Origin of the sequence: Citrobacter sp. Igbk 16, from assembly GCF_028069755.1 — a bacterium.
Taxonomy (GTDB): domain Bacteria; phylum Pseudomonadota; class Gammaproteobacteria; order Enterobacterales; family Enterobacteriaceae; genus Citrobacter.
Genome location: NZ_JANEWJ010000007.1, coordinates 57,377 through 115,047, shown reverse-complemented (window position 1 = coordinate 115,047; position 57,671 = coordinate 57,377). Strand labels below are relative to the sequence as shown.

The 57,671-nt window shown below is 53.1% G+C and carries 54 protein-coding genes (1 of these 54 cut by a window edge); 20 read left to right on the top strand and 34 right to left on the bottom strand.

Annotation, left to right across the window (positions count from 1 at the left end; genetic code table 11):
• The 5 genes from treR (at nucleotide 1) to nrdG (ending at nucleotide 7,359) form a co-directional block, all read left to right on the top strand.
• Nucleotides 1-948, top strand: a complete 948-nt coding sequence (treR, locus tag NNO03_RS07295) for a trehalose operon repressor TreR (RefSeq protein ID WP_137383943.1) — start codon at nucleotides 1-3, stop codon at nucleotides 946-948.
• Nucleotides 949-1,105: 157 nt separating this feature from the next.
• Nucleotides 1,106-2,524 carry a PTS trehalose transporter subunit IIBC gene (gene treB / locus NNO03_RS07290; protein WP_271449179.1) on the top strand — a complete coding sequence of 473 codons (1,419 nt, stop codon included), beginning with the start codon at nucleotides 1,106-1,108 and terminating at the stop codon, nucleotides 2,522-2,524.
• 49 nt (nucleotides 2,525-2,573) lie between these two features.
• On the top strand, nucleotides 2,574-4,226 hold the full coding sequence (gene treC / locus NNO03_RS07285) for an alpha,alpha-phosphotrehalase (RefSeq protein ID WP_271449178.1): 1,653 nt from the start codon (nucleotides 2,574-2,576) through the stop codon (nucleotides 4,224-4,226).
• Between the two features lie 409 nt (nucleotides 4,227-4,635).
• Nucleotides 4,636-6,774, top strand: coding sequence for an anaerobic ribonucleoside-triphosphate reductase (gene nrdD, locus NNO03_RS07280; RefSeq protein WP_271449177.1), 2,139 nt, complete (start codon nucleotides 4,636-4,638; stop codon nucleotides 6,772-6,774).
• A gap of 120 nt (nucleotides 6,775-6,894) precedes the next feature.
• Nucleotides 6,895-7,359 carry an anaerobic ribonucleoside-triphosphate reductase-activating protein gene (gene nrdG / locus NNO03_RS07275; protein WP_202039771.1) on the top strand — a complete coding sequence of 155 codons (465 nt, stop codon included), beginning with the start codon at nucleotides 6,895-6,897 and terminating at the stop codon, nucleotides 7,357-7,359.
• A gap of 33 nt (nucleotides 7,360-7,392) precedes the next feature.
• Here the strand turns inward: nrdG and NNO03_RS07270 are convergent, their stop codons facing one another.
• From NNO03_RS07270 to pmbA, 11 genes are all read right to left on the bottom strand, one after another.
• Nucleotides 7,393-9,306, bottom strand: a complete 1,914-nt coding sequence (locus NNO03_RS07270) for a BglG family transcription antiterminator (protein WP_271449176.1) — start codon at nucleotides 9,304-9,306, stop codon at nucleotides 7,393-7,395.
• A 21-nt stretch (nucleotides 9,307-9,327) separates the two neighbouring features.
• A complete protein-coding gene (locus tag NNO03_RS07265) occupies nucleotides 9,328-10,068 on the bottom strand; it encodes a KDGP aldolase family protein (protein WP_271440315.1) in 741 nt (246 codons plus the stop codon).
• On the bottom strand, nucleotides 10,065-11,183 hold the full coding sequence (locus tag NNO03_RS07260; RefSeq protein WP_271449175.1) for a DgaE family pyridoxal phosphate-dependent ammonia lyase: 1,119 nt from the start codon (nucleotides 11,181-11,183) through the stop codon (nucleotides 10,065-10,067). Before NNO03_RS07260 ends, NNO03_RS07265 begins: the two co-directional genes overlap by 4 nt.
• Entirely contained in the window at nucleotides 11,167-12,300 is a 1,134-nt protein-coding gene (locus NNO03_RS07255; protein WP_271449174.1) for an amidohydrolase/deacetylase family metallohydrolase, read from the bottom strand. Before NNO03_RS07255 ends, NNO03_RS07260 begins: the two co-directional genes overlap by 17 nt.
• Before the next feature lie 111 nt (nucleotides 12,301-12,411).
• A complete protein-coding gene (locus NNO03_RS07250; protein WP_003830379.1) occupies nucleotides 12,412-13,056 on the bottom strand; it encodes a DUF4310 family protein in 645 nt (214 codons plus the stop codon).
• An 11-nt stretch (nucleotides 13,057-13,067) separates the two neighbouring features.
• The gene (locus NNO03_RS07245) at nucleotides 13,068-13,844 is read right to left on the bottom strand and encodes a DUF4311 domain-containing protein (RefSeq protein ID WP_003025764.1); all 777 of its coding nucleotides are present in this window, start codon (nucleotides 13,842-13,844) and stop codon (nucleotides 13,068-13,070) included.
• 22 nt (nucleotides 13,845-13,866) lie between these two features.
• Nucleotides 13,867-14,166, bottom strand: a complete 300-nt coding sequence (locus NNO03_RS07240; protein ID WP_038636649.1) for a DUF4312 family protein — start codon at nucleotides 14,164-14,166, stop codon at nucleotides 13,867-13,869.
• Between the two features lie 2 nt (nucleotides 14,167-14,168).
• A complete protein-coding gene (locus NNO03_RS07235) occupies nucleotides 14,169-14,531 on the bottom strand; it encodes an SFCGS family glycine-rich protein (protein ID WP_137383954.1) in 363 nt (120 codons plus the stop codon).
• 10 nt (nucleotides 14,532-14,541) lie between these two features.
• Entirely contained in the window at nucleotides 14,542-14,850 is a 309-nt protein-coding gene (locus tag NNO03_RS07230; protein WP_016151467.1) for a PRD domain-containing protein, read from the bottom strand.
• Nucleotides 14,851-15,195: 345 nt separating this feature from the next.
• Complete coding sequence (cybC, locus tag NNO03_RS07225; RefSeq protein ID WP_005134218.1) at nucleotides 15,196-15,582, bottom strand: cytochrome b562; 387 nt, start codon at nucleotides 15,580-15,582, stop codon at nucleotides 15,196-15,198.
• 80 nt (nucleotides 15,583-15,662) lie between these two features.
• A complete protein-coding gene (pmbA, locus tag NNO03_RS07220) occupies nucleotides 15,663-17,015 on the bottom strand; it encodes a metalloprotease PmbA (protein WP_271440312.1) in 1,353 nt (450 codons plus the stop codon).
• Between the two features lie 95 nt (nucleotides 17,016-17,110).
• Here pmbA and yjgA point away from each other — a divergent pair, with 95 nt between their 5' ends.
• Complete coding sequence (gene yjgA / locus NNO03_RS07215; RefSeq protein WP_137378430.1) at nucleotides 17,111-17,662, top strand: ribosome biogenesis factor YjgA; 552 nt, start codon at nucleotides 17,111-17,113, stop codon at nucleotides 17,660-17,662.
• 99 nt (nucleotides 17,663-17,761) lie between these two features.
• Here the strand turns inward: yjgA and mpl are convergent, their stop codons facing one another.
• On the bottom strand, nucleotides 17,762-19,138 hold the full coding sequence (mpl, locus tag NNO03_RS07210) for a UDP-N-acetylmuramate:L-alanyl-gamma-D-glutamyl-meso-diaminopimelate ligase (RefSeq protein WP_271449173.1): 1,377 nt from the start codon (nucleotides 19,136-19,138) through the stop codon (nucleotides 17,762-17,764).
• A gap of 175 nt (nucleotides 19,139-19,313) precedes the next feature.
• Between mpl and fbp the strand changes: the two genes are divergently transcribed.
• Nucleotides 19,314-20,312, top strand: coding sequence for a class 1 fructose-bisphosphatase (fbp, locus tag NNO03_RS07205; protein WP_271440309.1), 999 nt, complete (start codon nucleotides 19,314-19,316; stop codon nucleotides 20,310-20,312).
• A gap of 125 nt (nucleotides 20,313-20,437) precedes the next feature.
• Here the strand turns inward: fbp and NNO03_RS07200 are convergent, their stop codons facing one another.
• The 5 genes from NNO03_RS07200 to ytfQ form a co-directional block, all read right to left on the bottom strand.
• Entirely contained in the window at nucleotides 20,438-21,550 is a 1,113-nt protein-coding gene (locus NNO03_RS07200) for a methyl-accepting chemotaxis protein (RefSeq protein ID WP_271440308.1), read from the bottom strand.
• 103 nt (nucleotides 21,551-21,653) lie between these two features.
• The gene (gene yjfF / locus NNO03_RS07195; protein WP_271449172.1) at nucleotides 21,654-22,655 is read right to left on the bottom strand and encodes a galactofuranose ABC transporter, permease protein YjfF; all 1,002 of its coding nucleotides are present in this window, start codon (nucleotides 22,653-22,655) and stop codon (nucleotides 21,654-21,656) included.
• Nucleotides 22,642-23,664 (bottom strand): galactofuranose ABC transporter, ATP-binding protein YtfT, encoded by a 1,023-nt coding sequence (gene ytfT / locus NNO03_RS07190; protein WP_271440306.1) that lies wholly within the window; start codon nucleotides 23,662-23,664, stop codon nucleotides 22,642-22,644. The genes yjfF and ytfT overlap by 14 nt, the downstream gene beginning before the upstream one ends.
• Nucleotides 23,665-23,677: 13 nt before the next feature.
• A complete protein-coding gene (gene ytfR, locus NNO03_RS07185; protein ID WP_271440305.1) occupies nucleotides 23,678-25,180 on the bottom strand; it encodes a galactofuranose ABC transporter, ATP-binding protein YtfR in 1,503 nt (500 codons plus the stop codon).
• 103 nt (nucleotides 25,181-25,283) lie between these two features.
• The gene (ytfQ, locus tag NNO03_RS07180; protein WP_271440304.1) at nucleotides 25,284-26,240 is read right to left on the bottom strand and encodes a galactofuranose ABC transporter substrate-binding protein YtfQ; all 957 of its coding nucleotides are present in this window, start codon (nucleotides 26,238-26,240) and stop codon (nucleotides 25,284-25,286) included.
• Between the two features lie 309 nt (nucleotides 26,241-26,549).
• On the opposite strand from ytfQ, the gene ppa reads away from it, so the two are divergent.
• The 3 genes from ppa (at nucleotide 26,550) to NNO03_RS07165 (ending at nucleotide 30,453) form a co-directional block, all read left to right on the top strand.
• On the top strand, nucleotides 26,550-27,077 hold the full coding sequence (gene ppa, locus NNO03_RS07175) for an inorganic diphosphatase (RefSeq protein WP_005134479.1): 528 nt from the start codon (nucleotides 26,550-26,552) through the stop codon (nucleotides 27,075-27,077).
• Between the two features lie 209 nt (nucleotides 27,078-27,286).
• Nucleotides 27,287-28,357: a YncE family protein gene (locus tag NNO03_RS07170; RefSeq protein ID WP_271449171.1), complete on the top strand. Its 1,071-nt coding sequence runs from the start codon at nucleotides 27,287-27,289 to the stop codon at nucleotides 28,355-28,357.
• An 86-nt stretch (nucleotides 28,358-28,443) separates the two neighbouring features.
• The gene (locus tag NNO03_RS07165; RefSeq protein WP_271449170.1) at nucleotides 28,444-30,453 is read left to right on the top strand and encodes a TonB-dependent receptor; all 2,010 of its coding nucleotides are present in this window, start codon (nucleotides 28,444-28,446) and stop codon (nucleotides 30,451-30,453) included.
• Nucleotides 30,454-30,510: 57 nt separating this feature from the next.
• Here the strand turns inward: NNO03_RS07165 and NNO03_RS07160 are convergent, their stop codons facing one another.
• Genes NNO03_RS07160 through tamA form a run of 3 tightly spaced genes read right to left on the bottom strand, consistent with a single transcriptional unit; the run spans nucleotide 30,511 to nucleotide 36,364 of the window.
• Nucleotides 30,511-30,855, bottom strand: coding sequence for a gamma-glutamylcyclotransferase (locus tag NNO03_RS07160; RefSeq protein ID WP_048212859.1), 345 nt, complete (start codon nucleotides 30,853-30,855; stop codon nucleotides 30,511-30,513).
• Nucleotides 30,856-30,857: 2 nt separating this feature from the next.
• Entirely contained in the window at nucleotides 30,858-34,634 is a 3,777-nt protein-coding gene (tamB, locus tag NNO03_RS07155) for an autotransporter assembly complex protein TamB (protein WP_271449169.1), read from the bottom strand.
• Nucleotides 34,631-36,364: an autotransporter assembly complex protein TamA gene (tamA, locus tag NNO03_RS07150; RefSeq protein ID WP_271449168.1), complete on the bottom strand. Its 1,734-nt coding sequence runs from the start codon at nucleotides 36,362-36,364 to the stop codon at nucleotides 34,631-34,633. The genes tamB and tamA overlap by 4 nt, the downstream gene beginning before the upstream one ends.
• Before the next feature lie 212 nt (nucleotides 36,365-36,576).
• Here tamA and msrA point away from each other — a divergent pair, with 212 nt between their 5' ends.
• Together msrA and NNO03_RS07140 are read left to right on the top strand one after the other, a co-directional pair.
• On the top strand, nucleotides 36,577-37,215 hold the full coding sequence (gene msrA, locus NNO03_RS07145) for a peptide-methionine (S)-S-oxide reductase MsrA (RefSeq protein ID WP_271449167.1): 639 nt from the start codon (nucleotides 36,577-36,579) through the stop codon (nucleotides 37,213-37,215).
• Between the two features lie 296 nt (nucleotides 37,216-37,511).
• Entirely contained in the window at nucleotides 37,512-38,849 is a 1,338-nt protein-coding gene (locus tag NNO03_RS07140) for a hemolysin family protein (protein WP_271449166.1), read from the top strand.
• Between the two features lie 65 nt (nucleotides 38,850-38,914).
• On the opposite strand, the gene NNO03_RS07135 is transcribed toward NNO03_RS07140, so the two are convergent.
• On the bottom strand, nucleotides 38,915-39,121 hold the full coding sequence (locus NNO03_RS07135; RefSeq protein WP_003025710.1) for a DUF1107 domain-containing protein: 207 nt from the start codon (nucleotides 39,119-39,121) through the stop codon (nucleotides 38,915-38,917).
• A gap of 326 nt (nucleotides 39,122-39,447) precedes the next feature.
• Between NNO03_RS07135 and NNO03_RS07130 the strand changes: the two genes are divergently transcribed.
• On the top strand, nucleotides 39,448-40,005 hold the full coding sequence (locus tag NNO03_RS07130; RefSeq protein WP_271440297.1) for a YtfJ family protein: 558 nt from the start codon (nucleotides 39,448-39,450) through the stop codon (nucleotides 40,003-40,005).
• Here the strand turns inward: NNO03_RS07130 and cysQ are convergent.
• Nucleotides 39,995-40,735: a 3'(2'),5'-bisphosphate nucleotidase CysQ gene (cysQ, locus tag NNO03_RS07125; protein WP_271449165.1), complete on the bottom strand. Its 741-nt coding sequence runs from the start codon at nucleotides 40,733-40,735 to the stop codon at nucleotides 39,995-39,997. The two genes, NNO03_RS07130 and cysQ, sit on opposite strands and share 11 nt — an antisense overlap.
• A gap of 188 nt (nucleotides 40,736-40,923) precedes the next feature.
• On the opposite strand from cysQ, the gene NNO03_RS07120 reads away from it, so the two are divergent.
• Nucleotides 40,924-42,867, top strand: coding sequence for a bifunctional 2',3'-cyclic-nucleotide 2'-phosphodiesterase/3'-nucleotidase (locus NNO03_RS07120; RefSeq protein WP_271449164.1), 1,944 nt, complete (start codon nucleotides 40,924-40,926; stop codon nucleotides 42,865-42,867).
• Nucleotides 42,868-42,914: 47 nt separating this feature from the next.
• Here the strand turns inward: NNO03_RS07120 and NNO03_RS07115 are convergent, their stop codons facing one another.
• Nucleotides 42,915-43,295, bottom strand: coding sequence for a helix-turn-helix domain-containing protein (locus tag NNO03_RS07115; protein WP_271449163.1), 381 nt, complete (start codon nucleotides 43,293-43,295; stop codon nucleotides 42,915-42,917).
• An 89-nt stretch (nucleotides 43,296-43,384) separates the two neighbouring features.
• Between NNO03_RS07115 and NNO03_RS07110 the strand changes: the two genes are divergently transcribed.
• From NNO03_RS07110 to NNO03_RS07100, 3 genes are all read left to right on the top strand, one after another.
• On the top strand, nucleotides 43,385-44,233 hold the full coding sequence (locus NNO03_RS07110; protein ID WP_271440293.1) for an SDR family oxidoreductase: 849 nt from the start codon (nucleotides 43,385-43,387) through the stop codon (nucleotides 44,231-44,233).
• Between the two features lie 81 nt (nucleotides 44,234-44,314).
• Nucleotides 44,315-45,139 (top strand): AraC family transcriptional regulator, encoded by an 825-nt coding sequence (locus tag NNO03_RS07105; protein WP_271449162.1) that lies wholly within the window; start codon nucleotides 44,315-44,317, stop codon nucleotides 45,137-45,139.
• A gap of 76 nt (nucleotides 45,140-45,215) precedes the next feature.
• Nucleotides 45,216-46,184: a DMT family transporter gene (locus NNO03_RS07100; protein WP_271449199.1), complete on the top strand. Its 969-nt coding sequence runs from the start codon at nucleotides 45,216-45,218 to the stop codon at nucleotides 46,182-46,184.
• Between the two features lie 61 nt (nucleotides 46,185-46,245).
• Here NNO03_RS07100 and NNO03_RS07095 read toward each other — a convergent pair whose 3' ends face one another.
• Nucleotides 46,246-47,817, bottom strand: coding sequence for a methyl-accepting chemotaxis protein (locus tag NNO03_RS07095; protein WP_271440291.1), 1,572 nt, complete (start codon nucleotides 47,815-47,817; stop codon nucleotides 46,246-46,248).
• Nucleotides 47,818-48,062: 245 nt separating this feature from the next.
• Between NNO03_RS07095 and ytfE the strand changes: the two genes are divergently transcribed.
• Nucleotides 48,063-48,725, top strand: coding sequence for an iron-sulfur cluster repair protein YtfE (ytfE, locus tag NNO03_RS07090; RefSeq protein WP_137383984.1), 663 nt, complete (start codon nucleotides 48,063-48,065; stop codon nucleotides 48,723-48,725).
• Nucleotides 48,726-48,856: 131 nt separating this feature from the next.
• Here ytfE and cycA read toward each other — a convergent pair whose 3' ends face one another.
• Nucleotides 48,857-50,266 carry a D-serine/D-alanine/glycine transporter gene (gene cycA, locus NNO03_RS07085; protein ID WP_271440290.1) on the bottom strand — a complete coding sequence of 470 codons (1,410 nt, stop codon included), beginning with the start codon at nucleotides 50,264-50,266 and terminating at the stop codon, nucleotides 48,857-48,859.
• Between the two features lie 308 nt (nucleotides 50,267-50,574).
• A complete protein-coding gene (gene fklB, locus NNO03_RS07080; protein WP_170974407.1) occupies nucleotides 50,575-51,195 on the bottom strand; it encodes an FKBP-type peptidyl-prolyl cis-trans isomerase in 621 nt (206 codons plus the stop codon).
• A gap of 218 nt (nucleotides 51,196-51,413) precedes the next feature.
• Between fklB and NNO03_RS07075 the strand changes: the two genes are divergently transcribed.
• Nucleotides 51,414-52,064 carry an OapA family protein gene (locus tag NNO03_RS07075; protein ID WP_271449161.1) on the top strand — a complete coding sequence of 217 codons (651 nt, stop codon included), beginning with the start codon at nucleotides 51,414-51,416 and terminating at the stop codon, nucleotides 52,062-52,064.
• An 88-nt stretch (nucleotides 52,065-52,152) separates the two neighbouring features.
• Here NNO03_RS07075 and NNO03_RS07070 read toward each other — a convergent pair whose 3' ends face one another.
• The 6 genes from NNO03_RS07070 to NNO03_RS07045 form a co-directional block, all read right to left on the bottom strand.
• Entirely contained in the window at nucleotides 52,153-53,076 is a 924-nt protein-coding gene (locus tag NNO03_RS07070; protein ID WP_202039798.1) for a DMT family transporter, read from the bottom strand.
• 142 nt (nucleotides 53,077-53,218) lie between these two features.
• Nucleotides 53,219-53,668, bottom strand: coding sequence for a 50S ribosomal protein L9 (gene rplI / locus NNO03_RS07065; RefSeq protein WP_137383988.1), 450 nt, complete (start codon nucleotides 53,666-53,668; stop codon nucleotides 53,219-53,221).
• A gap of 41 nt (nucleotides 53,669-53,709) precedes the next feature.
• A complete protein-coding gene (gene rpsR, locus NNO03_RS07060; protein WP_000135199.1) occupies nucleotides 53,710-53,937 on the bottom strand; it encodes a 30S ribosomal protein S18 in 228 nt (75 codons plus the stop codon).
• 4 nt (nucleotides 53,938-53,941) lie between these two features.
• Entirely contained in the window at nucleotides 53,942-54,256 is a 315-nt protein-coding gene (gene priB, locus NNO03_RS07055; protein ID WP_003025674.1) for a primosomal replication protein N, read from the bottom strand.
• Nucleotides 54,257-54,262: 6 nt separating this feature from the next.
• Entirely contained in the window at nucleotides 54,263-54,658 is a 396-nt protein-coding gene (gene rpsF, locus NNO03_RS07050; protein ID WP_003025672.1) for a 30S ribosomal protein S6, read from the bottom strand.
• Between the two features lie 158 nt (nucleotides 54,659-54,816).
• The gene (locus NNO03_RS07045; protein WP_271449160.1) at nucleotides 54,817-55,581 is read right to left on the bottom strand and encodes a TSUP family transporter; all 765 of its coding nucleotides are present in this window, start codon (nucleotides 55,579-55,581) and stop codon (nucleotides 54,817-54,819) included.
• Nucleotides 55,582-55,879: 298 nt separating this feature from the next.
• On the opposite strand from NNO03_RS07045, the gene yjfY reads away from it, so the two are divergent.
• Nucleotides 55,880-56,155, top strand: a complete 276-nt coding sequence (gene yjfY / locus NNO03_RS07040; protein WP_202039800.1) for a DUF1471 family protein YjfY — start codon at nucleotides 55,880-55,882, stop codon at nucleotides 56,153-56,155.
• Nucleotides 56,156-56,286: 131 nt separating this feature from the next.
• Here the strand turns inward: yjfY and NNO03_RS07035 are convergent, their stop codons facing one another.
• Together NNO03_RS07035 and NNO03_RS07030 are read right to left on the bottom strand one after the other, a co-directional pair.
• Nucleotides 56,287-56,973, bottom strand: coding sequence for an L-ribulose-5-phosphate 4-epimerase (locus NNO03_RS07035; RefSeq protein WP_271449198.1), 687 nt, complete (start codon nucleotides 56,971-56,973; stop codon nucleotides 56,287-56,289).
• Nucleotides 56,973-57,671, bottom strand: the 3' portion of a protein-coding gene (locus tag NNO03_RS07030) for an L-ribulose-5-phosphate 3-epimerase (protein ID WP_271440287.1). Its footprint extends 156 nt past the window's final position; only the last 699 of its 855 coding nucleotides appear in the window; its start codon lies off the right edge, out of view — the gene reads right to left on this strand; it ends in the stop codon at nucleotides 56,973-56,975. The genes NNO03_RS07035 and NNO03_RS07030 overlap by 1 nt, the downstream gene beginning before the upstream one ends.

Sequence of the window (57,671 nt, the reverse complement as noted above, 5' to 3'; positions counted from 1 at the left end):
ATGCAAAATCGGCTGACTATTAAAGACATCGCCCGCTTAAGCGGCGTGGGGAAATCAACGGTTTCCCGCGTGCTCAACAACGAAAGCGGCGTTAGCGAACGCACCCGTGAACGTGTTGAAGCAGTGATGAATCAGCACGGTTTTTCCCCTTCCCGCTCCGCACGCGCCATGCGCGGGCAAAGCGACAAAGTCGTGGCGATTATCGTCACACGTCTGGACTCACTTTCAGAAAACCTCGCAGTACAGACCATGCTGCCCGCCTTTTATGAGCAGGGTTACGATCCGATTATGATGGAAAGCCAGTTCTCACCTGAACTGGTAGAAGAACATCTGGGAATGCTTAAACGTCGCAACATTGATGGGGTCGTGCTGTTTGGTTTTACCGGCGTAACGGAAACCATGCTCACCTCCTGGCAGGACTCTCTGGTACTGCTGGCCAGGGATGCCAAAGGCTTTGCCTCCGTCTGTTATGACGACGAAGGTGCCATTCATACCCTGATGCAGCGTCTGTACGATCGCGAACATCGGCATATCAGTTTCCTTGGCGTCCCCCATAGCGATGTCACCACCGGTAAGCGCCGTCATGAGGCCTACCTGACCTTCTGCAAGAAACATAAGCTGCATCCTGTCGCTGCTCTGCCTGGTCTTGCCATGAAGCAGGGCTATGAGCATGCCGCCGATGTCATCACCCCGGAAACCACCGCGTTAGTCTGTGCAACGGACACGCTTGCCCTTGGTGTCAGCAAATATCTGCAGGAACAGCGAATCGACAACCTGCAACTGGCAAGCGTCGGTAATACGCCGCTGATGAAATTCCTCCATCCGGAGATCATCACCGTCGATCCCGGCTACGCTGAAGCCGGGCGGCAAGCGGCGTTACAGCTGATCGAACAGATCAACGGCCGCAGCGAACTGCGGCAAATCGTCATTCCTGCCACCCTCTCCTGATCGCTTTCTGAGCACTAATTTGTGATCTTCGCTGCGTTTCGGGAACGTTCCCATTTTTAAATATTCACCGACGATATACTCTGGCACCAACAACGAGACAGCTGCCGGATGACGTCGCGAAAGCGTCTAATCCGACCTACGGGGAACACACGTCATCATGAGCAAAGTAAAACAAGCGGATATCGACCGGCTGATAGAGCTGGTTGGCGGGCGCGACAATATCGCCACGGTGAGTCACTGCATTACGCGCCTGCGTTTTGTGTTGAATCAACCCGCGAATGCCAGACCGAAAGAGATCGAACAGCTACCGATGGTCAAAGGCTGCTTCACCAACGCCGGGCAGTTTCAGGTCGTGATCGGCACTGAGGTAGGTGATTACTACAAGGCGCTGTTGGCGACCACCGGACAAGCCAGTGCCGACAAAGAGCAGGCAAAGAAAGCGGCGCGGCAGAACATGAAGTGGCACGAGCAGTTGATTTCTCACTTCGCGGAGATCTTCTTCCCACTGCTCCCTGCGCTGATCAGCGGTGGTTTGATCTTAGGTTTTCGTAACGTCATCGGCGATGTGCCGATGAGCAACGGGCAGACGCTGGCGCAGATGCATCCCTCGCTCAAAACGCTCTACGACTTCTTGTGGCTGATTGGCGAAGCGATCTTCTTCTATCTGCCGGTGGGGATTTGTTGGTCTGCCGTGAAGAAAATGGGCGGTACGCCGATCCTCGGCATCGTGCTGGGCGTCACGCTGGTTTCTCCGCAACTGATGAACGCCTATTTGCTCGGCCAGCAGGTACCGGAAGTGTGGAACTTCGGCCTGTTCAGTATCGAGAAAGTGGGCTACCAGGCGCAGGTTATTCCGGCGCTGCTGGCGGGCCTGGCGCTCGGCTTTATTGAAACGCGGATGAAACGCATCGTCCCGGATTATCTGTACCTGGTCATCGTCCCGGTATGTTCGCTGATCCTGGCCGTGTTCCTCGCCCATGCCTTTATCGGTCCATTTGGCCGCATGATCGGCGACGGTGTCGCGTTTGCCGTCCGCCATCTGCTGACCGGCAGCTTTGCCCCGATTGGCGCAGCATTGTTCGGCTTCCTGTATGCCCCGCTGGTGATCACCGGTGTACATCAGACCACGCTGGCTATCGATATGCAGATGATCCAGAGCATGGGCGGCACACCGGTATGGCCGCTGATTGCGCTGTCTAACATCGCTCAGGCCTCTGCGGTGGTCGGCATCATTATCTCCAGTCGTAAACACAATGAGCGTGAAATCTCCGTTCCTGCTGCGATCTCCGCCTATCTGGGGGTAACTGAACCCGCGATGTACGGCATCAACCTGAAATATCGCTTCCCGATGCTGTGCGCAATGATTGGTTCGGGCCTTGCTGGGCTGTTGTGCGGCCTGAACGGCGTGATGGCAAACGGCATTGGCGTCGGCGGCTTGCCTGGCATCCTCTCCATTCAGCCAACGTACTGGCAGGTATTTGGTCTGGCGATGGTGATTTCCATTGTTATCCCGATGGTACTGACTTCGTTCATCTACCAGCGTAAATACCGTCAGGGCACCTTACAGATTGTCTGACTTTTCTTCGGGGCGCAGTTGCGCCCCATCGTATCTCCAGGAAACAGCAATGAATATTCCACACTGGTGGCAAAACGGCGTTATTTATCAAATTTACCCCAAGAGTTTTCAGGACACCACCGGTAGCGGTACCGGTGATTTGCGCGGTGTGACGCAGCGTCTCGACTACCTGCAGAAACTGGGGGTCGATGCTATCTGGCTGACGCCATTCTACATTTCACCGCAAGTTGATAACGGCTATGACGTCGCTAACTATATGTCCGTCGATCCGGCCTACGGTACGCTTGCAGACTTTGACGAACTGGTCACGCAGGCAAAAGCGCGCGGCATCCGTATTATCCTTGATATGGTGCTTAACCATACTTCAACACAGCACGCCTGGTTTCGTGACGCTCTGGATAAAAACAGCCCGTATCGTCAGTTTTATTTCTGGCGCGATGGCACGTCAGAGGCCAGCCCGAACAACTGGCGCTCCAAATTTGGCGGCAGTGCCTGGAGCTGGCACGCCGAAAGCGAGCAGTATTACCTGCACCTCTTTGCCCCAGAGCAGGCCGATCTGAACTGGGAAAACCCGGCGGTTCGCGCTGAGCTGAAAAAAGTGTGCGAGTTCTGGGCCGATCGCGGCGTGGACGGTCTGCGTCTCGACGTGGTGAATCTTATCTCTAAAGATCAGGACTTCCCGAACGATCCAGACGGTGATGGACGCCGTTTTTATACCGACGGTCCACGCGCACATGAATTTTTGCGTGAGATGAACCGCGATGTCTTTACCCCACGCAACCTGATGACGGTGGGAGAAATGTCATCCACTACGCTGGAACATTGCCAGCAATACGCCGCCCAGGATGGTAGTGAGCTGTCGATGACCTTTAACTTCCACCATCTGAAAGTGGATTACCCCAATGGAGAGAAATGGACGCTAGCAAAACCCGACTATGTGGCGCTAAAAACCCTGTTCCGCCACTGGCAGCAAGGCATGCACAACGTCGCCTGGAACGCGCTGTTCTGGTGTAATCACGATCAGCCACGTATCGTTTCGCGTTTTGGCGATGAAGAGAAATACCGCGTTCCTGCCGCCAAAATGCTGGCCATGGTGCTGCATGGTATGCAGGGCACGCCTTATATCTATCAGGGGGAAGAGATTGGCATGACCAACCCACACTTCCGCCAGATAACCGATTATCGCGACGTGGAAAGCCATAACATGTTCGCTGAGCTGAATGCGCAGGGACGCGATGCCGACGAATTACTGACGATTCTGGCCAGTAAATCCCGTGATAACAGCCGCACGCCGATGCAATGGGATGCCAGCAAACACGCAGGCTTCACGCAGGGTGAACCATGGATCAATCTGTGCGACAACGCAGCGGATATCAATGTCGCAGCGGCGCTGAATGATGACAACTCGGTGTTCTATACCTATCAGAAGTTGATCGCATTGCGTAAAGCAGAGCCGGTTCTCACCTGGGGTGATTACCAGGATCTGCTACCTGACAGCCCGCACATATGGTGCTATCAGCGCGAGTGGCAAGGGCAGCGGCTTCTGGTCATTGCCAACCTGAGCAACACCTTCCAGCCCTGGCAACCCGCTGACACCCAGGGAAACTGGCAGGTGATGATGCACAACTACGCCGAGGTCGCCAGCCAGCCAGGCGATATGACATTACGTCCTTTTGAAGCCATCTGGTGGCTGCAAAAATAGCTTGCAATTGGCTTTGAGCCCGGTACGTATAGCGCTACCGGGCTTCACCGAAGATGTCTGTCTTACCTTCCTGTTTTTGTTGAATAATTAATCAGATTTTTCTTGCCACAATTTACAATCGGCTACAGTGCCCGTCATCTGTACGCTCCAGTTTTTACTTTGCGCTACATCAAATAAATCGTAAACATCCTTGATGCAAATCACTACATATAGAACTTAAAATGCACGCCGACCCAATATGTTGTATTAATCGACTACAATTGCTACAACGACATTTCCCCGGCTAGCGGTGGAATTGTGGATAAAGTGGGTCAGGATTGCGGGAAGTCATTGGCCTGATAGATGAATAAACCCATGGCCGCTTCCCCAACCTCTGTGGATAACCTGTTCTTATAAATATGGAGTGATCATGACACCGCATGTGATGAAACGAGATGGCTGTAAAGTGCCGTTTAAATCAGAGCGCATCAAAGAAGCCATTCTGCGTGCAGCTAAAGCAGCGGGAGTCGATGACGCAGATTACTGTGCCACCGTCGCAGAAGTCGTTAGCAGTCAGATGAATGAGCGCAGCCAGGTCGATATCAACGAGATCCAGACAGCGGTAGAAAACCAACTGATGTCGGGTCCGTACAAACAACTCGCCCGTGCGTACATCGAATATCGCCACGACCGTGATATACAGCGTGAAAAACGTGGCCGTCTGAACCAGGAAATTCGTGGTCTGGTTGAGCAAACCAACTCTGCTCTGCTGAATGAAAATGCCAACAAAGACAGCAAAGTGATCCCGACCCAGCGTGACCTGCTGGCGGGTATCGTCGCCAAACATTATGCGCGCCAGCACCTGCTGCCGCGTGATGTCGTCCAGGCACACGAGCGTGGTGACATTCACTATCACGACCTCGACTATTCTCCGTTCTTCCCGATGTTTAACTGCATGCTGATCGACCTGAAAGGTATGCTGACACAGGGCTTTAAGATGGGTAACGCGGAGATTGAGCCGCCAAAATCCATCTCGACCGCGACCGCCGTCACTGCACAAATCATCGCGCAGGTTGCCAGCCATATTTATGGTGGCACCACGATCAACCGTATTGATGAAGTCCTCGCGCCATTCGTGACCGAGAGCTTTAATAAACACCGTAAAACCGCTGAAGAGTGGCAGATCCCGGATGCTGATGGTTATGCACATTCCCGTACCGAGAAAGAGTGCTATGACGCATTCCAGTCCCTTGAGTATGAAGTGAATACCCTGCATACCGCTAATGGTCAGACGCCATTCGTCACCTTTGGTTTTGGCCTGGGAACCAGCTGGGAATCACGTTTGATCCAGCAATCCATTCTGCGTAACCGCATCGCGGGACTGGGTAAAAATCGTAAAACAGCCGTCTTCCCGAAACTGGTATTCGCGATTCGTGACGGTCTGAACCACAAGTTTGGCGATCCAAACTACGACATTAAACAGCTGGCGCTGGAATGCGCAAGCAAGCGTATGTACCCGGATATCCTGAACTACGATCAGGTAGTGAAAGTCACCGGTTCGTTCAAAACCCCAATGGGCTGCCGTAGCTTCCTCGGCGTCTGGGAAAACGAGAACGGCGAACAGGTTCACGACGGACGCAACAACCTTGGCGTTATTAGCCTGAACCTGCCACGCATCGCGCTGGAAGCTCATGGTGACGAAGCCACCTTCTGGAAACTGCTCGACGACCGTCTGATTCTGGCACGTAAAGCGCTGATGACCCGTATCGCGCGTCTGGAAGGTGTGAAAGCCCGCGTTGCACCGATCCTGTATATGGAAGGGGCCTGCGGCGTGCGTCTGAAAGCAGACGATGACGTGTCTGAAATCTTTAAAAATGGCCGCGCATCCATCTCTCTGGGTTACATCGGCATTCACGAAACCATCAACGCGCTGTTTGGCGACAAACACTTGTACGACAGCGAGCAGCTTCGCGCCAAAGCTATCGCCATTGTGGAACGCCTGCGTCAGGCAGTCGATCAGTGGAAAGACGAGACCGGCTACGGCTTCAGCCTGTACAGCACACCCAGTGAAAACCTGTGTGACCGTTTCTGCCGTCTCGATACCGCCGAATTTGGTGTGGTGCCAGGCGTAACCGACAAAGGTTACTACACCAACAGCTTCCACCTTGATGTAGAGAAGAAGGTAAACCCGTACGACAAAATCGATTTCGAAGCGCCGTACCCGCCGCTGGCAAGCGGAGGCTTCATTTGCTACGGCGAGTACCCGAATATTCAGCACAACCTGAAAGCGCTGGAAGACGTGTGGGATTACAGCTACCAGCACGTGCCGTATTACGGGACCAACACGCCAATCGATGAGTGCTACGAATGTGGCTTTACTGGTGAGTTCGAATGCACCAGCAAAGGCTTCACCTGCCCGAAATGTGGTAACCACGACGCCGCGCGCGTATCGGTAACCCGTCGCGTATGCGGCTACTTAGGCAGCCCGGACGCCCGTCCGTTTAACGCCGGTAAGCAGGAAGAAGTGAAGCGCCGCGTTAAGCATTTAGGTAACGGGCAGATAGGTTAATTTCCGTTTGCAAAGGCCGTAGGCCTGATAAGACGCAATCGCGTCGCCATCAGGCATCACAATGTTGCCGGATGCGGTGCAAGCACCTTATCCGGCCTACATGCTTTCTGGACATCTTCTATGCAATACCACCAATATTATCCCGTCGATATCGTTAACGGCCCCGGCACCCGCTGCACCTTGTTTGTTTCCGGGTGCGTGCATGAATGCCCTGGCTGCTATAACAAAAGCACATGGCGGTTAAACTCCGGTCTGCCATTCACCAAAGAGATGGAAGACAAGATCGTTGCCGATCTGAACGACACGCGCATTCATCGTCAGGGGATTTCGCTGTCCGGCGGCGATCCGCTGCACCCGCAAAACGTGCCGGATATTCTGCAACTGGTACAACGTATTCGCGCTGAGTGTCCGGGGAAAGATATTTGGGTGTGGACCGGTTACAAGCTCGATGAACTCAATGCCGCGCAAATGCAGGTAGTGGATCTCATCAACGTGCTGGTTGATGGCAAATTTGTGCAGGACCTCAAAGACCCGGCGCTTATCTGGCGCGGCAGCAGCAACCAGGTTGTACATCATTTACGTTAATCTCCAGGCGGTTAATATTCTGTTTTCCGCCTCTCAAAAACGACTGACGCACTCCATCGCAACCGTTTTGAACTCGGCAAAATTCTGACACGCGCAGAGCCGCGTCATGGCGCGTTCACGCAGGAAGGTGACAAAGATATCGTAGATGGCCATCGCTTCTTCGTATTCGCTTTTACTAATGGCGAGCAAGAAAATCACGTGTGCCGTTTCATCGCCCCAGGCAATACCCTGCGGGGCGAGGATGGTGTAGACCACCGTTTTCTTTGCCAGCAGACCGAGGGCGTGCGGCAGGGCAATGCTGTCACCCAACATCGTGCTAACAATGGCCTCACGTTCCACAACCGAATCAAGAAACTCCGCGTCGACAAAACCTTCATCCTGCAACTGGTGGCATAACGTTTTGAACAGCGTTTGCTGATCCATGGTGCCGTCGATAACACGAAAGTGGGCAGCATCGAAAAACTTGTTCAGCATCCACGGACGGGTTCGGTCCACCAGCACCAGTTTCCCGATCTGCTCCAGTTGATAGTCAGTAGGAAACGGCGCAATCATCACTACGGGTTTATCTTTTTCACCGATCCGCGCGGTAGAAATAACGAAGTCTTCGCTGATGCTTTCACGCTGTTCGTAGTCGCGTAGCGTCACGGTGCCCACAATATCAATCTGCGGATATTTTCGCGCCAGCACCGCTTCAATCATCCTCACCATTGCATTTCCCGCATCACAGACCAACAGCACACGCGGTTGACGCTGGTAACCGATGTTGTAACTACGCTCCAGCCCAACGCCAATATGCAGAACCAGAAAGCCGATCTCATTTTCACTGATGGTATACGGCGTGTATTTTCCCCAACCTGACACGGCGGCCAGCGTCATATCCCATGCCATCGGGTAGTGCTGTTTAATATTTTCCAGCAACGGATTAGGGATCATTATCTGGTAACGCACCCGGGTGATCATTGTCTTAATATGTGTCAGCAGATCGGCATGCAATTGCTGGTCATTCAGCAGGTTGTAGTTGTACTGGGTGTTGATAAAACGCAGGATGTAATTGACCAGCGCTTCGTCATCATCGGCATTGATGGCGCTGGGCGCAATCTCCTGTACCTGACGGGCGGCAATGTGTACCTGAAGCCAGTTTTCTTCATACACGGAAAGCGGCTTGTCTGCCAGTTGGTGCAAAATCCCCGCAATCTCTCTTGCCGCCAGGCACACCGCCTGTTCAGTTTCTTCAGCGGCAAATTCAGGCAGTGGATACCCTTCGCTAATCCGCCGGATAGCCACCGCACAGTACAAGCGCAGAAACAGCTCGCCCTCATCGGTCAGACGAATATGAAAACGGGCAAAAATATCCTGTAAAACCGGCTGTAGTTGCTCAGGTATCCCGGCATTCAGCGCCTCTTGAGTCACTAATGGATGCTGCGGATCCTGCTGCGCCAGCGTCCATAGCAGATCGGTCAAACAGGCGCGAATCGCCATCTCGCTGCCGAACAGCTTCATGCCATGCCGGGGACGCGTTTCCAGCGTCAGATGATAACGTTGCAGGTGTTCACGGACTTCGGCCATATCGTTTTGCAGCGTCGCACGACTGATAAACCATTCATCAGCCAAATCTTCAAGCTTCAGTGAAAAGGCCGACGTCAGAAAACGGACCACCAGCCAGTGTACCCGCTCCTGGCTGGTTCGCGGGATGCGCAGCAACGTTTCAGGCTGCTGCGTTTGCAGGGAGTGATAACTTGCCGGGTCATCAATTTTAAGCTGGTAACCGCTGCCCCTGCTGAGAACAAACTGCGCGCCGTACTGGGTAAGCAGCGTGTTTAGCGCCGTAATATCTGCACGTACGGTGCGTGTAGAAACCGACAACCGCTGCGCCAGCTCATCCTGCGGGAGCGCTTCGTTTTGCAGCATGTCAAACAGCTGCGCTAAACGTTGGTTGGGGAATCTCACGTCAGTTTCCTCATCTGTTAATTAGCCTACGCAGGCGCGGGTGATCGCCAGCAGTTGGCGAACGTCCTGCGGACGGGTATCGCCACTCACCTTATCAATAATCGAACTATAGATGTGAGGAATGATTTTGCTCACTCCAGCATCCAGGGCGATCTGCAGGATTTCCGCGAAATTTTCCAGGTCTATACCGCCGGTAGGCTCAAGCCAGAAGTCGTGGCGGGCGCAGGCCTGCGCGACCGCGATGTATTCGTCACGGCATTTCAGACCGCCCATCGGAAAGTACTTAATTGAGCTACCGCCCATATCTTTGAGCAGAGCAATCGCGGTTTCAACCGGCACAATGCCGTCTGGTGCCTGGCTGCTTAGCGGACCGGTGGAAATTTTCACCCTGCCCGGCGTACCCGTTGGCGAGACCAGACCATTGACTACCGTATCCTGCTGGCCCAATAACGCACGGCTGGTTGCCACGCCGGTAAACACCTGATTAACATGCTGAGGCTGCACCTGGCGGGAAATTTCACTGACCATTGCCGACTGGTTCGGATCGCCCGCCCCCAGCCCCACAGACAGTGCATTGTCAATAAGCGCCGCGTATTCACGCATATCCGCAACCGCGCTTTCAACGTTGGGGTAATTTTTTGACAACACGCCAACCAGCACGTGTCCTTCCGCCGCCGCATAAATATCCCGGGCGTTCTGTTTGGAGCCTGCCAGCACGTTCAGACAGACGCGATCGCGGTAAAAATTAGGGGTTAATTTCATGCTTTTTTCTCCTGCGAAATCACTTCAGCAATCCGGCGAGCCACAATCTCCAGTTGCGCACGATCGACGCTGCGCACATCCGCCTCAATGATGCCTTCATTGGCTTTGTAACCACGGAAGTAAATCGCATACTCCCCCTGTTTCAGCGCGTCGACCAGTTCGCCCGTGGCGATACCGGTTACCGCTTCGTCAAACTTAATTTCTGTACGTGCAATGTCACGCCCTGCACTGTCCCACACGACACGAGCGCTCACGCCATTCAGGGCATTCAACGCCTCTATAAACGGCGTCATTTTTTCTACCATCTCTGCGCCGCTCTCTTTCTGCGCGCTTAGGTACAGTTCGATAGCACAGGTCAAACCGAGGATGCCTTCTTTGCCGACCTTCATTGCCCGGCCAATGCCCGCCGTCTGGCGTTTGACCCATTCAACATACTGCGTTTTGCCAATCACCAGACCGCTGGTTGGCCCTTCGATCGCCTTCGCACCGCTGTAAATGACCAGATCCGCGCCGACACGGTAGTAACATTGCAAATCCTCTTCCGCCGCCGCATCGACGATCAACGGTAGGTTATGCGTGCGAGCGACCACCGCAGCCTGCTCTACGCTGAGCATGCTTTTCTGTACACAGTGGTGAGATTTGATATACAGAATGGCCGCCGTGCGCGGTGTAATAGCCGCAGCCAGCTGCGCCGCCGAGCATTCGTTGGCATAGCCCGCTTCCACTAACTTACCGCCGCCGAGCGCCACCATCGCGCCAACCGGAGCGCCGAAGTTAACGTTGTGGCCTTTGGGTAGCACGATTTCGTTGTTATCGACAGGCGTCACGTGCAGGTTTTCCAATAGCCAGTCACTGTCTTTAACCAACACCGCCGCCACCGACTGGGCAATCCCTGCCGAGGCACAGGAAACGACGGTTGCCCCTTCCACATCCAGTAACTTCGCAATGTACTCACCTGTCTTATTGACCAGATCTTTCATTTCGAAGTATTGATTCATCCCCGCCATCGCAGCCTGAACCACTTCCGGTCGTGGCGTGGAGACACCCAGTGCCGTCATGCGACCGGATGTATTAATCACCTGTTTTAAATGGTACTTCTCAAAAATTGAAGGCATGTTCCGCGCTCCCTTGTTCGGTCATATAGCCCTTACCCGCACGTATTGCGGCAAGCGGCACCAGCAGTTGTTCAGCCTGCAGGCTGTCGTTTTCGGCATCTACCAGCACGCCTGGCTGGCGTTTCAACGCAAAGAGGGTCAGATCGGCATCCAGCCCCACCTGCAGTCGGCCCTTGTTTTTCAGCCGCAGACCATCGGCCGCATTGGCGGTTACGCATTCAATAACCTGCGGCAGTGACATGCCGATAGCGAGAAACTTCGACATCACATTCGCCAGGGAATACACCGGGCCGCTGATACGGTTGCGACAGTAAATATCGGAACTGATGGTGTGCGGCAGAATACCCAGTTCGATAGCGCGTTTCGCCACCGCAAAGCTGAGGCTGGCTGTACCGTGCCCAACGTCCAGACGAACCCCGCGCGAAATCGCCCGTGTCACCGATGCACGCAGCTCACCTTCCGGTGTCAGAATGCGGTTTGGCTTGCCGTTGTAGCAGTGGGTGATGATGTCGCCCGCCATCAGGCGTTCGGCAATCTCATCCAGATCCGGGGGGTTATTGCCGATGTGCACCATCAGCGGCAGGTCACCGTTCTGCGCCTGCATCGCTTTAGCCCGATCCAGCGGTGTAATGCCATTTTCACCGACCACGCTGCTGCTCATGCGCGCCTTCAGACCCACGATAAAATCGGGGTGGCGTTTCACCGCCTGCTGCACCGCATCGGCCTCGATATTGGCCATATTAGCCAGCTCGTTCTGCGCGATAAGCCCAACGCGGGAGATATTCAGCAGTGCATAAACTTCAGTGGCTGCACCGCGCGTCAGCGTGTAAAAATCGTCAATATCATCAGCGCCAGTACTGCCCGCATCCACCACCGTAGTGACGCCGGTGGCAATGCCCACGCTGTCGGGTTGGTCATGATAAATCGGGGATTTGGGATAACAGTGGACGTGGGAATCAATCCAGCCTGCGCTGACGTAGCACTCGCCGCGTAAGTCGATGATGTTTGCCGCCGGGCTATCAATGTCGCCCAGCGCCGCAATTTTGCCGTCCTTTAGCGCAATATCACTCACCGTATCGTCAACCAGACGCGCATGGCGCAGGAGTAAATCAAACATGTCTCTCTCCTGTTGAAATGGGGGCGGTCGTGTAGGCCTGATAAGCGCAGCGCCATCAGGCGTCATTTCCGGATGGCGGCTGCGCCTTATCCGGCCTACAACGGCACACCATCAACTAATGGCAATAGGGAAGATGGAACCGAGGATCATCGCGCCGAGGATCGCACCGCCGGTGATTGGTTTCTGCCACAGGTAAAACAGCAGTGCGCCCGCCAGAGAGCCGATCCCGATAGGAATAGAAGCCGTCATGGCACTGAGGATAATCAACGGCCCAAGGAAGCGGCCGGAGGCGTTGCCGGCCCCCATCATCACGTCAGCCCCGTAGGTCGAGTCGCTCTGATTGATGGTGAACTTACGCGCCAGAATGATGATGTAGCCAATCGCCAGACCAATCACCAGACCGGTGACCAGTGAGGCGGCAAAATTGGCGACCGGGAAAATAATGCCCGCCCCCAGTAGCAGCGCCGGAACGCCTAACCCAACACCGGTCTGAATCGCCCCGCCGATGTCCAGAATCCCCACCAGAGACCCTTCAATGATGCGGGCAAACAGGAAGCTTGCACCAAAAGCCGCTACCGCGCCGTAGGAGCCGGTATCCATTCCCGCTTTAAGCATCGCCACGAATGCCACTTCGTTGAATGCACCAATGCCATACAGGTAGTACATGTGCGTTCCGGCAAAGACGCCAGAAGAGAGCAGGCCAACGAAGATCGGGAACGACCAGTCGGCAAACCAAAAACCTTTATTTTGTTCCATGATGGCCTCCGTTATTTGCCGCTGAGCGAGTTGTGGATCAGTTCCAGCCAGTTAGGCACGGTCAGATGGAAAGATTCGATCATCTTCATATCGAAGCCGCGGAAGAAGCCGCTCAGGACGAACAGCGCGACGATAGCCACCATCATCACTTTGGTGACGTGGTTCCAGCCGCTCTCTTCAACACCTTTACCAATCAGGATACCGAGGACCAGACCCGGAACGGCGTTACCCATAATCAGCTGTGCTGCACCACCGAAAACGGTCGCCCAGAAGCCAGATTTTTTACCGGCATCGATCGCCGCCAGCCAGAAGATCACCGGCATTACCGTGTTGACCAGCAGGTTGGCTGCGGGAACCAGCACCTTAACGGCGGTAACCTGCAATGCTTCGGGTACGGATGATGCGGTAAGGTTCAGGAACGTCACAACGATCATGCCAATGACGCCACAAGCAATCGCCATGCGTTTAGGATCGTGCAGCGTTTCACCGACGTTGCGATTTTTGATCATCAGCGCGGCGGCACCCCAGTTGGGGATGATGCGGTGGTCAACGTCCTGAGTGAACGCCCCCGCCGCAACGGAAGAAGCCCAGGCGTTAAAGAAGAAGCCCAGGCCGAACGAGAAGTGAGAAGCCGGATCCCCTTCACAGGAATTCAGTTCCCCAAGGGTACGAAATGCGCCCATCCCTTGAGTGGTAGGCGCATGAAACATGCGTGCAGCCCCAGCGCCGACACCGACGCCAACCAGCGCGCCGATGATGAGCGATTTTATTAATATTATCAGGAACATAATTATGCCTTTTAATAGAGAATCAGCGTTGCGTAACGAAATCCACCTTGTCGAGATTGATGGCAGTCACGTTGACAGTCACATCCAGCTCCACGCTGAAAGTGCGTCTTTCCCGGCGTAGAAAGAGGAATAAAAACGCCTCTTTGCGCACCGTTTCACGCGCTTGAACGACCTGCACATCCTGTGGCTCAATACGCAGTAAGATATGCGGCGATGCTTTCATCACCGCAGCCTGAACGTGGTTCAGGGCATCGGCAAAGGCGCGCGCTTTGGCTTCGCCCTTGCCAGTGACTCTCACCGTGGTGGTGAATTGCTCTTTCATACTTAAGCGCCGTATTTCTTTTGCCACGCCTGTACCAGGCGCTCGCCGAGCTCTTCTTTGTCCATAAAGCCGAACCCCAGCACGTTGCAACCTTCGTTGATGGCGGTCACGCCCTCTTCAACCGAGCGCATACCATACTTCGCCTTGTAGCCGTATTTGGTCTGTGCAGTGATAGCCCCCGCGCCGCCGCTGCCGCAAAACGAGATGCCAAAGGTGGCATTTTCCGCTTTCATCACATCGCCCAGCTTCATATCAGCGGCAACGCCCGGTACCACAACCGCACGGCCGCCTGCTTTCTCAACACCTGCCGCCACTTTCTGGCCTTTACCCAGACGATCGCCAATCACTACGGTAATCTGTTCCATCTTTTGCTCCTTAAAGGTTGTCTTTCGCGACTTCGAAGTGCACCGACAGCAGCCAGGCCTCTTCCTCAGGAAGATTGCCAAACTCGGCGACGACGTCGCGGGCAAGCGCCATTGATTCGGCAGATATTTCATCAAATAAGCTGGCATCGACTTCAGGTAGCGGTTCACCCGTGACCGAGCGGTGCGCCATAGCGCGAACGTGCGATGTCAGCATCTGTTCCTGTACTGCGTTGGGAATAATGTGGCGTTCACGCAGCAAGGCATACACCTGCGCCAGCATGCGGTCGGCCAGTTCCACCGATTCCCCCATGTCATTCATTACAGCTCCGTTATTCACTCGTCTTACCCCACTAATGGCTCTGAGGGTAAAGTAGCGGTGGAGGTTAAAAGTTTGTAGCGAGTTGTTTTCCACTTCGAAGTGGAAACGGACGCAGCGACAGTGATCTGTGCCGCAAAAAGGGCGGGATTGGTTATTTTCCCCTTGGATAACGTGATGGAGATCGCACGAGATAGCAGGGAAACCGCAAGCAGCAGGAAAAACGGGTTGGCGTTAAAAGTTAAATAATGTGATGGGGATAACGTTTGCTTATGGGTGAGAGTGGTGCCGGAGGGCGACGCTGTCGCGTCTTATCCGGCCTACGGTTGCGCAGGCCGGATACATAAATTAACGATACTTCTTGTGGTAAGCGTTGCGGGTGGTTTTCAGCTCTTCCGCTGCGGCTTTCGCCTCTGAGACTTTACCTTCATTCGCCAGTTTCAGCGCACCGTCGATCTGGCCGATCAGCGTGTCAAAACCGTGGCGGAAATCTTTCATCTCCGGGCTATCAGGGGATTTGCTTTCCAGCTTCGGTGGCGTTCCCTTCTGTGCATCCAGCGCAGCTGTACGCATTTTAGTTAACGCATCTTTTAGCTCGGTCGCGTTATCCGTTTTTTCAACGATCTTCAGGTTGTCGTTGAGGATCCCCATGTCGTCTTCAAGATCGGCTGCAAAGGCAGAAGAACCAAGAACCAGCGTTGAAGCCGCGACGATCGCTAACAGGTGTTTACGCATTGCTCACTTCCTTTTTATTTTTAAAAAATAACGCCAGATACCCTAAATCATTCGAGCTGCAGCTTGAAGTATGGCGGGTATTACTGCCCGGCGATCTTCATCTCCGGCAACAGTACCGAACCACACTGTATATTGCTGCGGGTTTCAATATCATTACCGACGGTGACGATATTTCGCCACATATCTTTTAAGTTACCGGCGATGGTAATTTCGCTCACCGGGTACTGAATTTCTCCATTTTCAACCCAGAAGCCCGCCGCGCCGCGCGAGTAATCTCCGGTAATACCGCTCACGCCCTGCCCCATCAGCTCAGTCACCACCAGGCCGGTGCCCATCTCTTTGAGCAACTGCTCGAAGCTTAGTCCCTGCCCCGGAATTCGCCAGTTGTGAATACCGCCAGCATGGCCGGTGCTCTTCAGCCCCAGCTTACGCGCAGAGTAGTTGGTCAGCAGCCACTGGGTCAGCACGCCATCTTTAATAATGTCACGGCGTTCCGTACGCACGCCTTCGCTGTCAAATGGCGAAGAGGCCAGCCCTTTCAGCAGGTGCGGATGTTCTTCAATGGTCAGCCATTCCGGCAGAATTTGTTTGCCCAGCGAGTCCAACAGGAAGGTCGATTTACGATATACCGAGCCACCCGCAATGGCGCCGACGAGGTGCCCAAACAGCCCGGTCGCCACTTCATTGGCGAAAATAACCGGTGCTTTCATGGTGGAGAGTTTACGCGGCGACAGGCGCGATAACGTGCGGCGAGCACAGTCGGCCCCCACCCATTCCGGCGTTTGCAGATCGCCCATCGCACGGCCAATGGTGTAGGCATAATCGCGTTCCATATCACCATTTTCTTCAGCGATCACGCAGCTGGAAAGAGAGTGACGCGTAGAGCAGTAACCCTGCAACATGCCATGGCTGTTACCAAACACTTTGATGCCATAGTGGCTGTTAAAGCTGCCGCCTTCGGTATTGGTGATGCGTTTGTCCGCCTGCAACGCTGCCTGTTCAGCGCGCGCCGCCAGTTCGATAGCTTCATCAGGCGTGACTTCCGCCGGATGGAACAGGTCTAAATCGGGTGCATCAAAGGCCAGCAGGTCTTTATCAGCCACGCCTGCACACGGATCCGGTGAAGTGTAACGGGCGATATCCAGCGCGGCCTGCACGGTGCGCGCAATCGCCTGTGGGCTTAAATCGGTGGACGATGCGCTGCCCTTACGGTTCTGGTGATAAACCGTAATCCCCAGCGCACCATCGCTATTGAATTCTACGTTCTCCACTTCACCATAACGGGTGCTGACGCTAATACCCGTGGTCTTGCTTACAGCGACTTCCGCGCCATCCGACTGACCTGACGCTAATTCCAGTGCTGTCGAGACCGCTTCTTCCAGAATCTTACGCTGCGCTTCAACTTGTGAGATTACTTTCATCGCAAATGCCATAATGTAGAGAGAGTTTCTCTGAAGTCTAACAGAGAACCGTTTTTCAGTGCGCATCTTAACTGGTAACATTAGCCTCTTTTTTTAAGGAGCCTGACATGACTAAGCAGCCCGAAGACTGGCTCGACGACGTTCCCGGTGATGACATCGAAGACGAAGACGATGAAATTATCTGGGTCAGTAAAAGTGAAATTAAACGTGACGCCGAGGAGTTAAAACGCCTGGGTGTGGAACTGGTCGAACTGGGGAAAAACGCGCTGGATAAAATCCCGCTCGATGCGGATTTACGTGCCGCAATTGAGTTGGCCCAGCGTATTAAGATGGAAGGACGCCGCCGCCAGCTGCAGCTCATTGGTAAGATGTTGCGCCAGCGCGATGTCGATCCAATCCGCCAGGCACTGGACAAGCTGAAAAACCGCCACAACCAACAGGTTGTACTGTTTCACAAGCTTGAGCAACTGCGCGATCGCCTGATCGTCGAAGGTGATGATGCCGTAGAAGAAGTGCTGAACCTGTGGCCAACCGCCGATCGCCAGCAGCTTCGCTCTCTGGTTCGTAATGCGAAGAAAGAGAAAGAAGGCAACAAGCCGCCGAAATCAGCACGTCAGATCTTCCAGTATCTGCGTGAACTGGCGGAAAACGAGGCCTAACCTCTTCGTCCGCCGAAAGTGCCGGATGGCGGTGCAAACACCTTATCCGGCCTACTATCCGTTGTAGGCCCGGTAAGCGTAGCGCCACCGGGCATTTTTTTACTCTTCTTCTGCCTGAGCTTTCTTCGCCAGACCATCCAGCAGTTTTTGATGAATACCGCCAAAACCACCGTTGCTCATTACCAGGATATGATCGCCGGGTTGTGCGGTTTTCACTACCATATCCGCCAGCGCATCCACATCACCACTCCAGTGAGCTGGCTGGACACAGGCTTCAGCGACTTCCGCTACCTGCCACGGAATATGCGGTGGTTGCAGCAGGAATACTTCGTCCGCGCGGCCTAATGATGGCGCGAGATCGTCTTTGCACAGTCCCATTTTCATGGTGTTAGAGCGAGGTTCCAGCACCGCAATAATGCGTGCCGTGCCGCCAACTTTACCGCGCAGCGCCGCAAGCGTTGCCAGAATTGCGGTTGGGTGGTGGGCAAAATCGTCATATACCGTCACGCCGTGCGCTTCACCACGCAGTTCAAGACGACGACGAGCGTTAATGAACGAGCCTAGCGCATTCGCCGCATCGGCTGGCAGCACCCCCACGTGACGGGCTGCCGCAATCGCCATCAGGCCATTGTGCATGTTGTGTTCGCCTACCAGGCCCCACTTAACTTCACCCACTTTTTCACCGTCCAGCCACACTTCCCACTCGGAAGCATCGGTGGTCAGTTTTTTCGCCTGCCAGTGACCCTGCTCGCCCACCAGCTCCTGTTCGCTCCAGCATCCCATCGCCATCGTCTGTTTCAGATTGATGTCGTTTTCCGGGTAGATGATGCGTCCCTGACCCGGCACGATGCGCACCAGGTGATGGAACTGTTTCTGAATCGCTTTCAGATCGTCAAAGATGTCCGCGTGATCGAACTCAAGGTTGTTGAGGATCAGGGTTCGCGGGCAGTAATGCACAAATTTGGAACGCTTATCAAAGAAGGCGCAGTCGTACTCGTCCGCTTCAATCACGAAAAAGTTGCTTTCACCCAGACGCGCGGAAACTTCAAAGTTACCCGGCACGCCGCCGATCACGAATCCCGGTTTATAACCACAGGCCTCGAGGATCCAGGTTGCCATTCCAGCCGTGGTCGTTTTACCGTGCGTTCCCGCTACCGCCAGTACCCAGCGATCGCGCAACACAAAGTCATGCAGCCATTGCGGACCAGACATGTATGGAATGTTCTTCTCCAGCACCGCTTCCACGCAGGGATTACCACGGGTCATCGCATTACCGATGATCACCAGGTCCGGTTGTGGGTCGAGCTGGCTGGCATCGTAACCCTGAATCAGATCAATACCTTGTTTCTCAAGTAAGGTGCTCATCGGCGGATACACATTGGCGTCCGAACCCGTTACTTCATGACCGAGCGAGCGTGCCAGCATCGCCAGACCGCCCATGAAAGTGCCACAAATTCCCAAAATATGAATGCGCATACGTCACTATCCTTTTTTAATCTGGGGGCCATTTTACGCACATGTCTGGCAACTGAGAAACGCATTTCAGGATATTCCGTAGTTTGCTGGCGCGATTCACCTGAGCGCGATAGCTGAAATATTTGTTAATATTGTTGCGGTCGCTTTACTCCACATAAATTGCAGGGAAAGTGTTATGAAAACGTTAGGTGAATTTATTGTCGAAAAGCAGCACGAGTTTTCTCATGCTACCGGTGAACTCACTGCTTTGTTGTCGGCAATAAAGCTGGGCGCCAAGATCATCCACCGCGATATCAATAAGGCCGGTCTGGTCGATATCCTGGGTGCCAGCGGTGCAGAGAACGTGCAGGGAGAGGTGCAACAAAAACTCGATCTGTTCGCAAACGAAAAACTGAAAGCTGCACTGAAGGCGCGCGACATCGTGGCGGGTATTGCCTCAGAAGAAGAAGATGAAATCGTCGTCTTTGAAGGCTGTGAACACGCAAAATACGTTGTGCTAATGGATCCACTGGATGGCTCATCCAACATCGATGTAAACGTCTCTGTCGGTACGATTTTCTCTATTTACCGCCGCGTAACCCCTGTCGGCACACCGGTCACGGAAGAGGATTTCCTGCAGCCGGGCAACAAACAGGTTGCTGCTGGTTACGTTGTTTATGGTTCATCCACCATGCTGGTGTACACCACCGGTTGTGGCGTACACGCCTTCACCTACGATCCTTCTCTGGGCGTATTTTGCCTCAGCCAGGAACGTATGCGCTTCCCGGCCAAGGGGAGCACTTACTCCATTAACGAAGGCAACTACATCAAATTCCCGAACGGCGTGAAGAAATACATTAAATTCTGCCAGGAAGAAGATAAGGCCACTCAGCGCCCGTACACCTCGCGCTACATTGGCTCTCTGGTTGCCGATTTCCATCGCAACCTGCTGAAAGGTGGGATCTATCTGTACCCAAGCACCGCCAGCCACCCGCAAGGGAAACTGCGTCTACTGTACGAATGCAACCCGATGGCCTTCCTGGCCGAGCAAGCGGGCGGCAAGGCAAGCGATGGTAAAGACCGTATTCTGGATATCACCCCAGAAAGCCTGCACCAGCGTCGCTCCTTCTTCGTCGGTAATGACCATATGGTCGACGATGTAGAGCGCTTTATCCGCGAGTTCCCGGACGCGTAAGCGCAACATCCCGGCCTATAACGCGTTGTAGGCCGGATAAGCGAAGCGTCATCCGGCACGATGCGGTGATATTGCCGGATGGCGGCGTAAACGCCTTTATCCGGCCTACAAAATCCTACGTTCGGTTAGGCTGTCTGTAGCTTAAATACGGCCATGGCTTCGATTAGCGCTGAAGACTGCTCTTCCAACGAGCGGGTAGCCGCTGAAGACTGCTGTACCAACGCCGCGTTCTGCTGCGCCGTTTCATCCATCTGACTCACCGCAATATTCACTTGCTCAATCCCACGGCTCTGCTCCTGAGACGCGCTGGCAATTTCACGCATCAGCTTGGTCATACGCATAACCTCGGTCGCGATTTCATCCATGGTCTCCCCCGCCTGTTGCGCCAATTCACTTCCCTCACCCACATGCGTATGGGAATCACTGATCAATGTACGGATCTCTTTTGCCGCCTCGGCGCTACGGCTGGCAAGATTGCGTACTTCCCCTGCTACCACTGCAAAGCCACGGCCTTGCTCACCCGCGCGCGCCGCTTCAACGGAGGCATTGAGTGCCAGGATATTGGTCTGGAAAGCAATACCGTCAATCACACTGAGGATATCGGCAATTCGGCTGGAGCTGCCGGAAATATCGCGCATTTTTTCAATTACATAGCACACCATCTCACTGCCCCGATCGGCGGTATCCGATACCGATTTTGCCAGCTGATGCGCCTGCTCTGCGTTTTCCGCATTCTGTTTCACGGTCGCGGTGAGTTCTTCCATACTGGCAGCGGTCTGTTCCAGCGACGTGGCGGTGGATTCTGTACGTTGCGCCAAATGCTGGTTGCCTGCGCTCAATTCACGACTGCCAACATCAATTTGCGAGCTGGCTTCACGCACACGCTGCACAGAATCACCTAACGCATGGCGCATTTCACCCATCGCAGCGTTAAGGCGGTTGAATTCGGCGCTGGCCGATAACGTGCTAACAGGCGACAAATCGCCTGTCGCCAGACGTTCCAGCTGTTCAATAATGTTATCCAGGGGTTTAAGAAACTTATTTCGCAGCATAAACCAAATGACCGCCAGCAACGCAATGGCAGCCAACATGGCAGCACTCATAATACCGTGATAAACCAAAGAGTTAATAACGCGGGTGGCGGCATAAAGCCCCATACTGCCGGTCAGCAACAGAAGAAACGTCAGCAGAGACAATAACACCAACAAACTTGATCGAATTGAAAGGGATTTTGGCATCGTTATATTTCCGGTTGTAGGGATAAAACAGACCTGTACAGAACCTATCGACTACAACCGGAAAAAGTTTAGGTATTTAAATGTTTTCTGGAAAATCATGATGTTACTTTGGTACTTCAGCCGTACTCACGCGAGTGACCGGCGAGCTCTGACGATTTTCCCAAAGCACCGTGAGACCACGTTGTAAGGCAATAAAAATAAACAATAAAATGCCAATCGCGATTTTTGTCCACCAGGAACTTAATGTGCCATCAAAATTAATATAGGTCTGAATCAGCCCCTGAATGGCAACGCCAAATAAGGTACCCAAAACCGTACCAACCCCACCGCTGAGCAACGTACCGCCAATCACCACCGAGGCGATAGCATCCAGTTCTACTCCGACACCTGCCAGCGCATAACCGGCCTGGGTGTAAATGGAAAAGACAATGCCGGCCAGCGTCGCAAGCCCGGTGGACAGCATATAGATACGGATGGTGGTGCTGCGGGTTGAGATGCCCATCAGGTTGGCCGAAGTGGCGCTGCCACCAATGGCGTAAACCTGATTACCAAAGCGCGTACGGTGCGCCAGGAAGATGCCGATAACCACGACCCCTAGCATCAGTAATCCCATCGCACTCAGGCGACCGCCGCCGGGGATCTTCCATGCCAGACTGGAGAGGGCGTCATAAACAGGATGGTTGATTGGAATCGACTCTTCGGAAACCAGATAGCTAACGCCGCGCAGGAAGAACATTCCCGCCAGGGTAATGATAAATGCCGGGATCTTCAGGGCATCAATCAGCAACCCCATAAACGCACCAAACGCACAGCCCATTGCCAGAATCAAAGGAAACGCCAGCAGTGGCGAAATCCCCCAGTAACCAATCGCTTTTGCTAAAAATACCCCCGTAAAGGCAATCACCGACCCGACGGAAAGATCGATCCCCCCGGAGAGAATGACGAAAGTCATACCCACGGCGATAATCCCTAAAAAGGCGTTATCAGTCAGAATATTGCAGATCACCCGGGTGGAGGCAAAAGCCGGAAATTGCGTCAGGCAGTAGAGGTAGCCCAAAATAAAGACCCCGAGGGTGATCATCAGCGGTAAATTACGTTTTATCACGACCGCGCACTCCTTTTATCAGGCTGATAAAGCGTTGTGACTGCACGACCAGCACGCACAACACCACGATGGCTTTGACCACCTGATTCAGTTCCGGCTGGAAGCCCGACAGTAAAATCCCGGTGTTCATCCCCTGAATGATCAACGCGCCAATTACCGATAGCAGCAGGTTAAAACGTCCGCCCATCAGCGAGCCACCGCCAATAACTACCGCGAGGATGGCATCCAGCTCCAGCCATAACCCGGCGTTATTGGCATCGGCCCCGCGAATATCCGCGGTGACGATAATGCCGGCAATCGCTGCGCACAGGCCGCTGAGTACATAGGTAAGCATCACAATGATGCGGGTGTTGACCCCGGCATTTTTCGCCGCACGAATGTTGATGCCTACCGCTTCAATAAACATGCCCAGCGCCGTTTTTCGGGTCAGCAACCAGAACACCACCAGCGTTAGCAGTGCAATAATTACCGGCGTGGGGAAAAGCAACAGCGAGCCGCTGCCAAACCACGACAGATCAGGTGAGTTGAAGGTGACGATCTGCCCGGAGGTGATCAACTGCGCCACCCCACGCCCGGCCACCATCAGGATCAGCGTCGCGACAAACGGTTGGATCTTGAGGATCGCCACCAGAATCCCGTTCCACAATCCCGCCAGAAGGCCGGAGCCTAAGGCAGCAAGCAGCACCACGGGTAAGCTGTGCCCGGCAACCGTCATCGCAGCGGTTGTCGCCCCTGCAATAGCCATCACCGCCCCAACGGACAGATCGATGCCGCCAGTGGCAATCACCAGCGTCATACCAATCGCCAGCAGCGCCACGGGCGCGGCGCGGTTGAGAATATCAATCGGGCTGCCGAACAAGCGGCCATCTTGCAAAATGACCTGATAAAAGTGCGGCGCGACCAGGCTATCCACCAGCAACACCAACAGCAGCGCCACCAGTTGCGGCATTCCCTTTGGCCAGCGAAACCGCCGCTCAGGCGGATTGGATTGAGGGAGAGATTGAGGCATCACCATAGTCTCCTTAGGCCGCAATAGCGTTCATGATCGCCGGTACGGACAATTCAGCCAGCGGGATCTCGGCCACCTGTTTGCGATCGCGCATAATAATGACCCGATCGGCATAGCCCACTAACTCTTCCAGTTCGGATGAAATCACCAGCAGTGCCAGACCATCCGCGCACAGCGTTTCGATCAGGCGGATAATCTCAGCATGCGCGCCGACGTCGATTCCCCGCGTGGGTTCATCAAGGATCAAGAACTGCGGTTTGGTCAGCAGCCAGCGCGAGAGCAAGACTTTTTGCTGATTGCCGCCGGAGAGAAACTCAATCGGCTGTTCAGCGTTGGGGGTGCGGATACCGAGCTGACGAATAAAGCGCTCGGCGATCTCGTTTTGTTCTTTCCGCGGGATGGGCCGCAGCCAGCCTCTCTGCGCCTGCAGGGCCAGAATGATATTTTCCCGTACCGAAGCCGCGGCGATGATGCCATCCGTTTTGCGATCCTCCGGGCAGAAGCCGATCCCCAGACACGAAGCCTGATGCGGCGATCGCAGCACCTGCGGTTTACCTTTGATCAGCGCACTGCCGCTGTCTGCGGGTTTAATACCAAAGATCACTTCCGCCGTTTCTGTTCGTCCCGATCCCAGCAGCCCCGCCAGCCCAACGATCTCGCCGGGGCGTACCTGCAGATCGAACGGTGCAATCGTACCTTTCTTACCAAAATCACTGAATGCCGCCACTGGCTTATCGCTCAGCAATGTGCGGCCCGCACGCTGTAGTGCATGGGTATCCAGTTCACGACCCAGCATCATTTTCACCAGTTCGATCTGTGGCAGCTCGCGGGTTTCACGGCAACCCACAAACCCGCCGTTACGCAGGACGGTGATGCGATCGCTGACCTGATAAACCTGATCGAGAAAATGGGTGACGAAGATCAGGCTGACGCCGCGATCGCGAAGATGGCGCATCAGACCGAACAGCATTTCAACTTCCTGGGTGTCGAGGCTGGCGGTGGGCTCATCGAGAATTAACACTTTCGCGGAGAGATCGATCGCCCGACAGATGGCAACTATCTGCTGCATCGCCACCGAAAAGCGGTTCAGCGGCTCGCGCACGTCGAGCGAAAAACCGTAAGACGCCATCAGCTCCGTGGCACGTTTTTCCATTTGCTTGCGTTGCAACAAACCGAAGCGCCGCGGCTCACGACCAATAAAAAGATTATCTGCCACCGACATATTGGGCAGCAGGTTTACTTCCTGATATACGGTGCCAATCCCCAATTGCTGGGCATGAGCAGTATTCTTAGGGGAGATAGTCTGGCCTTCGAGCCAGATCGTGCCGCGATCGGCATGATAAACGCCGGTCAGCGCTTTGATCAGCGTCGATTTTCCGGCCCCGTTTTCTCCCAGCAGCGCCATAATCTCGCCACGACGCAAACTGAAATCCACATTATCCAGCGCCTTAACGCCGGGAAAGAATTTGCTTAATCCTTCGGTGCGGAGGATTTCCTGATGTTGGTCGGTGGTCATGGTTCCCCCTGCATCACGCCGGATGGCGCTACGCTTATCCGGCCTACAAAAGAGCGTAATGTAGGCCGGGCAAGCGCAGCGCCCCCGGCATTTTCATGAAGGCCTAGTAGCCCATGTTTTTCTTCTTCTCTAACTCTTCTTTTGCGGTATCAGGCAGATAGAGGATGGATTTGGTAATGGTCAGCTTCTCAGGCATCGTGCCGTCTTTCTTGAATTTCTCCAGCGCATCGAATGCCGGCCCTGCCATATTTGGCGTCAACTCGACGCTGGCGTTGGCTTCGCCATCAATCATCGCTTTATAGATATCTGGTACGCCGTCGATTGAACCGGTCAGAATATCTTTGCCCGGCTTCAGACCCGCTTCTTTAATCGCCTGGATAGCCCCGATCACCATGTCATCGTTGTGAGCGTAAACCATGCAGATGTTCTTGCCGTTATTTTCAGCTTTGATAAAGCTCTCCATGACTTCTTTGCCTTTGCTGCGGGTGAAGTCCCCGGACTGAGAGCGAATAATTTTGATGTTTGGCGCGCTGGCGATGGCTTCGGCAAAACCTTTTTTACGGTCAATCGCCACGCTGGCCCCGACGGTCCCTTGCAGCTCAACCACGTTACACGGTTTGCCGTTCACCTCTTTAATCAGCCAGTCGCCGATTAATTTACCTTCCAGCACGTTATTGGCAGTAACGGTGGTCATATAGAGAGATTTGTCTTTTACATCGATGGAACGATCGAGCAAAAAGACCGGAATGTTGGCATCTTTCGCTTCTTTTAACACCGGCTCCCAACCCGTTGCCACGACCGGCGCAATAAAGATGGCATCCACACCCTGCGCGACAAATGAGCGTACGGCTTTGATCTGGTTTTCCTGTTTTTGCTGGCCGTCAGCGATTTTCAACGTAATACCACGCTTTTCGGCCTCGCTTTTCGCCACATTGGTTTCCGCCGCGCGCCAGCCGGATTCAGAGCCAACCTGCGAAAATCCTACGGTTAAAGGGGCTGCCATTGCCATAGACGACATGGCTGTCGAAACTGCTGTGACTAAAAGTAAGCGCTTCCACATAAGTGCGTCCTCGTAGGGGGAATATTGTTGGTTAATAAACAGTCGCGAAAAAACTATAGACAATTGAGCATGTAACGAATTGCGTTACATCACACTTCAAAAAAGTAAATAAAACGTTAATCACAACTTTGTAATCGCTTTCATATCACTATGAAAAATGCGGCTGAAGATATGGATTTTTCTGTCACGAAAGAGAAGAAAAAAGAAGAAAATGTGCACCGCGAAATCGAAAACAAGCGGAGACATTCGGCGCGAGTTGGCTATAATACCCGCCACTTGTTTGCCATAGCTTATTTAAAGGAAACAGACATGAGCTTACTCAACGTCCCTGCCGGTAAAGATCTGCCGGAAGATATCTACGTTGTTATCGAGATCCCTGCAAACGCAGATCCGATCAAATACGAAGTTGACAAAGAGAGCGGCGCCCTGTTCGTTGACCGCTTCATGTCCACCGCGATGTTCTATCCGTGCAACTACGGTTACATCAACCACACCCTGTCTCTGGATGGTGACCCGGTAGACGTTCTGGTCCCAACTCCGTACCCGCTGGAACCAGGTTCAGTTATCCGCTGCCGTCCGGTTGGCGTACTGAAAATGACCGACGAATCCGGTGAAGATGCGAAACTGGTTGCCGTACCGCACACCAAACTGAGCAAAGAATACGATCACATCAAAGATGTTAACGACCTGCCGGACCTGCTGAAAGCGCAGATCACTCACTTCTTCGAGCACTATAAAGACCTCGAAGCGGGCAAATGGGTGAAAGTTGACGGTTGGGACAACGCTGAAGCGGCTAAAGCTGAAATCGTTGCTTCCTTCGAGCGCGCGAAGAAATAATTTCGCCTGCACTGAAAACCCTGAACACCAGCCTCTGGTTAGTAAGGGTTTTTTTATGCCTGTACTTTCCCTCCCTTTATTCTCCCGGTAGCCCGCTGGTTTCTTTTTGACCTACCAGATTGGGTAGTCACATTTCATTTATCTTATTTGCGAATGAGATTAGATCTCATTATCATTCGCAACACGTAAATAAATGTGAATAAAAGTCAATGAACCTCCACACTGTGAAGTCCCTGAAACACTATTCCGGCGTAGCACTCGTCACGGCGCTGTTATTTACCAGCCTGCCCAGCACGGCAGAGACGCTGCCTGAAAACGATTTTCTGACCCACGATGTCGGTAACGGCGTGTATGAACTGGCGGTTGATAGTCAGCAGAACACGCTCTTTGCCGCCTCGTCTCCGTCATTTGATAAAGACAAAACCAGCGGGCTTATCTACAAACTCGATCTGGAAAAACTCACAACCACCGAAGTCATCAAGACCAGCCGCCGCGCCTTCGCCACCGCGCTGGATGAAGAGAACCAGGTACTGTATGTCGGTAATACACTGGAAGGTTCAGTCACCTTAATCGATACCCGCAGCGGTAAAGAGCTGGCGATACTGCAACTGAGCGAAGCCAGCAACCCGAAAGATATTGTCCATACCCGTGAAATGGTGCTCGATAAACAGCATCACCGCCTGTATGTCTCCGGCGTGGCTGAAAAAGGCATTGTCTGGGTCGTGGATACGCAAAAACGTGAAAAAATTGCCACTCTTGAAAACATGGGTCAGTACCCGACCGGTATGGCCGTTGATGCTGATAAAGATCGCTTGTATGTCGTGAATGGCCGAAATGAACTGATTACGCTGGATACCACCAGCCAAAAAATTATTAACCGTTTTACCATTGAATCTAACAAAAAACATTTCTTCCTGAATATTGCGCTTGATGCAAAAAATAATCGTGCGTTTCTGACCGATCCTGATCTGGCTGATGTTCTGGTTGTCGACATTAATAATGGAAAAGTTATTGCACCAGTTAAGGTCATTAATTCTTTAGCTGTGCTATATAACGAAAAACGCCAGGAAGTTTATATCACCCACCGTAATGCAAAACGCATCAGCATTGTGGATAGCAAGACTTTTCAGGTAAAACAAAGCATTGAAACCCAGGCCTTACCTAACAGCCTGGCGCTTTCGGCAGATGCTAACACCTTGTATGTCAGTGTAAAGCAGTCGGAAAAAATGATTGGCATAAAACCCGACTATGTTCTGAAAGTCGATCTGTCTAAATATTAATAATTAAAAACGCTTCTTACACCTTGCAGCTTTTCCCGGTTGCAAGGTGATGCTTTTATTTTTTTACTTTTCAGGTGTCTTATATTATGAAAACGCGTCAACTTATTACGCTGACGGGGATTGTCGCATTCTCTGGCGGTGTTATCTGTCCCTCACAGGCCGAGGAACTTAGCGAGACCTCCCGCAATAGTGAAGATGAAATGGTGATCACCGCATCCGGGTTCTCGCAGCAAAAGCGCGAAGCGCCAGCCACCATTTCGGTTATCGATCGTAAAACGCTGGATATTCAGCCGGACCGTAACATCGGTGAAGCCATTAAAAATCTTCCCGGTGTCTCGGTCACCAACAGCAGCGGCATGAACGCGGGCAGCATTATGATCCGCGGTATGGACCCGTCTTACACGGCCTTCATGGTTAACAGCGTCAAACAGAATACCGGTGAGTCGCGCCCCTACGGCCATGATATTGGTACCGAAGCCAACTTCTTACCGCCTATGGAGGCCATTGAGCGTATTGAGGTTATTCGCGGGCCGATGTCATCGCTGTACGGTTCAGACGCTATCGGCGGTGTGGTCAACGTCATCACCAAAAAACCGTACGGCGCGAAAGACTGGACGACGGCGATTGCGGCGAATACCTGGCTTCAGGAACACCAGTATCTTGGCAATACCAGTCAGATGAACCTGTTTACCATGGGGCCGATTGTGCCCGATGTGCTGGGCCTTAGCGTGGCGGCCGACTGGCTCGACCGTCGCGATGACGATCGCAATAATTATTTCGGCAAACACAACCGCAAATCCGTTGATATGACGCTGGGCCTGGCCGCCAGCGAAAACAACCTGTTCGATCTCAACGTGGTCACCGGCGAGCAGGAGAAAAACCGGACTCAGAAACGCGGTGCCCCGTGGTCATGGCTGTTCGATCGTAATGCCGCCACCCTGACGCATACCGGCTGGTACGCAGACGATACCATCGCGACAACCAACTACATTAATTACGAGAAAGGCCGTTCGAAATACGTCTATAACGGGCAGACTCCACAGTATGTGCAGATGGAAAACTATGTCGCTAATTCGCAAACCACATTTACACTCGACAACCATAAACTGACCATCGGGGCGAATTTTACCCGCGAAGAGTTAAATGACCGCTTTGATGTGGCTAACAAAACGCTGCCCGGCTCAGAGCCGGTAACCAAAATCAGCCGCAACGGCTGGGCGCTGTTTGCTGAAGATGGTTGGAGTATCGACGATTTCATCCTGACCACCTCGGCACGTATGGATCAGGACGATAACTTTGGCACGCATATTACGCCAAAAATGTACGGTAACTGGGCCTTCAGCGATACCTGGGCGCTAAAGGGCGGTATTTCGGCAGGATATAAAAAGCCGGAGCTACGCGCGACCTCCAGCAACTTCGTCACCCCTTACGGCTCAACCGTGCCTTATCCATTCCTGACGGTAGGTAATGACGACCTGAAACCAGAGAAAAGCGTTAACTCTGAGCTGGGTCTCTACTGGACGGGCGATGCGCTGGCTCTGGATAGCACGGTCTTCTATACCCAGTTCAAAGACAAAATCGCTGAACAAACCATTTGTGAAACCACGGCGACAAACCAGTGCTCGGTGAATGGCTACAAAGCAGATTCCGTCAGTAAATACTTTAACGTCAGTGAGGCAGACGTATACGGCATTGAGCTGAATGCCGACTGGCAAATTAGCGCCGACCTCAAAGCCAACGCTAACTACACCTGGAACCACAGCGAGCAGAAAAGCGGCGTCAACAAAGGCTACGCGCTGAACGACTACCCGCGTCATATGGCGAATCTGTCGCTGACCTGGGCGGCGACACAGAGTCTCGACGTGTGGAGTACAGTGAACTATCGCAGCAGTAACCGCAACAGCGGCAATAATTACAAATACGATGACTACACAATGGTTGATGTGGGCGTACGTTATCAGCTCAATAAGCACACGCAGTTGATGGCTGGCGTCTACAACGTGTTGGATGAAGATCCGAAGCTGACTACCGCGTGGAATGAATCCGCTCAGGTGGAAGGCCGTCGCTATAATCTCGGCGCGCGCGTAGAGTTTTAAGCCTTAAATAAACAACGCCGCCCGAAGGCGGCGTTGTTTATTCTCGTAGGCGATATATCAGTACTGGTCTCGGTCTAACCAGTTACCGCTTTCAATCAGCGTTAATCCCTCGACTGAACGTTGGTACACGTACATCCATGCACTTCCGTACGGCGTCTGAATTAACTGGCGTGCATATTCGCCACCTCGCGTACGCAGAGCGTCAAGCTCTGCCAGCGTGGCGTTGTCAATACGATAAACTTCCCCGTGTACTGTTCCATTTCCCGGAACGGCGCCTGGATAGTGGCCCAGGCTGTACAACTGGTAGTTGTCGATACTGAAATTTCCCAGCAACAGGGCATTGGTCATCCAGTGGCTGTTGCCTTGTTTGGTTCGTAAACTGCCGTAGACAAATATTCGCATTGCTAAAACTCGAACTGATAGAGCAAATCAAGTGCCTGATCTACGCCAGACACTGCTTCCAGATATAGCTTAGGCATCAGACGATAACGTAGCGTGAGTGTCGCTAAAGAGTCAAATATACCCACACCATATTTCACCTGCAGACCTGGCAGTACGTATCCGCTGACAACCACCTGAGAGGAGTCACCCACCCCTTGCGTGTCCAGTGCCAGATTGCTTACGCCAAATGTCTCCCCGATTTTACCCACAACCTGACCACTTTGTGCAACCCCCAGGCCAATAAGCATTGATGTCATCGCCGCACTATCGCTCTGTTCGCTATCGAGTCCTTGTCCGCGTAGCAGATAGGAAAGTGCCATTTGCTGCGACATCGCCGGGTCGGAGAAGATCTCCGCCTTCGGTTCATCGGCAGTACCAGTGACGCGAACACCGGCGATCACGTCGTCTTCGGTGGCATCTGGGTTACGAATTGCTTCTATGTTGAGTAACGGCTGATCCGGCGGACCGGAGAATAACAGCTCACCCTTACGCACAATCAAATCCTGACCATAGGCATGGAAACGCCCGCTCGGGATATTGATCTGCCCGTTCAACCCCAGCCCCTGCTTATCCTGTGCAACTTTCAGATCGCCCGTCAGACGCGCTTTCAGACCAAAGGCATCGATACGTACGTTGTTGCCTACATGAATGTTCAGGTTACTGTTGATCGGAATACCCGCGCTTTGCGGCTTCTCTGGCTGCAGGCTGTCGTTGAGCATCACCATGTCGCTGGACACTCCCACCGCGCTTTCCGGCAGGTCATGCACCACGATACGCGCCCACGGCACATCCACGTTGCCATCAAGGGTAAACAGGCTCGGCGTGGCTTCAAATTCCACATCCGGCGAGACATCCAGACGCACCATCGGCGGCACGGTGATACGCACGCGACTGCCTTTGGCTGCAACACGCGCCCGCCAGTTATCTATCTGGCTCCAGTCGGCATCGCCGCTGAGGTTAATCTGCCCCTGCTGCGTACGCACCACGCCCGCCAACGTCGAACGCGTTCCGTTAAAGTTCACAGCCAGCTGGCTGGGCTGCATGTCAAACGGCATAAAGTTACCGTCGATATCCAGACCGCTAAGCTGCAGTTGTCCAAGCAACTGCGGACTTTGCACATCGCCGCCCAGACGCAGGTTGGCGTTGATCATTCCCGCAGCTTTTTCGCCTCTGGAGAAGATGGGATTCACCATCGCCAGATTGAAGTTGCGGATATTCACATTACCGCCAAGATTACGTCGTCCCTGCGGATCGGTTACCTGCACCTGTCCGTCGAACTGCCCGTTATTGGTCAGGCGAATCAGCCATCCCAGCTCAGCACGGTTGTTGTGCAGGTCAGCGGTCAGGTTCAGCGTCTCAAACGCGACCGGTAAAGCAGCATCGTTTACGCTCTGGGTGACCTTCACGTTACGCCCACTTAGCGTGACCTGTCCCTGCGGCAGCCCCTCTTTGGTGGTGTCCCAGCTCACATCCGCTTTGCCACTGAAGACGCCGCTGGCCTGGGTTGTATCCGGCATAAACGGTTTCAGCATCGCCAGATCGAAACGGTTCAGATTCACCACCGCGCGACCTTCCGCACCCGCATCAATCGTTTGTGGCACGCACAGTTCCGCATTCGGGTTATTCCAGCAGTGTGGCCCAATGCTGATTTTCTGCTCCTGGTTACGGTAATCCAACGCAATCGCACGGTTAAGCGACCACGGACCGACCGGCGTCTGGAAGCGGGTATTGCTCAACGCCCCTTTCCAACGCTGTTCTTTGCGATCGAAGCTGCCGGCCAGATCCAGTTGCCCGGAAACCGGCTCCCCTTGAATGCGTAGCTGTAATTCATGCTGCTTTTCACTGCCTTTCGCGTTCAGAGTGACCAGCCCGATATTGACGTCAGGTTGCACAATCCGCTCTACGCGCACGTTGAGGCTGCCGGCGATTTGCTCCGCCGATTTCACATCGCCCTCGACGCGCACCTGAGCCACGGAAAGTTCCTGCCAGCGCAGGCCGCGAGCGGTGATATCCGCCAACAACTGTGGCGCTTCTACTGTCCCGCGAACTTTTACCAACCCTTTCGCCGTACCGCCTAATCCCGGCAGTGCGTTGTCCAGACTCGGGGCATCAATCATCGCGTCGAGATTGAGATCTTTAACCCCCAGTTCCCCTTTTACCTCCGCGCTGTTGCGCCCCAGTTCCAGGTGCAGGCCCGGAATGGTCCACTGCAGGTAGCTATTTCCCTTCAGTGAGCCGTTCACATTGACCTTATTCTGTTTCACATTCCCGGTCAGCTTAAGTTCCGGAACCTCCATCTGCCAGCTTCCGCCATACAGACTGCCGCGGGTTTTCACCAGACCATTCAGTTTTGACGGCCAGTCAGGGATCTCTTTTGCCGTATTGATGCCATCCAGCGTCAACTCTCCGCGCCAGCTAATGGCCTGCTGCCAGTCCACCAGCGCCTTCAGCTCGGTTTTTCCTTCCAGCGCCGCAATGCTGAGTTTGTCGAGATTGATCTGTTGTTCGTTACCTTTGGCATCCAGCGTAATGGTGGCCGGAGGGATATCCTGCCCTTTCACGGCGGTGCGCATCGATAACGTGTAGTCGGTCATTTTGCCGGTCAGCTTGAGCTTGATATCATCAGCCTGGAACTGCTTGTCGCCGGTGAACGGCCAGTAAACCTGTTTACTGTTCACCTCCAGATTGAGCGGTAACCCCGCTTCCGCCAGGCGCGTCTGCGCACGCAGATCCAGATCGACCGGACCGGAAAGATTGACGCCAACCTCCAGCTGTTCACGCAGTGCGCCGCCGACCTTCAGCTTCACCTTTTCGCCTTTTAACGGGTCGATGTTGAGTGTGCTGTTTAACGTAATATCGACCGGCCATGTGTCGGTGAGTTGTGCCGTGCCGCTGGCTTTTACTGTTCCCTGATTCGAGTCGATATCCAGCACATCAAGCTTCATGTTGCCGTCAATACTGCTTACTTTCAGCAGCATGTTATGTATCGCTAAATCCGTATCCCCGGTCACGCGCAGCTGCTCGCCGCGGAATTCTTCAATATTAAGATTGAGCGGCAGATGGACATCGGTCATCTCCGGTAGCACCGGCTTTGAGAACAGATCTTTTAGCGTTTCACCCAGCGGTTTTTCGTCCGGCTGCGGATGTTGAATCTTCGGTTCGACAACTTCTTCCTGCGCCACATCTGCCACTTTAGGCAGCGCGATCAGCAGCCCCTGTAATGACGTAGGCTTCAGGGTCAACGTTTTTTCCTGCCAATTGAGGCCGGACGTGAAATCCAGGACGGAAACCGTGGTGTCATCAATTTTGATATTGATGTTGTTAAGCGCCACGTGTGAAAGCGTGATGGGATAAGGCGTGGAAAGGTTGAGCGGCCCGCTGTCTTCTTCTGCAACCGGCGCGGAAGGCGGCATCTTTTTACTGTCGATCGCCACGTTGATATCTTTCAGCGACAGATCGTTGACGCACAGGCTGCTGTTCCACAGGCAGTTGAGTCCCACCGCCAGATGTACTTCACCGGCATTTACCGCCACACCGGGCTGGTCATAGCGGATATTTTTCAGCGACAGATCCCGCCAGCCGCCGGTAACCTGGCCAATCTCCAGCCCAGGCACCCAGCGATTAGCTGCCTTGAAGACCAGATGCAGACCGGAGGTTGTCCCCACCAGGAAAGCGACGGTACCTAACAACAGCAGGATAAAAACCAGCACCCCGAGGCTTATCTTCTTCCATAAACTCATAATTCAGGCCCCAGACCGATGTAAAACTGTAAACCATGTTCATCTTTGTCGCCTACAGGGACGGCAAAGTCGAGCTTGATAGGCCCCACCGGCGACTGCCAGCGTACACCGACCCCGGCACCGGTTTTGAAATCGCTTCTGCGGATATCGCTGACCGCTTCACCGCTATCGACAAACATCGCGCCCCACCATTTCCCGGTCACGTTGTATTGATATTCCAGCGAACCGGTCGCCAGCTTCGAGGCCCCTTTCAGCTTACCGTCACTGCCTTCAGGCGAAATAGATTTGTATTTGTAGCCGCGGATACTGCGGTCGCCCCCGGCGAAGAAACGCAGATCCGGCGGGACTTTGTCGAAGTCACCGGTTTCGATCCAGCCGAGGTTACCGCGCATCACAAAACGGTGTTTGTCGTACAATGTACGGATCCAGACGTTCTGCGCCTGGAAGACGGAGAAATCAACGTCTGAACCCCAGGCCGTATTGGAATAGTCAATGGAATAGCGCTGGGAATCCCCCCAGACAGGCATCAGGCCGCCGCGCGAGCGCGTCCGGCTAATCATCACGCCCGGATAGAGCAGCATCGTCGTGTTGGTGACGTCACCCTGGGTAAAGTGGTCGAGGCTCCAGCGCAGGTTGATTGCACGCTGCCAGCCACTCGACAGATCCCAATAGCGGGAGACCGCGAGCGTGGTAGAGTCCTGTTCGGTGTCGTTTAAATCGGTACGCTTAAATCCCCCCTGCACCAGGTAATACTGCTCCAGCGGGTTCTTTAACAACGGCATTTTATAGCTGAAATCAAGGACCTGCTCTGGCGCAGAAATACTGGCACTGGTGGTCAGGCTATGGCCGTAGGAGTTCATCCACGGCTTTTTCCACGAGGTTTTCAACCGCGGCCCAACGTCAGTCGAGTAGCCGGCCCCGGTTTCAATGGTATTTTCGGTGCGCGGCGAGACCACGCCTTTTAGCGGCAGTACTTTAGTTTCACGGGCTTTATCAAATTCAGGCGCCACCACCACGGAATTAAACCATCCGGTTGCCGAAAGGCGACGGTTTAGCTCAGCCAGATCTTTCGACTCGTACTCTTTACCCTCTTTGAACGGCACCAGGTTTTGCAGGTACTCATCGCGAATTTGCGAACCTTCAAAAGTGACATGGCCAAAGCGGTAACGCTCTCCGCTGTTGTAATCAATATCCCAGAATGCCTGGCGGCGATCGAGTGCAATTCCGAGCTGACTTTTATTAAATTCGCTGTCGAAATAGCCTTTACGCAACGCCACACTGGTGAGCGACTTTTTGAAGCTGTCATAATCGCCTTGATTCAGCACGGTGCCAATAGCCGGACGCGTCTTCAGCAGATCCAGGTAATCTTTGTCCGTACGCGCGCCGCCGCGCAGAATCACCTCGGTGCCGCCAATCAGCACCGGTTCGCCAGGCGTCACTTTGGCAATCAGCACCTGACGTCCTTTCGCCGGTGGTGGACGTAACTCAAAATCAATGGTCGGCTCAAAGTAGCCCAGCGCTTTTAGCCCTTCGCGGATAGCATCATCAACGCGCGCACGAAAACGCCGGTCTGGTGTGACTTCGTCACTCTGAATCGTGGACAGCTGCGCACGGACGTTTTTCTCCAGCGGTCCTGATAATCCTTCGACCTGTAAGCGAACATTCGCAGCGGCGGCGGAGCCACTTAAGCACAGTAATCCCACCCAACATAACTGACGGATATGTGGCACATTTTCTCCTGAATATCCTTTTTTCCCACCCCTGGAAAAAAATACTATGCCGTTCCTCGGCTTAACAAAAAATCAACAATAAGAGTTGAAAAACAGACGACAACCCAAATATTTCTTATGTTTAACTCTAGACGCATTCACACTATTTATTGTGGGCAAAGACGCGTCTCGTTACAACCTTAACCCAAATGACTGATTTCGGGAGAACGGCCATGAGTTTATTTGATAGAAAGCATCTTGTTACTCAAGCAGATGCGCTACCTGGACGCAATACCCCGATGCCGGTAGCAACGTTGCATGCGGTTAATCAGCATTCGATGACCAACGTGCCCGACGGCATGGAGATAGCCCTCTTCGCCATGGGATGTTTCTGGGGCGTGGAGCGCTTATTCTGGTCACTACCAGGGGTATACAGCACAGCAGCCGGATACACCGGTGGCTATACCCCAAACCCAACCTATCGGGAAGTGTGTTCTGGCGATACGGGCCATGCCGAAGCGGTACGCATCGTCTATGACCCGCATGTTATCAGCTACGAACAACTGCTGCAGGTGTTCTGGGAAAATCATGACCCGGCGCAGGGTATGCGTCAGGGTAACGACCAGGGCACTCAGTACCGTTCCGCGATTTATCCACTAACCCCGGAGCAAAGCGCAGCCGCGCAGGCCAGCCTTGAACGCTTTCAGGCGGCAATGACCGCAGCGGGCGACGAACGCAAGATTACGACGGAAATCAGCACGGCGACCCCGTTCTACTACGCCGAGGACGATCATCAGCAGTATCTGCATAAAAACCCTTATGGATACTGTGGTATTGGCGGCATAGGCGTTTGCCTGCCACCGCAGAATTAACCCGCAACTGCCCGATAGCACAGTGCTTATCGGGCATTTCCACGCCCTTAACGTGACCTCTGGCGGCTTTACAGTACCTTACGCTATACTAGCGTCTGAATTTACCGGCTCAACTCCACGAGCAGGTTTTCAATGAATTTTCCATTGGATTTATACTTTATGGATTTCGGGTTGCAGGACAAAACGTCATAGGTGTTTTGAACAGCGCTAGCGCTGGCTCCAACGCCCCTGCTGCTTGAAAGACGACGAGTACCAACTTCTCCCTTCCGAGGATCTGGCGTAACGCTGGATAAGATATGTTAAACAGTATTTTAGTCATTCTCTGCCTGATCGCCGTGAGTGCGTTTTTCTCGATATCCGAGATCTCGCTTGCCGCATCACGCAAAATAAAACTTAAGTTGCTTGCCGATGAAGGCAACGTAAATGCACAGCGTGTTTTGAAGATGCAGGAAAACCCCGGCATGTTCTTTACCGTCGTGCAAATTGGTCTTAATGCGGTTGCTATTCTTGGCGGTATCGTCGGTGACGCAGCGTTTTCACCGGCATTTAACGGTCTGTTCTCGAAATACTTTGCCCCAGAGCTGTCCGAACAATTGAGCTTTATTCTGTCGTTCTCCCTGGTGACTGGCCTGTTCATCCTGTTCGCGGATTTAACCCCGAAACGCATCGGTATGATTGCGCCAGAAGCTGTGGCTTTGCGTATCATCAACCCGATGCGCTTCTGTTTGCTCGTGTTCCGCCCGCTGGTATGGTTCTTTAATGGCCTGGCAAATAACATTTTCCGTCTGTTTAAGATCCCGATGGTGCGTAAAGATGACATCACTTCGGACGATATCTACGCCGTAGTAGAAGCCGGTGCATTGGCAGGGGTTCTGCGCAAGCAGGAACATGAGCTGATCGAAAACGTATTTGAACTGGAATCCCGTACCGTGCCGTCTTCAATGACCTCGCGCGAAAACGTTATCTGGTTTGATCTGCACGAAGACGAACAGAGCCTGAAGAACAAGGTGGCGGAACATCCGCATTCCAAGTTTCTGGTCTGTAATGAAGATATCGACCACATCATTGGCTATGTGGATTCCAAAGACTTGCTTAATCGCGTACTGGCAAACCAAAGCATGGCGCTGAATAGCGGTGTGCAGATCCGCAACACGCTGATTGTGCCGGATACGCTGACGCTCTCAGAAGCGCTGGAAAGCTTCAAAACCGCAGGCGAAGACTTTGCCGTCATCATGAACGAGTATGCACTGGTAGTGGGGATTATTACGCTTAATGACGTAATGACGACGCTGATGGGTGACTTAGTCGGCCAAGGTCTGGAAGAACAGATCGTCGCGCGTGATGAGAATTCATGGCTGATTGACGGCGGTACGCCGATTGATGACGTGATGCGTGTGCTGGATATCGACGAGTTCCCGCAGTCCGGTAACTATGAAACCATCGGCGGTTTCATGATGTTCATGCTGCGTAAAATCCCGAAACGCACCGATTCAGTGAAGTTCTCAGGCTACAAATTTGAAGTGGTGGATATCGATAACTACAAGATCGATCAGCTGCTGGTAACACGTCTGGACAGTAAACCGAGCGTCCTGGTACCGAAACTGCCGGATGCAAAAGAAGAGACCAAGGCGTAATCCCGCCAGAAACATCAACGGCTCCCATCAGGAGCCGTTTTTTTAACTACTGCATAGCACTTTGGTTAAGCCATCTCTGTCTGCAGACGCAAAACCTGACGGTTAACTTCGGACATAACAGAAAAATGCAGTTTGTCCTTCACTTTTGGGATAAGAATCTTACCCTTATCAAACTCAAAAGCGCCTACATCCTTGATATATAACCGTCCACGAAACAGGATCTTCACGTACTTCGCCACCTGCAGCGGGTTGTATCGTTGGAAAATTTTCATTGTATCTCCTGCTGAGCGTTACGCCTTTGCGGTACCACAATCGGTCCGACAATCCTCAGGCGCAAATTTTAATGCCTTATGACTATAGACTATCTGAACCATGTTTCCAGCGTGTATAAGTTTATTTACCTTCAGGTTACAATTATTCAGAATTATCTTTTCAACGCTTCGCTGTCTTCAGTATAAGCCTTCATTTTTCGCAGGATTTGTGCGCCCGTCCGCAAACTGGCATCGCGCTTGCGGGAAAAAGCATCATTCGCACATATGATTAAATTCCAGGCCCAAGTGGTCGGATCACCTGCAAAATAAAGAAAGAAGGAAAACCCATGACCTTACAAAAACTGCTGGCCCTGTCGTGCCTGCTGCTGCCGATGATTGCCTCCGCGCATAAGTTTGAAACCAACCAACGTGTACCGCCAGTGGGCATTGCCGATCGCGGCGAACTGATTCTCGATAATGATAAGTTTAGCTACAAAAACTGGAATAGCGCGCAGTTGCCAGGGAAAGTCCGCATTGTGCAACACATCGCCGGACGTACCTCCGCCAAAGAGAAAAATGCGACACTGATTGAAGCCATCAAAGCGGCAAATCTGCCGCATGATAAATACCAGACCACCACCATCGTCAACACGGATGACGCCATTCCTGGTTCGGGCATGTTCGTGCGCAGCAGCCTGGAGAGTAATAAGAAGCTCTACCCGTGGTCACAATTTATTGTCGACAGCGAGGGTATTGCGCGTAAAGCCTGGCAACTGGATGAAGAGAGCTCCGCTATTGTCGTTCTCGACAAGGACGGACGCGTACAGTGGGCAAAAGATGGTGCGCTAACGCAGGATGAGGTGCAGCAGGTTATCGCCCTGCTGCACAAATTGCTCAGTAAATAGAGACGCGGAAGCCGGGGTTAAGGAACGATTCACGCGGTGTGTAATCCAGAGGTTTTCCCTGCCAGTCGTGAACGTGAGCCCCGGCAGCGGCTGCAACCGCGTGGCCTGCTGCGGTGTCCCACACATTTGTGGGTCCAAAACGCGGATACAGTTGCGCCTGCCCTTCGGCAACCAGACAGAACTTCAGCGACGAGCCAATCGACGTGGTCTGATGTTCGCCCAACTGTTGCAGATACTCTTTTAGCTCATTGTCCGCGTGCGAACGGCTAATCACCACCAGCGGTGGACGGGCATCACGAACCTGGATTTGTTTGCGTACACCGCACTCTTCTTTCCACGCTTTGCCCTGTTCCGCGCTGTACATCACTTTCATCACAGGGGCATACACCACGCCCAGCACCGGCTTTCCCTTCTCGATAAGCGCAATGTTAACGGTAAATTCACCGTTACGCTTAATGAACTCTTTGGTCCCATCCAGTGGATCGACCAACCAGTAGCGCTGCCAGTGTTGACGAACATCCCAGCCAGGGGGTGCCTCTTCAGACAGAACCGGAATATCCGGCGTTAGTGCCAGTAACCCTTCGAGGATCACCGTGTGCGCGGCAATATCCGCCGCCGTGACCGGAGAATCATCCTGCTTGCTGGTAATCTCCATCGGTTTGAGTCCATCGTAGACCTGCATAATGGCATCGCCCGCGTTCCGTGCAAGCTGGCATACATGTTCTAGCATTCTCCACCTCGTTTCTGTCAGTGGTGTTAACTCGTTGTTTTACTTATACCCGATCGTCAAGGGATCCGCCAACTGTGATAGCGTCTGCGGTTTTAAACGCTATATTCATGTCATGATTCACAGTTCTGTAAGCAAGAAGATTTATATACATTTTCTTTTGTGGCTTAGATCTTAAAAGGATGCCCCTGATGATTAAGTTTAGTGCAACGCTTCTCGCCACGCTGATTGCAGCCAGCGTGAATGCCGCGACCGTCGATCTGCGCATAATGGAAACCACTGATTTGCATAGCAATATGATGGATTTCGATTATTACAAAGATACGGCGACTGAAAAATTCGGCCTGGTGAGGACGGCGAGTCTGATTAATGCAGCACGCAGCGAAGTCAAAAACAGCGTGCTGGTTGATAACGGCGATCTGATTCAGGGCAGCCCGCTTGGGGATTACATGGCTGCCAAAGGGCTTAAAGCGGGTGAAACACATCCGGTATATAAGGCGCTCAACACGCTGGACTACGCAGTCGGCAACCTTGGTAATCATGAATTTAACTACGGCCTCGACTATCTGCACAATGCCCTCGCTGGCGCGAAATTCCCCTACGTTAACGCCAATATTATCGATGTTAAAACCCAAAAGCCGCTGTTCACCCCTTATCTGATTAAAGACACTGACGTCGTCGACAAAGCGGGGAATAAGCAGACGCTGAAGATAGGTTACATTGGCTTTGTGCCCCCACAGATCATGACCTGGGATAAAGCCAACCTCAGCGGTAAAGTGACCGTGAACGACATCACCGAAACCGCACGTAAATATATTCCGCAGATGCGGGAAAAAGGCGCGGATGTAGTAGTAGTGATTGCTCACTCCGGTCTTTCTGCCGACCCGTATCAGACCATGGCGGAAAACTCCGTTTATTACCTCAGCGAAGTCCCGGGCGTGGACGCCATTATGTTTGGCCATGCTCATGCCGTCTTCCCGGGGAAAGATTTTGCCAACATCAAAGGAGCTGATATCGCGAAGGGCACGCTCAATGGCATACCTGCAGTCATGCCGGGCATGTGGGGCGATCACCTGGGCGTGGTAGATTTGGTACTGAATAACGATAGTGGTAAATGGCAGGTCACCCAGGCGAAAGCCGAGGCGCGCCCGATTTACGACGCCGCTGCGAAAAAATCACTGGCGGGCGAGGACCAGAAAATCGTTAAGATCCTGAAAGCCGATCACGACGCCACCCGCGAGTTCGTAAGCAAACCCATCGGTAAATCAGCCGACAACATGTACAGCTATCTGGCACTGGTACAGGATGACCCCACCGTACAGGTGGTGAATAACGCGCAGAAAGCCTATGTGGAACACTTTATTCAGGGTGACCCGGATCTGGCAAAACTGCCGGTGCTCTCTGCTGCCGCGCCATTTAAGGTCGGAGGACGTAAGAACGATCCGGCAAGCTTTGTGGAAGTCGAAAAAGGCCAGCTAACCTTCCGTAATGCCGCTGATTTGTATCTCTATCCCAACACCCTGGTGGTCGTAAAAGCCAGCGGTAAAGAGGTTAAAGAGTGGCTGGAATGTTCCGCCGGTCAGTTTAATCAGATAGATATTCACAGCAGCAAGCCGCAGTCGCTGATTAACTGGGATGGGTTCCGTACCTATAACTTTGACGTCATTGACGGCGTGGATTATCAGATTGATGTTTCACAGCCGGCCCGTTACGACGGCGAGTGCCAGACCATAAACCCGCAAGCGGAACGTATTAAAAACCTGACCTTTAACGGCAAACCTATCGATCCTGATGCAACCTTCCTCGTCGCAACCAACAACTATCGTGCCTATGGTGGTAAGTTCGCCGGAACCGGAGACAGCCACATCGCCTTTGCGTCGCCGGATGAAAACCGCGCAGTGCTGGCTGCATGGATAAGCGCTCAAACGAAGAGCGCCGGTGAAATCCACCCGGCGGCAGATAACAACTGGCGTCTGGCACCGATTCACAGCGATAAGAAACTGGATATTCGATTTGAAACGTCACCGTCCGATAAGGCCGCGGCGTTTATCAAAGACAACGGGCAGTATCCGCTGAAGAAAGTCGCCACCGACGATATCGGCTTTGCGATTTATCAGTTGGATTTGAGTAAGTAATTTTCGTGCCGGATGCGACGCAATAGCGTCTTATCCGGCCTACAAAACTACGCAACCCGTTCGTCCCGCTGCGCCAAAACCTGCGGTAAATTCATTTCAATCCAGTCGGCCAGTGCCGCAACTTTATCGCTCACCTGCTCACCCAACGGGGTCAGGCTATACTCCACATGCGGCGGGACGACCGGATACGACACCCGGTTGATAAACCCGTCCTGCTCCAGCGCCTGCAGTGATTGCGCCAGCATCTTTTCGCTGACGCCGCCCATTTTGCGACGTAAATCGCTGAACCGGTGCGTACCGTCACGCAGCGCCACCAGAATCAATACGCCCCAACGACTGGTGACGTGTTTTAACACCTCGCGAGAGGGACACTGCTCGGCAAACAAATTGCCGTCGCGCAATTGTTGAGAAAGCGTCGAAGCTGTCATCTCTATACTTACCTTTTTGTACGTACTTACTAAAAGTAAGTTTAGGTGTTAGCGTGTTTAAACACAAGACCAATACCAAGGAGTTCCCCATGATTGCGATTACCGGCGCCACTGGCCAACTGGGCCAACACGTTATTGAAAGCCTGTTGAAAACCGTACCTGCCAGCCAGATAGTGGCGATTGTACGCAACCCTGCTAAAGCGGCAGCACTGAGTCAGCAAGGCATCATCGTTCGCCAGGCGGATTACACCGACGAAACCGCCTTTACGACAGCTTTGCAGGGTATCGACAAGCTGCTTCTGATCTCGTCGAGCGAAGTCGGACAACGTACTCCGCAGCATCGCAACGTGATTAACGCGGCGAAAGCTGCCCACGTGAAATTTATCGCCTATACCAGCCTGCTTCACGCCAACACCTCCCCGCTGGGGCTGGCTGATGAGCATGTGGCAACCGAGAAGATGCTGGCAGACTCCGGCATTGCCTACGCGTTGTTACGTAACGGCTGGTACACCGAAAACTATCTGGCGAGTGCGCCAGCGGCACTGGAGCACGGCGTGTTTATTGGGGCTGCAGGAGAAGGCAAAATCGCCTCAGCGACCCGCGCCGACTATGCCGCAGCCGCCGCGCGCGTTATCAGCGAAGACGGTCACGCTGGTAAAATCTACGAACTGGCAGGCGATGAGGGCTGGACGCTGAGCCAACTGGCCGCTGAGCTGGCCAAACAGAGTGGTAAAAAGGTGGTGTATCAGAACCTGAGTGAAGCCGATTTTGCCGCCGCGCTAAAAGGTTTTGGTCTGCCTGCCGGACTGGCGGACATGCTGGCCGATTCTGACGTCGGTGCCTCCAAAGGCGGGCTCTTTGACGACAGCCATACGCTGGGCAAACTGATTGGCCGCCCAACCACCTCGTTGGCGGACAGCGTCAAAGGTATCGTGTAAGTGTTAAAAATCGGTTAATTGTGGTGGCATCCTCACGCATCCTCTCTGATAATGACAAGATGATGCGTGGGGAGAGATAACGTGCAAGGTGTACCTGAGCAGTTTTTTGATGAGAAAGACAGCGCCCGCTTTCGCCACCTGGCGCAGGTGCCAGGCGTTGAACTGTACCATGCACACATCTCCCGTTATGCGTTTGAGCCGCACACCCATGAAGCTTTCGGCATTGGCGCGATTGAAGCCGGTGCCGAGCGTTTTCGCTACCGTGGCACGCAATACGTAGCGCCTGCCCACTCCGTTGTCACCATGAACCCCGATGAACTGCACACCGGTGAAGCTGAAACCGCCGACGGCTGGCGCTATCGGATGATTTACCTTGAGCCCGATCTTCTGGAAGAGGCCACCGGCGTTCGTCACTGGTGGTTCCATGACGTTACCCGTCACGATCCGCTGCGCTCGCGTCAGATCTGTTCATTGATCCATGGTCTGTGGAACACCGAAGACCCGCTGGCGCAAAAGGGATTGCTGCTCGATCTGATCGATACATTCCAGCCGCTGGCTCGCCATGCACCGGTATTACCGGAGGGGGCACATCGCTTCGAACGCGTGCGTGAATACCTGCACGATAACTACATGCACCCTGTGACACTCGATGAGCTGGCTCGCGTGGCGTCACTCAGTCCCTGGCATTTTCAGCGCCAGTTCAAATCTCATTTTCACGTCACACCGCATCAGATGCTGATGGCGATCCGCCTGTGGCGAGCCAAAGGTTTTCTTACCTACGGTATGCCTGCCGCAGATGTGGCCGCCGCCACCGGACTGACCGACCAATCGCACCTCACCCGCGCCTTTACCCATCGCTATGGCATTACGCCGGTACGCTATCAGAAGCAGGTTTATTCGCGCTAATGCGCAATCTCATACAATACAGTGATGTTTTCCCTGCCTACACTCAGCGCTATGTTTAATGATGTGGATGTCAAAAATGATTAGCGGTGTGTTGTATGCCCTGCTTGCCGGGCTGATGTGGGGATTAATTTTTGTCGGACCCTTGCTCGTACCGGAATACCCGGCGGTATTACAGTCGATGGGGCGTTATCTGGCATTGGGGCTGATCGCACTACCGTTGGCCTGGCTGGGTCGCGGGCGTCTGCGTCAGTTGACGCGTAAAGACTGGATAACGGCGCTGGCGTTAACCCTGATGGGCAACCTGATTTATTACGTTTGCTTGGCCAGCGCCATTCAGCGCACCGGCGCGCCGGTTTCAACCATGATCATCGGCACATTACCGGTCGTGATCCCGGTCTTCGCCAACCTGCTTTATAGCCAACGCGACGGCAAATTATCGTGGTGGCACCTGGCTCCTGCGCTGGTACTGATCGGCATGGGCCTGCTGTGCGTGAATATCTCTGAGCTGAGTCAGGGGTTGCCTGATTTTAGCGGCTGGCGATATGGTTCAGGCATCGCTCTGGCGCTGATCTCCGTGGTGTGCTGGGCCTGGTACGCGCTACGCAATGCCCGCTGGCTGCGGGAAAACCCGGATAAGCACCCAATGATGTGGGCAACGGCTCAGGCGCTGGTGACGCTTCCGGTTTCGCTGCTGGGGTACATCGCAGCCTGCCTGTGGCTGCGTGGACAAACACCGGAATTCTCGCTGCCCTTTGGCCCGCGACCGGACGTGTTTATCGGCCTGATGATCGCCATTGCGATATTGTGCTCGTGGGTTGGCGCACTGTGCTGGAACGTCGCCAGTCAGAAGTTGCCGACGGTGATCCTCGGACCGCTGATTGTCTTTGAAACACTGGCGGGTCTGTTATACACCTTTATGCTGCGTCAGGAGATGCCGCCATTGCTGACGCTAAGCGGTATTGCGCTGCTGGTAATAGGCGTGGTAATTGCGGTGCGGTCAAAACCGCAGAAACCGGCGGTAGTGCCGGTTTCAGGGGATGCCTGATGGCGCTGCGCTTATCAGGCCTACAAGGACTGTACGATCTCATGTAGGCCGGATAAGGCGTTTACGCCGCCGTCCGGCGCGACACTTTAAACACCGCCACCGTCTGATTCAGTCTGGCCGCCTGCTCTTCGAGCGCGGCAGCTGCAGAGGCAGACTCTTCCACCAGCGAGGCGTTTTGCTGTGTCACACGATCCATTTCGGCAACGGCCTGCCCGACTTGATCGATACCCCGACTCTGCTCATCGGACGCCGACGCAATTTCGCTCATAATATCGGTAACCTGAGTGACGGCACTGACAATTTCCGCCATCGTCTCACCCGCTTCATGCACCAGTGCCGTACCGGCATTGACCCGATTCCCTGAGTCATCAATCAGCGCCTTAATCTCTTTCGCCGCTTGAGCGCTACGCTGCGCCAGCGTGCGCACTTCACCTGCCACCACGGCAAAACCGCGCCCCTGTTCACCCGCACGCGCCGCTTCTACCGCCGCATTCAATGCCAGAATATTCGTCTGGAAAGCGATACCGTCGATAACCGTGGTAATTTGCGCAATTTTGCTGGAACTGGTGGCGATTTCATCCATCGTACGCACCACGCCGTCGACCACTGTTCCGCCTTTCTGCGCCGTCTGCGAGGCATTTTTTGCAAGGCTGGTCGCCTGTCGCGCATTGTCCGCATTCTGTTTTACGGTGGCCGTGAGCTGTTCCATACTGGCAGCAGTTTCTTCCAGAGAAGCAGCCTGCTGTTCAGTGCGCGAAGAGAGATCGTTACTGCCTGCGGCAATTTCACCCGCACCGGTATAGATAGTATCCGCACCGTCACGTACCACGCTAACCGTATTCGCCAGCGCCTGCTGCATATCACGGACGTTCTGTGCCAATAGCGCCATTTCGTTACTGCCATCGGCGGTAATAGTGTGGGTCAGATCACCTGAAGCGATATGGCGAATATGTCCCATCACCTCGTGGAGTGGTTTCAGCAGGACACGCTGCATGGCAATCCAACTGACGATAATGACGGTCAACACAATCAACAGTACGGCGGACAACAACCAGATAATTTTCTGGTAATCATTTTCGTTATCCCGTACTCCCTCATTCGCCAGTGCGGCTTGTGCGGCACGCCACTCCTGATAAACCTCCTGCATGGCCGTCTGCTTTTGCTCGGCATTCTGTTTGAACATGTCTTCCAGTTTGCCTTCAGCCAGCAGCGCGTTCATTTTTGCAAGCGCAGTAGAATAGATACCGTACTGTTCTTCCAGTCGGTCTGCCAGACTTTCATCCAGACCCGGCGTTTCCGGCAGCGCGTAGTATTTATCGTAATGCTCTTTTGCGTCTGCCAGCAGGCGATTCGCCGTGTTCACTAACTCCGTCAACTGTCCGCCATTAATTTCGCTCGCCATCGTCCCTTGCAAACGCAGCATGCCCCGATTGAGCGTGACACGAGCCTGGTTCAGGCTAATCCATGCATCGGTAAACTCCGCCACGTTCTGGCTGGAAAGTTGAGAAACGTTAAAGTTTTCCTTGTCGTTTTTAAGCGCGCCAATAAAAACGCCTGCGGAAATGAGCTGCATCGCGCCCAGGGCGAGTAACACGGTGATAAGTAAGGTTATCACTTTGATTCGTTTGAACATCTGTTGCCTTTTAATTATGCAGGTATTGTCTGAGGTCTAACTATCGGCAGCAGCGTCGGCTTATTTAATCTTGCGGCGTAGCTTTTTTCACCGCGTTACCCCTTTTCAATAAGATTCAGCATGTTAAAGAGACAAGAATTTTTCGTGACAGTCATCACAAAATCCTCTGCCTCGAAAGGGGTATATCCTTCCTAATAAGTTGCATTTAAAATGCATCTTATATTATTGAGAATGAGGTAACGGCTATGTCTTATCGCGATCAACCTTTAGGTGAACTGGCGCTCTCTATTCCTCGCGCGTCGGCACTGTTTCGTAAATACGATATGGATTACTGCTGCGGCGGTAAGCAAACGCTGGCACGCGCTGCCGCACGTAAAGAGCTGGATGTGGAAGCTATCGAAGCGCAGCTCGCTCAGTTGGCTGAGCAGCCGCTGGAAAAAGACTGGCGCACCGTGGCACTGGCAGAAATCATCGACCATATCGTCATACGTTATCATGACCGCCACCGCGAACAGCTGCCGGAGCTGATCCTGCAAGCCACTAAAGTTGAACGTGTTCATGCCGACAAGCCGAGCGTACCGCGTGGTCTGGCGAAGAACCTGACGATGCTGCATGAAGAGCTGTCAAGCCACATGATGAAAGAAGAGCAAATTCTGTTCCCAATGATCAAACAGGGAATGGGGAGTCAGGCGATGGGACCAATCAGCGTGATGGAAAGCGAACATGACGAGGCCGGCGAACTGGTAGAAGTGATCAAGCACATCACCAACAACGTAACGCCGCCGCCAGAAGCCTGCACCACATGGAAAGCAATGTATAACGGCATTAACGAGATGATCGACGATCTGATGGAACACATCAGTCTGGAAAACAATGTGTTGTTCCCGCGTGCGTTAGCCGGGGAGTAACCTTTTGCCCGGTGGCGGCTTCGCCTTACCGGGCCTACAACGACCTTGAACGTAGGCCTGATAAGCGCAGCGCATCAGGCAATCCCGACGGCATAAACGCCTTATCCGGCCTACACCTCACTGCTTAGCGATTAACGCGTACCTGCCATACGTTTCTTACCGATAAACAACCAGCCCAGACCCAGCGCGATAAACCACAGCGGCGTGACGATCAGCGCCTGACGGGTATCCTCTTCCAGCGTCAGCAGCACCAGTACGAAGACGAAGAACGCCATACATACCCAGCACATCAGCTTGCCTAACGGCATCTTGTAGATCGATTTCTCATGCAGGTGTGGACGCTGTTTGCGATACACCAGATAAGAGCAAAGAATGATGGTCCAGACAAACATAAACAGGATTGCCGACACGGTGGTGATCATGGTGAACGCACCGATTACGCTCGGATTCACGTACAGCATTACCACGCCGCCCAACAGGCAGATACAGGAGAAGGTCAAGCCTTTCGCCGGCACCGCACGTTTAGACAGCTTAGCAAACGCTTTTGGCGCAACACCTTCCTGAGCCAGACCAAACAGCATACGGCTGGTAGAGAACACGCCGCTGTTTGCGGAAGAGGCCGCTGATGTCAGCACCACAAAGTTAATCAGGCTCGCCGCCGCTGGCAGACCTACCAGCACAAACAGTTCAACGAATGGGCTCTTAGTGGGAACCACCGAGCTCCACGGCGTCACGGACATAATCACGATCAGCGCGAAAACGTAGAACATGATGATACGGATTGGAATCGAGTTAATCGCGCGCGGCAGAGACTTTTCCGGATCTTTAGTTTCTGCAGCCGTCGTACCCACCAGTTCAATACCAACAAACGCGAAGACTGCTATCTGGAAGCCCGCAAAGAAGCCACTCAGACCTTTCGGGAACCAGCCACCGTCATTCCACAGATGAGTAAACGAAGCCTGAACGCCGGTTGGCGACTGGAAGTGCGTCAGTACCATCACCAGACCGACGACAATCAGGCCGACAATGGCGACGATTTTGATCATCGCAAACCAGAACTCCATCTCACCAAACATTTTCACCGTGGCGAGGTTAAGAGCCAGCAACAGAATGATCACCGCCAGCGATGCCACCCAGTCTGACAGTCCGGGGAACCAGAATTGCGCATACGCCGTAATCGCAACGACGTCTGCCATCCCGGTAACCACCCAGCAGAACCAATAGGTCCAGCCGGTAAAATACCCGGCCCATGGCCCGAGCAGGTCGGAGGCGAAATCACTAAAGGATTTGTATTCGAGATTCGAGAGCAGCAATTCTCCCATTGCCCGCATCACGAAAAACAGCATAAAACCGATGATCATATAGACAAAAATGATCGACGGCCCGGCGAGGCTGATGGTTTTCCCTGACCCCATAAACAGGCCGGTACCGATAGCGCCACCAATGGCAATAAGTTGAATATGACGGTTTGTGAGATTACGCCGTAGCGACTGTTCAGACGAAGCCTCTTCAACGGCTTCGACTTTTACCTGATCTACCATGTTTTTTCTTCCTGTACCTGTCTGTGTTGTTCAGGCTCTACGGCCTTTAGTGTGTCTATGATACGACGATCCTGTTGGCAGGACTCATCGATATTAGGTAAGAATCGGCGGGATGAATACTAAGATTTAGATATAATGTTAATTTTATGTTTAAAGTGAGTGTCATATCACTCTGATAGCGAGAATCAGTTCACAAAAATACACGCAATAACATCATTTGCAAGATAAAATATCGACATCGGCATAACAATAGCTTTTCACGCTATTTTGTTGCTCCCCCCAGCGTCGGGGGGAACAGAAGTCACTGCTTACAGGATTTCAAGCAGCTCAACTTCAAATACCAGCGTGCTGAACGGAGGAATGGACGCACCAGCGCCACGCTCACCGTAAGCCAGTTCCTGAGGAATCGTCAGTTCCCATTTGGAACCTACCGGCATCAGGGTCAGTGCTTCAATCCAGCCTGGAATCACGCCGTTAACCGGGAATTCAGCTGGTTCACCACGCGCAACAGAGCTGTCAAACACGGTACCGTCGATCAGTTTACCGGTATAATGCACGCGTACGTGGTCGGTACGTGCCGGGATAGAACCTTCACCCTGAGTCAACACACGGAACTGCAGACCGGATTCAGTGCTATTCACACCTTCTTTCTCACGGTTTTCTTCCAGATATTTGACGCCATCAGCCGCCATAGCCTGGAAACGCTCGCGACGTACTGCATCAGCACGTTCGTGAATTTCACGCAGCGCACGGTGCACAACATCAACAGGCACTGCCGGGTGTTTACCTTCCAGCGCATCAGCGATACCCGCTACCAGCGCTTCAGGCAACAGCCCTTCCAGACCGGATTCGCTCAGCTGCTGTCCTACCTGCAAACCAATGCCGTAGCTTGCTTGCGCTTCGATAGTGTCAAAAGTCGGGGTAGCCATCATATTTCCTTTCATCGGATGTAAAGTAGCGGGCAGCATATCAGCCATGCCGCATCCGGTAAAACTTTGTCTCGGGAACAGATGACAAATCGCGAGGAAAAAGAAACAATGCTATTGCCCGCATCAATGTCACGAAAGCGGGTACCTGAACAAGTATCATAGAGTTAGCGATCTATACTCTATGACAGAGGAACGAGACGCGGAGCAGGAGGAAAGCCATGCCCGGGCGCTTTGAATTAAAACCAACCCTGGCGAAAATCTGGCATGCACCGGACAATTTTCGCATTATGGACCCGCTACCGCCTATGCATCGCCGTGGCATTATTGCTGCTGCCATCGTGCTGGTGATAGGTTTCCTGCTCCCTTCCAATGACACCAACGATACCCCGGTGGTCACGCGTAATGCGCAGCTGGATTTGCAGTCGCAGTCCCAGCCGCCAACTGAAGCACAGCTTCAGGCACAGTTGGTCGCACCACAAAATGATCCCGGCCAGGTGGCTCCCGTTGCGCCGGAACCCATCCAGGAAGGCGATCCCGATACACAGCCACAGAACCAGCAATCACAGTCTCAGACACAGCCCTTTCAGCAGAATAGTGGTATTGAGCAGCAGTGGCGTACCTACCGCGTAGACTCTGGGAAAACGCTGGCGCAGGTCTTCCGGGACCATAACCTTCCGCCAACTGATGTGTACGCAATGGCGCAAGTGGAAGGTGCCGGAAAGCCACTGAGCAATTTGAAAGACGGCCAGATGATCCAAATCAGGCAGAATGCTAACGGGGTGGTGACCGGGTTAACCATTGATAGCGGAAATGGTCAGCAGGTGTTGTTTACCCGCCAGCCCAACGGCAGTTTTATTCGCGCCCGTTAAATGTACTGATTGCCGGGTGGCGGCTTCGCCTTACCCGGCTTACGCCCCCCGCGATTGTAGGCCTGATAAGCAGTAGCGCCATCAGGCGTTACCGCTTCACCTTATTCACCCACCAAATCCCCGAACAGACCAGCACCAGCGCCACCGCATATTTCCATTCGAGAATGTTCTCACCGAGGAAAATTGACGACAGCACCGCCCCTGAAACTGGGATCAGGAAGTTAAACGGCGCGATCATTCCCACGCGGTTGTACTTGAGCAAAATGCTCCACAACGCGAAGGCCACCGATGAAAGCAACGTCAGGTAACCCAGAATAGCCACTGAAGCAGAGCCGTGTACGGTCAGTGTCCCGCCAAAAGCATAGCCGCCGATAACCAGCGCCAGACCGCCCATCCCCAGTTGGTAACCTGTCATGACCGTTGGGTCTACCGTCTGAGAAATGCGCTTACCGTATAGCGTGGCCGCAGAGAGAATAAAGGCCGCCATCACGACTGAACCGTCCCCTAACAGGCTGAAACTAAAATCCATTCCGCTGTTAAAGTTCACCACCATCACGCCGGTAAAACCCAGAATACAACCCAGCGCTTTGTTGTAGCTTAGTTTGTCGTTTTGATAGATAAAATGGGCCAACAGCACGCTAAAGAATGTACCGGTAGCGTTCATGATTGACCCCTTTACACCCGTCGTGAATGCCAGACCGATATAAAAGAAAATGTATTGCAGTGAGGTTTGCGTCAACCCAAGCAGCGTAAGCTGGCCAAACTGACGTGGGCTTAACCTGCCAATCGGTTTACGTTGCACCATCGCCAGCAGCAACAGCAATAATCCCGCAAACAGGAAACGATATCCGGCAAAGACAATTTTTGACGGAATGTCATCCGTGGCAATCTGGAAGATCTCGTATCCGCTTTTTATCGCTGGATAAGCGCTCCCCCACAACAGACAACAGAAGGCTGCGCCCAGGTAGACAACATTTTTACGCGCGAACAGAGGTTGGTGCGTTGGTTCCATTCCATCACCACTTTGAAATAATGTTTTATTTTTATGATTATCCCGAAAAGGACAAAGAATAGCCAGAGCGAAAAACAGGAGGGTAGAAAAGCAAAACGCCGGCACAAGGCCGGCGCTTTTACGCGGTCATCAGAATAAAAACTTATTCTGCAACTACGTTTACAGTCAGCTTAGCAAACACTTCGCTGTGAACCTGGAAGCTCACTTCGTGCTCACCAGTGGTACGCAGAACGCCGTTCGGCAGACGAACTTCGCTCTTAGCAACGTCAACGCCAGCTGCAGTTACAGCGTCAGCGATGTCGCGAGTACCGATGGAACCGAACAGTTTACCTTCGTCGCCAGCTTTAGACGCGATGGTTACGGTTTCCAGTGCGTTGATTTTCTCAGCACGAGCTTCAGCAGCGGCCAGAACGTCAGCCAGTTTGGCTTCCAGTTCAGCGCGACGCGCTTCGAAAAATTCAACGTTTTTCTTGGTAGCAGGAACAGCTTTACCCTGTGGTACCAGGAAGTTACGAGCATAGCCCGCTTTAACGTTAACCTGATCACCCAGGCTACCCAGGTTTGCTACTTTATCAAGCAGAATAACTTGCATTACCTTATCCTCTCAAAGTCGTATTAATGGACCGTGACCGATTACTGATGACGATCAGTGTACGGCAGCAGGGACAGGTAGCGAGCGCGTTTGATAGCGCGAGCCAGCTGACGCTGGTATTTTGCACGGGTACCGGTGATACGGCTTGGGACAATCTTACCGCTTTCGGTGATGTAGTTTTTCAGCGTAGCGATATCTTTATAGTCGATCTCTTGAACGCCTTCCGCGGTGAAACGGCAGAACTTGCGACGACGGAAATAACGTGCCATATGGCTAGTCTCCAGAATCTATCAATTCAATCTGCTCGGCATGCAGAACCATTTTGCTCAGGCCGTTCTTTGCCTTATGGCAAGAGATGAACCCCTGAACGGTCACTGCGCTACCGACCGTTATACTGTGAGTAATGGCCTGGTTTTCGTGTCCGCTAATAATAACGGGCATTTGGCACCACGCCTGCCGGTGAAAGCCGGCTTCCTCCTGCACAGAACGATGCTCAAGCACGAACTGGCAATGAGGAATTCCTGATGGACTGACCTTTCGAAGGGGAGCCCTGCACACAGTGCCGGACAGCGCCAGACGGTTGGTCATCAGAAATTACTCTTCAGAATCCCCAGCTTCAGCATCATCTGCGGTTTCGTTAGCGAAATCATCGCGACGTTCACGACGCTCGTCTTTCGCTTTAACCATCGGAGATGCTTCGGTAACAGCGTGTTTAGTACGCATAACCATGCTGCGGATAACGGCATCGTTGAAGCGGAAGGTAGTTTCCAGCTCATCGATCACTTCCTGCGGCGCTTCAACGTTCATCAGAACGTAGTGAGCTTTGTGCAGTTTGTTGATCGGGTAAGCCAGCTGACGGCGGCCCCAGTCTTCCAGACGGTGGATCGTGCCTTCTGCACCAGTGATGGCAGCAGTGTAGCGTTCGATCATACCCGGAACCTGTTCGCTCTGGTCAGGATGGACCATAAAAACGATTTCGTAATGACGCATCGAATTGCTCCTTACGGATTATTCAGCCTCCTGTCTGGGTCAGCCGAGGCCCATGGAGGCAAGGAACGTGTTAAAGGTCGGCTGAAAAATGACGCGTCATAATACTGGGGTCAGCAGGTAAACTCAAGGCGCTTGTACGATTATTTATCATGTCGCCATTAATACATATCCAGCAGCATTTTGACGCTGATGCAAATGGAGACAATCACAATCATGGGTCGGATGACTTTCTTGCCACGCGTCAGTACGACCGTCGCGCCAAGACGTGCGCCGAGGGACTGCCCGGCAAACATCACCAGCCCCAGCGACCAGATCATTTTACCGCCGAAAATGAAAAACAAAATCGAGGCGATGTTCGACGCCAGGTTAATAAAGTTAGAGTGAATTTGCGCCTTATCGATGCTGTATCCCCACAACAGGATATAGCTGAGCGTATAAAAGGAGCCGGCCCCAGCGCCGAGAAATCCATCATAAAAACCAATACAACCACCACCGATCAACGAAAAGAGAAACAGGGAGACTTTTTGCTTTCTCTTCGGCTCGCTGAGATTAGGCGCAAAAATAAAGTAGATAGCGACAGCAATAATCAGTACCGGCAGCAGTTTTCTCAGCAGTTCAGGCTCAATGAACTGAATAAGCGTCGTACCTAACGCCGAACCAATAAAAGCAGATAAGAACACAGACTTATGTTCCTGTACGTTGATGTGTCCCCGGCGTAAAAAGTAAATCCCAGAGGTCAGCGAACTGCCCAACGCCTGAATCTTATTGGTTGCCAGCGCATTAGCCGGGGGTAAACCGGAAATCAGTAATGCGCCAATAGAGAGAAACCCGCCGCCGCCAGACACCACGTTAATAAAGCCAGCCACCAGCGCGACCATAAACATAATCACAAAGTAGCTGAAATTCATGAATGAAGTATCCATAAGTTTTTGCCTTATAATCATAAAGTTATGTTGATTATTCAGCCCACTATAAACGGCGTACTCCTCTGGTAAAATTGACAATTTGGTAAGAGTTTATGCCTGGGAAACAGGTATTTTTTATCGCAGCGGTAGATATCAGCTGACTGTTAATTAAAGGAAAGATGGCAATGCGGTAATTTTTTGAACAACTGCATCAGAAATGGTCGCTATCGACTACGTTGGTTGCGGTTAAAATTACATCAGAAGCTAACGACTCACAGGAGACAAGCAACCAAAGACCGCAGTCGAGGAGGTACATATGCGAGCCCGTGTTTTGACCCTTCTGGCTGTGCTTTTGCTGAGCGCAAATGCAATGGCAGCCATCAAAATTGACAATCATCAGGCCAGAAATATGGATGATGTACAGAGCTTAGGCGTAATTTACATAAATCATAACTTCGCCACTGAAAGTGAAGCCACTCAAGCTCTGAACGAAGAGACAGATGCGCAAGGCGCAACTTACTACCACGAGATCCTCATCAGAGAACCCGGTAGTAACGGCAACATACACGCCAGCGCAGACATTTATCGCTAGCACCCGGAAATAACCAACGAGAACATTGCCACAGTTTGACTTGCCCCCTTTATTGGGGGCTTTTTTTGCAAAAAAGCCCTGAAGCCAGATCGATAACATCCCCTGAATGATTTGGCTCCAGGACTTAGCCGTTACTTCTGTCCATAATAGGCGTTTGGACCATGCTTACGCATAAAATGCTTATTCATCAGATAATCGTCGATGGGGTTTAGCGCCGGATTAATGCCACGCGCAATCCACGCCATTCTTGCCACCTCTTCCATCACCACCGCGTTATGCACCGCCTCGTGAGCATCTTTGCCCCAGGCAAACGGGCCATGCTGATACACGACGATGCCTGGCGTATGTAAAGGTTCGACCTCCCCCAACGTTTCAACAATCACCCTGCCGGTATTCAGCTCATACTCATCCTGAACTTCAGCTTCAGTTAAAGCCCGGGTACAGGGAATATCGCCAAAGAAGTAATCCGCATGCGTCGTGCCAAGCGCAGGTATTGCCAGACCCGCCTGCGCCCACGCTGTGGCATGAGTTGAGTGGGTATGCACCACGCCGCCAAGCGACGGATAACGGCGATACAGCGCCAGATGGGTGGCGGTATCTGAAGAAGGGCGATAGCGCCCTTCAACCACGTTTCCGTCCAAATCTACCACCACCATGTCGTCGACCTGCATGGTTTCGTAGGCAACACCGCTAGGTTTAATCACCACCAGCCCATGTTCACGATTGATGGCGCTGACGTTGCCCCAGGTAAAGGTCACCAGCCCGTAGCGTGGAAGATCCATGTTAGCTGCAAAAACCTGCTGCTTGAGCTCTTGTATCATGTTGCCTCCATCAGACCGGCACTGGCCATCCGCGCTTTCACCCAATCGCGCGCCTTTGCCACTTCTAGCACGGGGTTCTCCGCCGTTTCACTCCACATTTCAATCAGGTATGGCCCGCAATACCCACTCTGCTTGAGCGTCTCGAAACAGCGTTCGAAATCAACAACCCCTTCACCGAAGGGGACATTTTTAAAGATACCCGGCCGGGTATCTTTCACATGCACCGCCACGATATGCCCAACACCCGCCTGCAGTTCCATCTGTACGTCATTATCCCACGCCGACAAATTGCCAATGTCAGGATAGAGCTGGAACCACGGATTATTGAGGTAGTGGGCATAGCCCAGCGCCTTACTGATCGAATTCATCAACGGATAATCCATGATCTCCATCGCCAGTGTGACCTGTGCGCGACTCGCCATCTCGACACTTTCCTTTAGGCCATCGCGAAAACGGCGACGCGTTTCGTTGTTGGCCTGCTGATAGTAGACGTCATACCCAGCTAACTGAATAACGCGAATGCCGATATCTTGTGCAAACCGAATCGCTTTACGCATAATCTCAAGCCCCTGCTCGCGTACCGCATCATCTTCACTACCCAGCGGGAAACGACGGTGGGCGCTCAGGCACATAGAGGGGACACGCACACCGGTTTCGGCAATAGCGGTGACCAGCGTAAGACGCTGTTCGCGGCT

Bases quoted from the DNA above. Each gene is read 5' to 3' on its own strand.
- treR (WP_137383943.1), top strand. From the start codon at position 1: ATGCAAAATCGGCTGACTATTAAAGACATCGCCCGCTTAAGCGGCGTG.
- treB (WP_271449179.1), top strand. From the start codon at position 1,106: ATGAGCAAAGTAAAACAAGCGGATATCGACCGGCTGATAGAGCTGGTT.
- treC (WP_271449178.1), top strand. From the start codon at position 2,574: ATGAATATTCCACACTGGTGGCAAAACGGCGTTATTTATCAAATTTAC.
- nrdD (WP_271449177.1), top strand. From the start codon at position 4,636: ATGACACCGCATGTGATGAAACGAGATGGCTGTAAAGTGCCGTTTAAA.
- nrdG (WP_202039771.1), top strand. From the start codon at position 6,895: ATGCAATACCACCAATATTATCCCGTCGATATCGTTAACGGCCCCGGC.
- NNO03_RS07265 (WP_271440315.1), bottom strand. From the start codon at position 10,068: ATGAAATTAACCCCTAATTTTTACCGCGATCGCGTCTGTCTGAACGTG.
- NNO03_RS07260 (WP_271449175.1), bottom strand. From the start codon at position 11,183: ATGCCTTCAATTTTTGAGAAGTACCATTTAAAACAGGTGATTAATACA.
- NNO03_RS07255 (WP_271449174.1), bottom strand. From the start codon at position 12,300: ATGTTTGATTTACTCCTGCGCCATGCGCGTCTGGTTGACGATACGGTG.
- NNO03_RS07250 (WP_003830379.1), bottom strand. From the start codon at position 13,056: ATGGAACAAAATAAAGGTTTTTGGTTTGCCGACTGGTCGTTCCCGATC.
- NNO03_RS07245 (WP_003025764.1), bottom strand. From the start codon at position 13,844: ATGTTCCTGATAATATTAATAAAATCGCTCATCATCGGCGCGCTGGTT.
- NNO03_RS07240 (WP_038636649.1), bottom strand. From the start codon at position 14,166: ATGAAAGAGCAATTCACCACCACGGTGAGAGTCACTGGCAAGGGCGAA.
- NNO03_RS07235 (WP_137383954.1), bottom strand. From the start codon at position 14,531: ATGGAACAGATTACCGTAGTGATTGGCGATCGTCTGGGTAAAGGCCAG.
- NNO03_RS07230 (WP_016151467.1), bottom strand. From the start codon at position 14,850: ATGAATGACATGGGGGAATCGGTGGAACTGGCCGACCGCATGCTGGCG.
- cybC (WP_005134218.1), bottom strand. From the start codon at position 15,582: ATGCGTAAACACCTGTTAGCGATCGTCGCGGCTTCAACGCTGGTTCTT.
- pmbA (WP_271440312.1), bottom strand. From the start codon at position 17,015: ATGGCATTTGCGATGAAAGTAATCTCACAAGTTGAAGCGCAGCGTAAG.
- yjgA (WP_137378430.1), top strand. From the start codon at position 17,111: ATGACTAAGCAGCCCGAAGACTGGCTCGACGACGTTCCCGGTGATGAC.
- mpl (WP_271449173.1), bottom strand. From the start codon at position 19,138: ATGCGCATTCATATTTTGGGAATTTGTGGCACTTTCATGGGCGGTCTG.
- fbp (WP_271440309.1), top strand. From the start codon at position 19,314: ATGAAAACGTTAGGTGAATTTATTGTCGAAAAGCAGCACGAGTTTTCT.
- NNO03_RS07200 (WP_271440308.1), bottom strand. From the start codon at position 21,550: ATGCCAAAATCCCTTTCAATTCGATCAAGTTTGTTGGTGTTATTGTCT.
- ytfT (WP_271440306.1), bottom strand. From the start codon at position 23,664: ATGCCTCAATCTCTCCCTCAATCCAATCCGCCTGAGCGGCGGTTTCGC.
- ytfR (WP_271440305.1), bottom strand. From the start codon at position 25,180: ATGACCACCGACCAACATCAGGAAATCCTCCGCACCGAAGGATTAAGC.
- ytfQ (WP_271440304.1), bottom strand. From the start codon at position 26,240: ATGTGGAAGCGCTTACTTTTAGTCACAGCAGTTTCGACAGCCATGTCG.
- ppa (WP_005134479.1), top strand. From the start codon at position 26,550: ATGAGCTTACTCAACGTCCCTGCCGGTAAAGATCTGCCGGAAGATATC.
- NNO03_RS07170 (WP_271449171.1), top strand. From the start codon at position 27,287: ATGAACCTCCACACTGTGAAGTCCCTGAAACACTATTCCGGCGTAGCA.
- NNO03_RS07165 (WP_271449170.1), top strand. From the start codon at position 28,444: ATGAAAACGCGTCAACTTATTACGCTGACGGGGATTGTCGCATTCTCT.
- NNO03_RS07160 (WP_048212859.1), bottom strand. From the start codon at position 30,855: ATGCGAATATTTGTCTACGGCAGTTTACGAACCAAACAAGGCAACAGC.
- tamB (WP_271449169.1), bottom strand. From the start codon at position 34,634: ATGAGTTTATGGAAGAAGATAAGCCTCGGGGTGCTGGTTTTTATCCTG.
- msrA (WP_271449167.1), top strand. From the start codon at position 36,577: ATGAGTTTATTTGATAGAAAGCATCTTGTTACTCAAGCAGATGCGCTA.
- NNO03_RS07140 (WP_271449166.1), top strand. From the start codon at position 37,512: ATGTTAAACAGTATTTTAGTCATTCTCTGCCTGATCGCCGTGAGTGCG.
- NNO03_RS07135 (WP_003025710.1), bottom strand. From the start codon at position 39,121: ATGAAAATTTTCCAACGATACAACCCGCTGCAGGTGGCGAAGTACGTG.
- NNO03_RS07130 (WP_271440297.1), top strand. From the start codon at position 39,448: ATGACCTTACAAAAACTGCTGGCCCTGTCGTGCCTGCTGCTGCCGATG.
- cysQ (WP_271449165.1), bottom strand. From the start codon at position 40,735: ATGCTAGAACATGTATGCCAGCTTGCACGGAACGCGGGCGATGCCATT.
- NNO03_RS07120 (WP_271449164.1), top strand. From the start codon at position 40,924: ATGATTAAGTTTAGTGCAACGCTTCTCGCCACGCTGATTGCAGCCAGC.
- NNO03_RS07115 (WP_271449163.1), bottom strand. From the start codon at position 43,295: ATGACAGCTTCGACGCTTTCTCAACAATTGCGCGACGGCAATTTGTTT.
- NNO03_RS07110 (WP_271440293.1), top strand. From the start codon at position 43,385: ATGATTGCGATTACCGGCGCCACTGGCCAACTGGGCCAACACGTTATT.
- NNO03_RS07100 (WP_271449199.1), top strand. From the start codon at position 45,216: ATGATTAGCGGTGTGTTGTATGCCCTGCTTGCCGGGCTGATGTGGGGA.
- NNO03_RS07095 (WP_271440291.1), bottom strand. From the start codon at position 47,817: ATGTTCAAACGAATCAAAGTGATAACCTTACTTATCACCGTGTTACTC.
- ytfE (WP_137383984.1), top strand. From the start codon at position 48,063: ATGTCTTATCGCGATCAACCTTTAGGTGAACTGGCGCTCTCTATTCCT.
- cycA (WP_271440290.1), bottom strand. From the start codon at position 50,266: ATGGTAGATCAGGTAAAAGTCGAAGCCGTTGAAGAGGCTTCGTCTGAA.
- fklB (WP_170974407.1), bottom strand. From the start codon at position 51,195: ATGGCTACCCCGACTTTTGACACTATCGAAGCGCAAGCAAGCTACGGC.
- NNO03_RS07075 (WP_271449161.1), top strand. From the start codon at position 51,414: ATGCCCGGGCGCTTTGAATTAAAACCAACCCTGGCGAAAATCTGGCAT.
- NNO03_RS07070 (WP_202039798.1), bottom strand. From the start codon at position 53,076: ATGGAACCAACGCACCAACCTCTGTTCGCGCGTAAAAATGTTGTCTAC.
- rplI (WP_137383988.1), bottom strand. From the start codon at position 53,668: ATGCAAGTTATTCTGCTTGATAAAGTAGCAAACCTGGGTAGCCTGGGT.
- rpsR (WP_000135199.1), bottom strand. From the start codon at position 53,937: ATGGCACGTTATTTCCGTCGTCGCAAGTTCTGCCGTTTCACCGCGGAA.
- priB (WP_003025674.1), bottom strand. From the start codon at position 54,256: ATGACCAACCGTCTGGCGCTGTCCGGCACTGTGTGCAGGGCTCCCCTT.
- rpsF (WP_003025672.1), bottom strand. From the start codon at position 54,658: ATGCGTCATTACGAAATCGTTTTTATGGTCCATCCTGACCAGAGCGAA.
- NNO03_RS07045 (WP_271449160.1), bottom strand. From the start codon at position 55,581: ATGGATACTTCATTCATGAATTTCAGCTACTTTGTGATTATGTTTATG.
- yjfY (WP_202039800.1), top strand. From the start codon at position 55,880: ATGCGAGCCCGTGTTTTGACCCTTCTGGCTGTGCTTTTGCTGAGCGCA.